General features: G+C 62.4%; 52 protein-coding genes (2 of these 52 cut by a window edge). 34 read left to right on the top strand and 18 right to left on the bottom strand.

The genetic code is table 11. The annotated features are described in order from the left end of the window. The 4 genes in view from FHT69_RS20030 to FHT69_RS20015 are tightly spaced (at most 13 nt apart) and all read right to left on the bottom strand, a layout consistent with a single transcriptional unit that may run on beyond the window. Positions 1-8, bottom strand: the 5' portion of a protein-coding gene (locus tag FHT69_RS20030; RefSeq protein WP_097542864.1) for an SMP-30/gluconolactonase/LRE family protein. The gene continues 880 nt to the left of window position 1, outside the view; the window shows 8 of its 888 coding nt (coding positions 1-8); its start codon is at positions 6-8; the stop codon falls past the left edge of the window. Then, positions 5-646, bottom strand: coding sequence for a 2-dehydro-3-deoxy-6-phosphogalactonate aldolase (locus tag FHT69_RS20025; RefSeq protein WP_028757735.1), 642 nt, complete (start codon positions 644-646; stop codon positions 5-7). Before FHT69_RS20025 ends, FHT69_RS20030 begins: the two co-directional genes overlap by 4 nt. 13 nt (positions 647-659) lie before the next feature. After that, positions 660-1,574 (bottom strand): 2-dehydro-3-deoxygalactonokinase, encoded by a 915-nt coding sequence (locus FHT69_RS20020; RefSeq protein ID WP_097542863.1) that lies wholly within the window; start codon positions 1,572-1,574, stop codon positions 660-662. Further along, positions 1,574-2,341: an SDR family NAD(P)-dependent oxidoreductase gene (locus FHT69_RS20015; RefSeq protein ID WP_179867802.1), complete on the bottom strand. Its 768-nt coding sequence runs from the start codon at positions 2,339-2,341 to the stop codon at positions 1,574-1,576. Before FHT69_RS20015 ends, FHT69_RS20020 begins: the two co-directional genes overlap by 1 nt. Positions 2,342-2,461: 120 nt before the next feature. Between FHT69_RS20015 and FHT69_RS20010 the strand changes: the two genes are divergently transcribed. The 11 genes from FHT69_RS20010 (at position 2,462) to FHT69_RS19960 (ending at position 13,770) form a co-directional block, all read left to right on the top strand. Then, positions 2,462-3,259, top strand: a complete 798-nt coding sequence (locus FHT69_RS20010) for an IclR family transcriptional regulator (RefSeq protein ID WP_097595290.1) — start codon at positions 2,462-2,464, stop codon at positions 3,257-3,259. A 261-nt stretch (positions 3,260-3,520) separates the two neighbouring features. After that, on the top strand, positions 3,521-4,255 hold the full coding sequence (locus FHT69_RS20005) for a LuxR family transcriptional regulator (RefSeq protein WP_047613834.1): 735 nt from the start codon (positions 3,521-3,523) through the stop codon (positions 4,253-4,255). 639 nt (positions 4,256-4,894) lie between these two features. Continuing rightward, positions 4,895-6,055: an Mrp/NBP35 family ATP-binding protein gene (locus FHT69_RS20000; protein ID WP_028756719.1), complete on the top strand. Its 1,161-nt coding sequence runs from the start codon at positions 4,895-4,897 to the stop codon at positions 6,053-6,055. 454 nt (positions 6,056-6,509) lie between these two features. Beyond that, complete coding sequence (locus FHT69_RS19995) at positions 6,510-7,487, top strand: magnesium transporter CorA family protein (protein WP_028756718.1); 978 nt, start codon at positions 6,510-6,512, stop codon at positions 7,485-7,487. Positions 7,488-7,505: 18 nt separating this feature from the next. Continuing rightward, positions 7,506-9,404, top strand: a complete 1,899-nt coding sequence (locus FHT69_RS19990; RefSeq protein WP_047613836.1) for a potassium transporter Kup — start codon at positions 7,506-7,508, stop codon at positions 9,402-9,404. Positions 9,405-9,642: 238 nt separating this feature from the next. Next, a complete protein-coding gene (locus FHT69_RS19985; RefSeq protein ID WP_183905863.1) occupies positions 9,643-10,854 on the top strand; it encodes a cell wall hydrolase in 1,212 nt (403 codons plus the stop codon). 271 nt (positions 10,855-11,125) lie between these two features. Then, positions 11,126-11,464, top strand: a complete 339-nt coding sequence (locus FHT69_RS19980; RefSeq protein ID WP_028756715.1) for an AtpZ/AtpI family protein — start codon at positions 11,126-11,128, stop codon at positions 11,462-11,464. Positions 11,465-11,526: 62 nt separating this feature from the next. Further along, positions 11,527-12,279, top strand: coding sequence for a F0F1 ATP synthase subunit A (locus tag FHT69_RS19975; RefSeq protein ID WP_018245007.1), 753 nt, complete (start codon positions 11,527-11,529; stop codon positions 12,277-12,279). Between the two features lie 67 nt (positions 12,280-12,346). Next, the gene (locus FHT69_RS19970; RefSeq protein WP_003545854.1) at positions 12,347-12,574 is read left to right on the top strand and encodes a F0F1 ATP synthase subunit C; all 228 of its coding nucleotides are present in this window, start codon (positions 12,347-12,349) and stop codon (positions 12,572-12,574) included. A gap of 77 nt (positions 12,575-12,651) precedes the next feature. Next, positions 12,652-13,275, top strand: coding sequence for a F0F1 ATP synthase subunit B (locus FHT69_RS19965; protein ID WP_028756714.1), 624 nt, complete (start codon positions 12,652-12,654; stop codon positions 13,273-13,275). Positions 13,276-13,278: 3 nt separating this feature from the next. Further along, positions 13,279-13,770 carry a F0F1 ATP synthase subunit B gene (locus FHT69_RS19960; RefSeq protein ID WP_028756713.1) on the top strand — a complete coding sequence of 164 codons (492 nt, stop codon included), beginning with the start codon at positions 13,279-13,281 and terminating at the stop codon, positions 13,768-13,770. Positions 13,771-13,929: 159 nt separating this feature from the next. Here FHT69_RS19960 and FHT69_RS19955 read toward each other — a convergent pair whose 3' ends face one another. Beyond that, positions 13,930-14,619 carry a ribonuclease HII gene (locus FHT69_RS19955; RefSeq protein WP_168332567.1) on the bottom strand — a complete coding sequence of 230 codons (690 nt, stop codon included), beginning with the start codon at positions 14,617-14,619 and terminating at the stop codon, positions 13,930-13,932. A 276-nt stretch (positions 14,620-14,895) separates the two neighbouring features. Further along, positions 14,896-16,053 carry a PA0069 family radical SAM protein gene (locus tag FHT69_RS19950; protein WP_028756711.1) on the bottom strand — a complete coding sequence of 386 codons (1,158 nt, stop codon included), beginning with the start codon at positions 16,051-16,053 and terminating at the stop codon, positions 14,896-14,898. Between the two features lie 139 nt (positions 16,054-16,192). Between FHT69_RS19950 and FHT69_RS19945 the strand changes: the two genes are divergently transcribed. Continuing rightward, positions 16,193-16,711: a glycosyltransferase family 2 protein gene (locus tag FHT69_RS19945; protein ID WP_047613840.1), complete on the top strand. Its 519-nt coding sequence runs from the start codon at positions 16,193-16,195 to the stop codon at positions 16,709-16,711. A 188-nt stretch (positions 16,712-16,899) separates the two neighbouring features. Continuing rightward, on the top strand, positions 16,900-17,214 hold the full coding sequence (locus FHT69_RS19940) for a hypothetical protein (RefSeq protein WP_028756709.1): 315 nt from the start codon (positions 16,900-16,902) through the stop codon (positions 17,212-17,214). Between the two features lie 22 nt (positions 17,215-17,236). Here FHT69_RS19940 and moaB read toward each other — a convergent pair whose 3' ends face one another. From moaB to FHT69_RS19920, 4 genes are all read right to left on the bottom strand, one after another. Then, entirely contained in the window at positions 17,237-17,788 is a 552-nt protein-coding gene (gene moaB / locus FHT69_RS19935; RefSeq protein ID WP_028756708.1) for a molybdenum cofactor biosynthesis protein B, read from the bottom strand. After that, positions 17,788-18,684, bottom strand: a complete 897-nt coding sequence (locus FHT69_RS19930) for a 4-(cytidine 5'-diphospho)-2-C-methyl-D-erythritol kinase (protein WP_183905862.1) — start codon at positions 18,682-18,684, stop codon at positions 17,788-17,790. The genes moaB and FHT69_RS19930 overlap by 1 nt, the downstream gene beginning before the upstream one ends. Before the next feature lie 12 nt (positions 18,685-18,696). Then, the gene (locus tag FHT69_RS19925; protein ID WP_028756706.1) at positions 18,697-20,532 is read right to left on the bottom strand and encodes a tetratricopeptide repeat protein; all 1,836 of its coding nucleotides are present in this window, start codon (positions 20,530-20,532) and stop codon (positions 18,697-18,699) included. Positions 20,533-20,665: 133 nt separating this feature from the next. After that, positions 20,666-21,682, bottom strand: a complete 1,017-nt coding sequence (locus tag FHT69_RS19920; protein WP_028756705.1) for a polyprenyl synthetase family protein — start codon at positions 21,680-21,682, stop codon at positions 20,666-20,668. 108 nt (positions 21,683-21,790) lie between these two features. Between FHT69_RS19920 and FHT69_RS19915 the strand changes: the two genes are divergently transcribed. Further along, positions 21,791-22,018: a DUF2007 domain-containing protein gene (locus FHT69_RS19915; protein ID WP_024321294.1), complete on the top strand. Its 228-nt coding sequence runs from the start codon at positions 21,791-21,793 to the stop codon at positions 22,016-22,018. A gap of 6 nt (positions 22,019-22,024) precedes the next feature. Then, on the top strand, positions 22,025-22,801 hold the full coding sequence (locus FHT69_RS19910; protein ID WP_183904237.1) for a tRNA1(Val) (adenine(37)-N6)-methyltransferase: 777 nt from the start codon (positions 22,025-22,027) through the stop codon (positions 22,799-22,801). Here the strand turns inward: FHT69_RS19910 and FHT69_RS19905 are convergent. Next, a complete protein-coding gene (locus FHT69_RS19905) occupies positions 22,798-24,138 on the bottom strand; it encodes an Nramp family divalent metal transporter (protein ID WP_047613846.1) in 1,341 nt (446 codons plus the stop codon). The two genes, FHT69_RS19910 and FHT69_RS19905, sit on opposite strands and share 4 nt — an antisense overlap. Before the next feature lie 196 nt (positions 24,139-24,334). On the opposite strand from FHT69_RS19905, the gene FHT69_RS19900 reads away from it, so the two are divergent. From FHT69_RS19900 to FHT69_RS19855, 10 genes are all read left to right on the top strand, one after another. Continuing rightward, entirely contained in the window at positions 24,335-25,195 is an 861-nt protein-coding gene (locus tag FHT69_RS19900; RefSeq protein ID WP_047615364.1) for a S49 family peptidase, read from the top strand. Between the two features lie 18 nt (positions 25,196-25,213). After that, a complete protein-coding gene (locus tag FHT69_RS19895; RefSeq protein ID WP_047613848.1) occupies positions 25,214-25,405 on the top strand; it encodes a membrane protein in 192 nt (63 codons plus the stop codon). 292 nt (positions 25,406-25,697) lie between these two features. Further along, complete coding sequence (locus FHT69_RS19890) at positions 25,698-26,654, top strand: glycine--tRNA ligase subunit alpha (protein WP_028756701.1); 957 nt, start codon at positions 25,698-25,700, stop codon at positions 26,652-26,654. Further along, entirely contained in the window at positions 26,651-27,202 is a 552-nt protein-coding gene (locus FHT69_RS19885; RefSeq protein WP_097622963.1) for an AAA family ATPase, read from the top strand. The genes FHT69_RS19890 and FHT69_RS19885 overlap by 4 nt, the downstream gene beginning before the upstream one ends. A gap of 62 nt (positions 27,203-27,264) precedes the next feature. Continuing rightward, on the top strand, positions 27,265-27,816 hold the full coding sequence (locus FHT69_RS19880) for a LemA family protein (protein ID WP_097542856.1): 552 nt from the start codon (positions 27,265-27,267) through the stop codon (positions 27,814-27,816). An 89-nt stretch (positions 27,817-27,905) separates the two neighbouring features. Further along, positions 27,906-29,168, top strand: coding sequence for a 3-phosphoshikimate 1-carboxyvinyltransferase (locus FHT69_RS19875; protein WP_097622962.1), 1,263 nt, complete (start codon positions 27,906-27,908; stop codon positions 29,166-29,168). Positions 29,169-29,205: 37 nt separating this feature from the next. Next, entirely contained in the window at positions 29,206-31,140 is a 1,935-nt protein-coding gene (locus FHT69_RS19870) for a DUF2207 domain-containing protein (protein WP_183905861.1), read from the top strand. Positions 31,141-31,204: 64 nt separating this feature from the next. Next, entirely contained in the window at positions 31,205-32,476 is a 1,272-nt protein-coding gene (purD, locus tag FHT69_RS19865; protein WP_028756688.1) for a phosphoribosylamine--glycine ligase, read from the top strand. 105 nt (positions 32,477-32,581) lie between these two features. Continuing rightward, complete coding sequence (locus FHT69_RS19860; protein WP_028756689.1) at positions 32,582-33,043, top strand: plant virulence effector HPE1-like domain-containing protein; 462 nt, start codon at positions 32,582-32,584, stop codon at positions 33,041-33,043. 432 nt (positions 33,044-33,475) lie between these two features. Next, positions 33,476-35,299: a methyl-accepting chemotaxis protein gene (locus FHT69_RS19855; RefSeq protein ID WP_063476435.1), complete on the top strand. Its 1,824-nt coding sequence runs from the start codon at positions 33,476-33,478 to the stop codon at positions 35,297-35,299. A 79-nt stretch (positions 35,300-35,378) separates the two neighbouring features. On the opposite strand, the gene FHT69_RS19850 is transcribed toward FHT69_RS19855, so the two are convergent. Beyond that, positions 35,379-35,867 carry a DUF523 domain-containing protein gene (locus tag FHT69_RS19850; protein WP_047613861.1) on the bottom strand — a complete coding sequence of 163 codons (489 nt, stop codon included), beginning with the start codon at positions 35,865-35,867 and terminating at the stop codon, positions 35,379-35,381. A 54-nt stretch (positions 35,868-35,921) separates the two neighbouring features. Further along, entirely contained in the window at positions 35,922-38,036 is a 2,115-nt protein-coding gene (gene glyS / locus FHT69_RS19845; protein ID WP_063476436.1) for a glycine--tRNA ligase subunit beta, read from the bottom strand. A gap of 228 nt (positions 38,037-38,264) precedes the next feature. On the opposite strand from glyS, the gene FHT69_RS19840 reads away from it, so the two are divergent. From FHT69_RS19840 to ubiA, 5 genes are all read left to right on the top strand, one after another. Next, a complete protein-coding gene (locus FHT69_RS19840; protein ID WP_063476437.1) occupies positions 38,265-40,574 on the top strand; it encodes a Tex family protein in 2,310 nt (769 codons plus the stop codon). A gap of 133 nt (positions 40,575-40,707) precedes the next feature. Beyond that, positions 40,708-41,967: an SAM-dependent methyltransferase gene (locus tag FHT69_RS19835; protein WP_028756694.1), complete on the top strand. Its 1,260-nt coding sequence runs from the start codon at positions 40,708-40,710 to the stop codon at positions 41,965-41,967. A gap of 64 nt (positions 41,968-42,031) precedes the next feature. Further along, positions 42,032-42,613 carry a histidine phosphatase family protein gene (locus tag FHT69_RS19830; RefSeq protein WP_028756695.1) on the top strand — a complete coding sequence of 194 codons (582 nt, stop codon included), beginning with the start codon at positions 42,032-42,034 and terminating at the stop codon, positions 42,611-42,613. 111 nt (positions 42,614-42,724) lie between these two features. Then, a complete protein-coding gene (locus tag FHT69_RS19825; protein WP_183905860.1) occupies positions 42,725-43,537 on the top strand; it encodes a MipA/OmpV family protein in 813 nt (270 codons plus the stop codon). A gap of 159 nt (positions 43,538-43,696) precedes the next feature. After that, the gene (gene ubiA, locus FHT69_RS19820) at positions 43,697-44,656 is read left to right on the top strand and encodes a 4-hydroxybenzoate octaprenyltransferase (protein ID WP_028756697.1); all 960 of its coding nucleotides are present in this window, start codon (positions 43,697-43,699) and stop codon (positions 44,654-44,656) included. Between the two features lie 95 nt (positions 44,657-44,751). On the opposite strand, the gene FHT69_RS19815 is transcribed toward ubiA, so the two are convergent. Then, on the bottom strand, positions 44,752-45,318 hold the full coding sequence (locus tag FHT69_RS19815) for a DUF6101 family protein (RefSeq protein WP_028756683.1): 567 nt from the start codon (positions 45,316-45,318) through the stop codon (positions 44,752-44,754). 301 nt (positions 45,319-45,619) lie between these two features. Between FHT69_RS19815 and FHT69_RS19810 the strand changes: the two genes are divergently transcribed. Beyond that, positions 45,620-48,949 (top strand): DUF1217 domain-containing protein, encoded by a 3,330-nt coding sequence (locus FHT69_RS19810; RefSeq protein ID WP_183905859.1) that lies wholly within the window; start codon positions 45,620-45,622, stop codon positions 48,947-48,949. Between the two features lie 115 nt (positions 48,950-49,064). Here the strand turns inward: FHT69_RS19810 and FHT69_RS19805 are convergent, their stop codons facing one another. From FHT69_RS19805 to FHT69_RS19795, 3 genes are all read right to left on the bottom strand, one after another. Continuing rightward, positions 49,065-50,501 carry an FAD-binding oxidoreductase gene (locus FHT69_RS19805; RefSeq protein ID WP_183905858.1) on the bottom strand — a complete coding sequence of 479 codons (1,437 nt, stop codon included), beginning with the start codon at positions 50,499-50,501 and terminating at the stop codon, positions 49,065-49,067. A gap of 62 nt (positions 50,502-50,563) precedes the next feature. After that, positions 50,564-51,538, bottom strand: a complete 975-nt coding sequence (locus FHT69_RS19800; RefSeq protein WP_183905857.1) for an L-threonylcarbamoyladenylate synthase — start codon at positions 51,536-51,538, stop codon at positions 50,564-50,566. A gap of 62 nt (positions 51,539-51,600) precedes the next feature. Then, positions 51,601-52,209, bottom strand: coding sequence for a DUF6656 family protein (locus FHT69_RS19795; RefSeq protein WP_028756679.1), 609 nt, complete (start codon positions 52,207-52,209; stop codon positions 51,601-51,603). 426 nt (positions 52,210-52,635) lie between these two features. Between FHT69_RS19795 and FHT69_RS19790 the strand changes: the two genes are divergently transcribed. Both FHT69_RS19790 and FHT69_RS19785 read left to right on the top strand, forming a co-directional pair. Next, a complete protein-coding gene (locus FHT69_RS19790; RefSeq protein ID WP_028756678.1) occupies positions 52,636-53,880 on the top strand; it encodes an aromatic ring-hydroxylating oxygenase subunit alpha in 1,245 nt (414 codons plus the stop codon). A 146-nt stretch (positions 53,881-54,026) separates the two neighbouring features. Further along, positions 54,027-54,497 carry a BA14K family protein gene (locus FHT69_RS19785; RefSeq protein WP_028757704.1) on the top strand — a complete coding sequence of 157 codons (471 nt, stop codon included), beginning with the start codon at positions 54,027-54,029 and terminating at the stop codon, positions 54,495-54,497. A 295-nt stretch (positions 54,498-54,792) separates the two neighbouring features. Here the strand turns inward: FHT69_RS19785 and FHT69_RS19780 are convergent, their stop codons facing one another. After that, the gene (locus FHT69_RS19780; RefSeq protein ID WP_183905856.1) at positions 54,793-55,788 is read right to left on the bottom strand and encodes a transporter; all 996 of its coding nucleotides are present in this window, start codon (positions 55,786-55,788) and stop codon (positions 54,793-54,795) included. Between the two features lie 211 nt (positions 55,789-55,999). Here FHT69_RS19780 and FHT69_RS19775 point away from each other — a divergent pair, with 211 nt between their 5' ends. Beyond that, positions 56,000-57,032: the 5' portion of an acyl-CoA dehydrogenase gene (locus FHT69_RS19775; RefSeq protein ID WP_183905855.1), read on the top strand. It continues 746 nt past the right edge of the window; the window shows 1,033 of its 1,779 coding nt (coding positions 1-1,033); the start codon lies at positions 56,000-56,002; its stop codon lies beyond the right edge, outside the window.

The following is a 57,032-nucleotide window of genomic DNA, read 5'->3' as shown; positions in this document are numbered from 1 at the left end:
TCGGTCATACGCTCACGCTCCCAATGGCTGCATCATAGGCGTAAATGGTCGCCTTGGCGCGCTCGGCAACCTCTGACGCGGTCATTCCGGGTTTGTAGATGCTGGTGCCGAGGCCGAAGGCGAAGATGCCGGCCTTGGTATAATCGCCGAAGTTCTTGTCCGATACGCCGCCGACGGCGGCAATCGTGAGTTCCGGCGGCAGGATGGCCCGGATCGCCGTGATGCCGGAAGGACCAAGCACGCTTGCCGGAAAGAATTTGAGACCGGTGGCGCCGGCGCGTGCTGCCGCCAGCGCCTCGGTCGGGGTAAAGACACCCGGCATCGTCACCATGCCGTATCCGCGCGCCCGGATGATTACCTCAGGCTCGACATTCGGCGTGACGAGCAGTTTGCCGCCGGCAGCATGCAGGCTGTCGACCGCCTCGACCGTCAGCACAGTGCCGGCGCCGATCAGCACGTCTGCCGGCGCCATCTTCGCGGCGATCTCGATGGATTTGAACGGTTCGGGCGAGTTGAGTGGGATCTCGATCGCCGTCAGGCCGTTTTCGATCAAGGCGCCGACGACGCTTTCGGTCTCTTCAGGCCTGATGCCGCGAAGGATGGCGATCAGCGGACGCTTCATGTCGGGGAAGGGGATACGGGTCATTGTGTCAGCTTTCTCAATTCGGCCAGATGGCTTCGGCGGCAGCCGAAAGCCCGCGGCGCACGGCGGCGTCGGCGTCGATGGCGGTGAAGGCAAGGGAGAGGGTTTTGAAAGCCTGTTCATAGAGCGCCTGCAGGCGCCCGGAGGCAACGAGGGTGATGTCTGAGTTGGCCGCATCCTGCAGTGCCCCGGCGATTTCGAGGCCGATCAGCGTGCCGGAAAGCCGGGCTTGCGCGGCAGCGGCTGAAATGCCGTGCAGGAGCTGGCCCGAGCGGGCCGTGAACAGCAGATTGGAGGCAAGGGCCGGGCGCGCGAAAGCCGCCGAGACCGCCGCCTCGAAGGCCGCCGCATCCGCCGGCTGCTCTTCCGCCCCCGCAACCGCATGCGACAGGATCGTGTGTTTGCTGATGACGTCGAAAAGCTCGCCGGTCATGAAGGTCGAAAAGCCGGTAACTTTGCCGTCCGTCACATGCACCCATTTCGAATGCGTGCCGGGCATGCAGACCGCCTGCGCTCCGGAGCTTGCGCGGCCGAGCGCGCCGAGCAGCTGGGTTTCCTCGCCGCGCATGACGTCGGGTGTGGCGATATCCCGCTGGGCAAGGCCCGGCAGGATGCGGATGTCGCGGCTTTCGCCGGGCACGGAGACCGCCCCGGTGAGGATCGCGGCGAGCGGCGTCGGCACGTCGATATAACCGGCCTCGACCCAACCTTGCCTGGCGCCGGCCATGCCGCAGACGATCACCGGCAGGTTTTCCGGCGCTTCGATGGCAGCGAGATGGCTGGCAAGCACGGTGGAAAAGCCGGTCTTTGCGGCGCTCGTCATCCCTTCGCCGCTGCGGCGTTCGGCAAGGACGGTGCCGTCCCGGTCGATCAGCCAGAGCCGGAAGCTGCTGGTGCCCCAGTCCACCGCGACATAAGCGGGATTTGCCATTACAGAACGCCTCCATCGACAATCAGGGACTGGGCGGTCATCGCCGCCGCGCAGTCGGATGCAAGAAACAGGCAGGGGCCGACGATCGCATCGGGCTTGAGTGCGACTTTCAGGCACTGGTCCTCGACCGAACTCGCAATGCTCTCCTCGGTGAGCCAGAGCTGCATCTGCCGCTCGGTGACGACCATGCCGGGCAGGATGCAGTTGACGCGGATATTCTCCGGCCCGAGCCTGCCCGCCATGCTCTTCGTCAGCCCGACGACCGCAGCCTTCGCCGCCGCATAGGCGGGAAAGCCGCCCATGTTCAGCTTGAAGGCGATCGACGACATATTGATGATCGCCCCGCCGCCGGCCGTCCGCATCGACGGCACGACTGCCTGCGAGGTAAAGAACACATGCCTGAGGTTCACTGCCTGGTTGTTGTCCCAATAGACCTCGGTCACCGCGTCGAATTCATGGCGGTCGTCCCAGGCGGCATTGTTGACCAGCACGCGGATCGGTCCGGACCGCGCAATGACGGTATCGACCGTGCTCCGGATCGCCTCGATATCGCGCAGGTCGGCATGGTGAAAGGAAACCGGATGCGCCGTCTCGCGCGACAGCCTTTCGGCGAGCTCGCGGCCTGCGGTCTCGGCGATATCGATGAACGACACCTTGGCGCCCTGGCGCGCGAAACCTTCGACGATCGCAGCGCCGATGCCCGATCCGCCGCCGGTCACGAGCACGGCTCGGTCCTTGAACTCGGGAAATTGTGCTGTTGGCATCATGGTCACTGTCATCGTCAGCGGCGCCTCCCAATTTTATCATTGTTCCATTATCTGGAACTTAATTTGACTATATGGAATTATCGAATTACACTGGCCTTTCTGTCAAGGGTGAGTGAGGCGATGAATTCAAACGGCGACGGGCCAGCACAGTCACGCGAAACCGGCACGCTCGGCAAACTGATGGTTCTGCTCGATCTCGTCACCCATGCCGATGCGCCGCTGCGTTTCACCGATATCCTGGCTCTTGCCGGCCAGCCGCGCGGCACGCTGCATCGCCAACTGAGTCACCTGGTGGAGGAAGGCCTGCTCGAACTCGATGGCGACGGCCGTTATGCGCCGGGCCTGCGCCTGCTCGATTTCGCCGCGCGCAGCTGGGCGCGCAACGAATTTCGCCTGATTGCCGAGCCGCACCTCGCCGATCTGCAGCAGGCGACCGGCGAGACGGTGCATCTCGGCGTTCTGAGAGGCCAGTCGATCATCTATCTCGACAAGGTCGAAGGCCGGCAGCCGGTGCGCATGTATTCGCAGATCGGCAATGCCTCGCCCTGTTATTGCACCGGCGTCGGCAAGGCGGCCCTGTCGCTGCTCCCGGCCGAGAGCCTCGGCGATCTCGTCGCCGGCCTGAGCTTCACCAGCTTTACCGCCTCGACCCATGTCTCGGCCGAAACGCTGCTGGAAGAAATCCGCGAAATTGCCGATCAGGGCTTTGCCTTCGACCGTGAGGAGCACGAGGCCGGCATCCGTTGCGTTGCCGCACCCGTCTGGTCGGAGGATCGGACTTTTATTGGGGGCGTTTCGATCACCGGCCCGGCCTATCGCCTGTCGATGGAACTTCTGCGCCAATGGGCCGTTCCGGTTCAGCTGGCAGCTGGGAGGATCATGGAAGGCATGCGCGTCCGTCTGGGGCCGCGCCGCTGACGGAAAAAATCGCAGTCCGCCCGCCGCTGGACGCGATTGCAGAGCATGCTTATGGTGAGTGCGATATTGAGATTTGCTGGCGAATCACCACAACTAGAACGGTCAGCGAAATCTACAACCATTCAACGGCCGAACGCTAAACGCCAAAGCCGATCCCATGTGATCCCAAGCGATCATCATTCCCTATGCAATCGAAACACCCATGGCGGGCAGGTTTCGCAAACGGTTTGCCGGCCGCTGTGCCGAAGATGAAGAAATGTGATGGCACCCTTGTCGCAAGCATCCCCGGAAGAAGACGATCATGTTCAGGAAATAGCCGGACTGAAGACCCAGTTCGATATTTTCCGTTTCATGAAGCGTGTGACCGAAGCCTATCGCAGCCGGGCCTTCATGGTTCTCAACCTGCCGCCCGTCACTTCCTTCGATCTTCAGGGCAGCACGGTCATCACCAGTTGGCCGGCCGAGCTTCTGGCGCTTTACGACCAGGAAGGCCTGATGGTGAACAGCCCGGTTCTGAGGCGCTTGAGAACATCGGCGCGACCCTTCTTCTACGACATGTCGCGCCAGAACTGGTCGCGGGACGACGGCAAGTCCATCCTCGTCGTCTCCCTGTTCGAGCGTTTCAAGATGATGCGCGGCGCCTATTTTCCGACGCATGAGCCCTCCGGCCTGCGCGGCGCCGTCTCTTTCGCCGGCGACCGCGAACCCTTCAGCCCGGCCGAGATGCGCGAACTCTGCTATATCGCCATCCATGTCTTCGACAGGCTCGCCGAGATCCGCAACCTCGATACGCGCATCACCGACACGCTGACCGACCGCGAGATCGATTGCCTCAACTGGACGGCGGCCGGCAAGACCAGCGCCGAAATCGCCGAAATCCTCACGCTGTCCGAGCACACGGTCAATCACTACCTCAACCGCGCCACCAAGAAGCTCGACACTGTTAATCGCACCCAGGCGGTCGCCAAGGCGCTGCGCATCGGCCTGATCAAATAAGTTGCAAAAAACAACCACGTGCTTTCGCAGCCGCCCAGCGCTTAGGCATATCTATCCCGTTGAGCGCCTGCCGCAGGCGCTTTGGCGCTGCTTTTCGCCGATTTTGGATCTGGCACGCTTTCTGCTTCTCTTTTGTCAAAGGTCCAGAGGGGACTGAGCCAGCGCCAGGAAATGGCGCGGCCGACACACCGCTGCCCGACGCCGATGCCGCTTTCTCCCGGCCCTTCGGTGTCGGCGGCGGTTGTTGCGTTTTGGCACCGCTTCTTTCGCAGCTGCTGGTGACCTGGCCTGTCTTCGGCATTTTTTGCTGGCCTTTTTTCCGGCTTGCTCTAGTTCGCCCCGCATTGCGCCGGTTCTCGGGGAGACCGTTGCGGCCATCAGGGCGAAAGCCCGGCGGACTTGATGGCCGCAACGGATTGACAATTCTCCGGCCCCTTTGGGCGCGCCGGCCATCGATTGTCCTCCCGATGATTTTGTTTGGCGAAGGCCTCCGTCTCCACTATCTCTACTGCATGATGTCAGCCTTAAATCGGCATGGATTTAGGCTGACATCATGCAATTCAAAGTGCGACAGCGTTCCTTGCGCGTCTTGAAAGACGTGCGGCGCTGCCGTCTGCAAGAAGCAGCAATGAGGGTGGAATGACCGACGTCACCAAGGAACAGGTTCTCGAAACGCTGAAGACCGTGCGCGGACCGGATCTCGAGCACGATATTGTCGAGCTCGGCATGGTCTCCGACGTCTTCATCTCCGACGGCAAGGTTTATTTCTCCATCACCGTTCCGGCCGATCGCGCCCAGGAGCTGGAGCCGATGCGGCTCGCCGCCGAGCGCGTCATCAAGGAAATGCCCGGCGTCAAGGGCGCCCTCGTCGCCCTGACCGCGGACAAGAAGGCGGCCACCGCTGCTCCCGCTGCCCGCCCTGCGCCCAACCCGCCGCACGGTCATGCTGGCCACGATCACCATGCGCATGCGCCGCAACAGCCGCCGCGCGCCGGCAAGATCGGTGTGCCGGGCATCGGCGCCATCATCGCCGTCGCCTCGGGCAAGGGTGGGGTCGGCAAGTCGACCACCGCCGTCAACCTGGCGCTCGGGCTGCTGGCCAACGGTCTTCGCGTCGGCATTCTCGATGCCGACATCTATGGTCCCTCGATGCCGCGGCTCTTGAAGATATCCGGCCGCCCGACACAGATCGACGGCCGCATCATCAATCCGATGGAGAATTATGGCCTCAAGGTCATGTCGATGGGCTTCCTCGTCGACGAGGAGACGGCGATGATCTGGCGCGGGCCGATGGTCCAGTCGGCGCTGCTGCAGATGCTGCGTGAAGTCGCCTGGGGTGAGCTCGACGTGCTCGTCGTCGACATGCCGCCCGGCACCGGCGACGCGCAGCTGACCATGGCCCAGCAGGTGCCGCTTGCCGGCGCCGTCATCGTCTCGACGCCGCAGGATCTCGCGCTGATCGATGCCCGCAAGGGCCTCAACATGTTCCGCAAGGTCGAAGTGCCGGTGCTCGGCATCGTCGAGAATATGAGCTATTTTATCGCCCCGGACACCGGCACCCGCTACGACATCTTCGGCCATGGCGGCGCCCGCAAGGAGGCCGAACGCATCGGCGTGCCCTTCCTCGGTGAAGTGCCGTTGACGATGAACATCCGCGAGACCTCCGACGCCGGCACGCCGCTCGTCGCCTCCGAGCCGAACGGCGTCGTCGCCGGCATCTATCGCGGCATCGCCGCCAAGGTCTGGGAGCAGCTCGGCGGCCAGCCGCAGCGCCCGGCGCCGGCGATCGTCTTCGAATAAAGCATTGCATGATTTAAATTCGATGCGATGCGCTTTCGGGTGCCGAATCACCGTCGCGAATACCCCAAATTGTGGGTGAAACGTGGTGAAAAGCCGCGCTTCACGGAAGATGTCTTGATTATTTCATGGCTTTGCTTCATATGCCGCGGCGCCATGATGGCGTTTGCTGCAGATGCTCAATGACGGCCGTCTTCATTCCGAAGGATGTGGCCCGCCTGCGAGTTCGGAGTTGTCTTGTCGATCGAAGGATTGGTAACTGCGATGCGGTGGAGCACAATGCGCATGCCGGCCTTTGAGGTCGGATGCAGCCGGAGTCGTATGAACTTTCTTGATCCGCTTCCGCTTCGACCGAGGACAAGCGACCGTCGCGTTGCCGCGCTGGCGATCGCATGGAAAGGCTTTCGATGAAAAGTGCATTGGCCGCGAAGCGCCGTGAGCATCGGAGAGGCTGCCGGTGATCACCGCTTACTGTTCCAATTGCAGGTCGGTCGAGATCCGCGATCTGTCGCATGCCGCATCCTTTCCCGAGGATGTCGTGTGGATCGACATGATCGAGCCGACCCGCGACGAGGAGCTCTATGTCGAGAAGATTCTCGGCATCGAGGTCCCGACCCGCGACGATCTCAAGGATATCGAGCCTTCCGCCCGGCTCTATGTCGAAAACGACGCCGTCTTCATGACCGCTTCGCTGCTCTGGAAGGCTGATACCGACGCGCCGACGCTGACCGATGTCGCCTTCATCCTGGCCGGAAACCGCCTGGTCACCATCCGTTACGCCCATCCCAAATCCTTTGCGCTGTTCATTGCCGCCCTTCACCGGCTGCCGGAAAACTGGCGCAGTGGCGCTGCCCTTCTCGCCAAGCTCCTGGAGACGATCGTCGACCGCACCGCCGAGATCCTCGAGATCTCCGTCTCGCGCATCGACATCCTGTCGATGCATGTCTTCGGTGATCGGGCAAGGAAGGTGCGCAAACCTTCGAACTATCTCGAGGAGAAGCTCAGGGATATCGCCGGCCATCACCGGATGATCAGCAAGGTGCGCGACAGCCTCGGTTCGCTGTCCCGCCTGCTGACCTTCTTTCACACGATCCCGGCAATCCAGCAGGATCGCGAGACAAAGGAGCTCTGCCGCACCGTTTCGCGCGATATCCAGTCGCTATCGGAGCATGCTTCCTTCGTCGCCGCCAACATCACTTTCCTGCTCGACGCCTCGCTCGGGCTGATCAACATCGAGCAGAACTCGATCATCAAGATTTTCTCGATTGCCTCGGTGGTGTTCTTGCCGCCGACATTGGTCGCCTCCATCTATGGCATGAATTTTCAGGTCATGCCGGAGCTGACCTGGGTCGCGGGTTATCCCTATTCGCTGGCCCTGATGGTGATCTCAGCCGTCATCCCCTTTTTCTTTTTCCGCTGGAAAGGCTGGCTCTGAGGAGCCTGTTGCAACTTCATGTCCGAAGAGAGCCATCCGAACGAATCCCATATGACGCCGCGAAAGCTGTTCTATCTGGCGCTGGGTTCCGTCGGCGTCGTCTACGGCGATATCGGCACCAGTCCGCTCTATGCCTTTCGTGAGGCGCTGAAGCCGGTGGCCCATGACGGCGTCACCCGTTTCGAGGTCATCAGCCTGATTTCGCTAATGATCTGGGCGCTGACGATCATCGTCACCATCAAATATGTGCTCTTCCTGCTGCGCGCCGACAATGACGGCGAGGGCGGCACGCTGTCGCTGCTCGCCCTTCTGATGAAGACCGCCAACGGCCATACCGCCATCCTGATGCTGCTCGGCCTGATGGGGGCTGCCCTCTTCCTCGGCGATGCGATGATCACGCCGGCTCTGTCCGTGCTGTCGGCCGTCGAGGGCCTGAAGCTCGTCACCCCCAGCCTTGCGGAATATATCGTGCCGATCTCGGTGGTGATCCTGGCGCTGCTCTTCGTCGTGCAATCGCGCGGCACCGGCGCGGTCGCCAGGTTCTTCGGGCCGATTACCGCCGTCTGGTTCCTCGTCATGGCTGCCGCCGGCATTTCCCATATCTCGGATGATTACGGCATCCTTGCCGCCTTCAATCCCTATTATGCCGTCAGCTTCCTGCTGCATGAAGGCTTCTACGGCGTCGTCGTGCTCGGCGCCGTCTTCCTGACGGTGACAGGCGCCGAGGCGCTCTATGCCGATCTCGGCCATTTCGGCCGCCGCCCGATCCAGTGGGCCTGGTTCCTGCTGGTCTTCCCGGCGCTGACGCTGAATTATCTCGGGCAGGGGGCGCTCGTTCTCGGCAATCCGGCGACGATGTCCGATCCCTTCTACCTGATGTACCCGAAATGGGCGCTGTTGCCGGTCGTCATCCTGGCGACCGCCGCGACGATCATCGCCAGCCAGGCGGTCATCACAGGCGCTTTCTCGATGGTGCGCCAGGGCATCAACCTCGGCTTTCTGCCGCGCATGGAAATTCTCTTCACCTCGGAAACCAATACCGGGCAGATCTTCGTGCCTTCGGTCAATGCCGTGCTGTTCATCGGCGTCATCTTCCTGGTCCTGAGTTTCAAGACGTCGGACGCGCTGGCGACCGCCTACGGCATCTCCGTTACCGGCGCCATGGTCGTGACCTCGATCATGGCCTTCGAATTCGTCCGCGCCCGCTGGAACTGGTCGCTGCCGGTTGCGGTGATCGCGCTCGCGCCGCTGGTCGTGCTCGAATTGATCTTCCTCGGCGCCAACCTCTTGAAGATCCATGACGGCGGCTACATCCCGATCATGATCGCCACCGCCTTTACCGTCGTCATGTGGACCTGGCGCCGCGGCACCGCGATCCTGATGGAAAAGACCCGCCACACCGATATCCCGCTTGCCTCCTTCGTCAGCTCGATCGAGCGCAAGAGCGAACATTCGCCGGCCCAGGTGCCGGGCACCGCGATCTTCCTGACCAGCGATCCGGAATCAGCCCCCGCCGCCCTGCTGCACAATCTCAAGCACAATCATGTGCTTCACGACCGCAACGTCATCCTGACGATCCGCACCGTCAACAAGCCGCGTGTGCCGAGCCAGGACCGCTATAAGGTCGAGCAGATTTCTCCGCGCTTCTCCCGCGTCGAACTGCTCTTCGGCTTCATGGAATCGCAGAACGTCTCGCAGGCCTTGGCGACGCTGCGCAAGACCGGGCTGAAGTTCGACATCATGTCGACCTCCTTCTATCTCGGCCGCCGCAAGCTGGTGCCGGACGCCAAGTCGGGCATGCCCTACTGGCAGGACCGGCTCTACATCGCGCTCGCCAATGCCGCCGCCAACCCCTCGGACTACTTCCGCCTGCCGGCCAACCGCGTGGTGGAACTGGGCTCGCACGTCATTATTTGACACGGGGGGCAAAGACCCCGCCTCACGAGGGGGAGGGGCTTAACCTGTTGCTCCGCATCTCCCAAAACTCCAGCTCGGCAAACGACGAGATGATGGCGGGCAAAGCGGTGATGCTGGGCTAGTCCCCCGCCCTTGTGGGGAGGGGACCTTTCCAACACATTAGAACATCCAAACGTGCTCACAGTCACATTCCGGCACGGTCCGTTAACCGGACGTCAAGGTTAATGCGGGATTTTTAATGGAATGTTCCCGCGTTCCATGCCCGGAGTTCGTGTTGCGTCGAAAGAGCCCTTCCCGTAGCAAGCTGCGTCTTTTTCCCGAGAACTGGGTGTCTCCGGTCATCTTCGGTCTTGCCGGCTGGCTGATTTTCCCGAGCGTCGCATCCCATGCCGATCTCGCCGCCATGCTGGCCGGCCTCGATCATCAAGGCGAGAACTGGCGCATGGTGCTGACCAATTCGCCGGCCGGCTCCATCCACCAGGCCGAACTCGCTTTCGCCGAGCCGATGGTGACCGGTTCGATTTCCGCCGGCGCCGGCATGGTGCTGCCCGATGGTCGCAAGGTCGCCTTTACCGCCAAAGACAAGGGTCACGAGGACACGCCGGACGAAGATCGCGTCAACCGCTCCACCAAGAAGGGCCGTGTCGTTGCCGTCGAGAAGATGCAGCCGCCGAAGGACTTTTCCGCCGGCTCCATTCTCGAGCGCACCAGGATGCTCTTCACCCCGAGCTTCGACCTCAAGGACAGGTCTGCCTTCGTCAAGCCGAAGATCCAGGGCAAGGAAATCGAGATCGCCACTTCTTTCTATAAGAAGCAGCCTGTCGTGACCGACAATGGCGTGCCGGCAATGCTCGCAAGCCTCGTCACCAGCAACAAGGCCGATGTGCTCGCCACCGCCTATGCACCGCCTGCACCCGACTATTCCCGCCAGTCGCCGTTCGATTCCATCCTGACCGAGAAGGATAGCGGCCGCTTCGTTCCGGAGATTGGCCCGCGCGATCATGCCTGGGCCGCAAGCGTGCTGGCGCCGAGCGTCTTTTCCGCCCGCGAACAGCAATGCCTTGCCTCCGGCATCTATTTCGAGGCGCGGGGGGAATCGGTGAAGGGCCAGGCGGCCGTCGCCCAGGTCATCCTCAACCGCGTCCGCAATCCTTCCTATCCCAAGACCATCTGCGGCGTCGTCTATCAGAACGAGGATTGGCGCAACCGCTGCCAGTTTTCCTTCGCCTGCGACGCCATCAAGGACAGGGTGAACTCGGAATATCATTGGCGAGTCGCCCGCGATGTGGCGATGGCGGTGACGGCAGGCAAGATCTGGCTGCCGCAAGTGGGCTCGGCGACGCACTACCATGCCGTCTATGTCAGGCCGAAATGGGCAAGGACCATGGAAAAGGTCGGTCGCATCGGTCTTCATGTCTTCTATCGCACCTATGGCGGCGGCTGGAGCTGAGATAAATCGCCTGGGCAAGGCGATTTGCGGGGCTTTAAAGCGGATTCTTTCCATCGAATTTAAGCGATTGGCCTTAAATTGGCCTATCTCTTTGATTTGACGAATTTATTTTCTCGCTGGACAGAAGCTGTCTACGCCTTGACTATACCAATCCCTAAAACTATGTTGCGCGCGACTTCAGAACGGGCCGGAAGGGTCTCAACCTTCGTGTCCGGGGTCCGAATGACCGGGGTAGCGGGAGTGCGGGCGACGGGCAGACGAGGAGAGATCCATGGCGGACGACCGCGAGGAAAGTCTTGAAAAGCGCCGTGCGCAATTGGGAGCGAAACTCGCGACCAAGGGCGTCGAGACGGGAGAAGACGAGGCTAGGGAAGCCCGCGCCGAGGTAAGCCGCAAAGGTTATGCCCAGGCGATGAAGCTTTCCAGCGAGTTCATTTCCGCAATCGTCGTCGGTGCTCTGCTTGGCTATCTCCTCGACCGTTTTGTTGGCACGGCGCCTTGGGGTTTGATTGTTCTTCTGCTTCTCGGATTTTGTGCCGGCGTTCTGAACGTGCTGCGTTCTGCGGGGGTGGTGGCCCATCCCCTGGACGACAAGGGCGACAAGAAATAAGGACCGGTTCCGGTCCAGTGCAATGACCCCGCGTTCTGCGGGCCAAAGAGAGAGAACAAGCGGTGTCTAACGATCCGACTCATCAGTTCCTGATCCAGAAGATTGTGCCGATCGAAATCGGCGGAATTGATTTTTCGTTCACCAATGCATCGCTCTTCATGGCCGCTTCTGCTGCCGTTGCCGTAGGCTTCCTCTACTTCGCGACCTCGAACCGCGCCATCGTGCCGGGCCGCTCGCAGTCGGTCGCGGAAATGTCCTATGAGTTCATCGCCAACATGCTGAAGGAAGGCGCGGGCAAGCAGGGAATGAAGTTCTTCCCGCTGGTCTTTTCGCTCTTCACCTTCGTCCTGACGGCGAACCTGCTCGGCATGTTCCCGTATTTCTTCACGGTCACTAGCCAGATCATCGTCACCTTCGCGCTCGCGCTCCTGGTTATCGGCACGGTGCTCGTCTACGGCTTCTATAAGCACGGCTTCCACTTCCTGAATGTCTTCGTGCCGTCGGGCGTGCCGGGCGTTCTGCTGCCGCTTGTTGTCACGATCGAAATCATTTCGTTCCTGTCCCGTCCGATTTCACTCTCTGTTCGTCTTTTTGCGAACATGCTCGCCGGTCACATCACGCTGAAGGTGTTCGCAGGCTTCGTCGCCTCGCTTGGAGCCCTCGGTGCTGTCGGTGTCGGCGGAGCCGTTCTTCCCCTCATCATGACCGTCGCCCTGACCGGTCTCGAGTTCCTCGTCGCCTTCCTCCAGGCTTACGTCTTTGCGGTACTGACTTGCATGTACCTCAACGACGCAATCCATCCGGGCGGGCACTAAGGATAACGACATCGACGTCAAAGGGCGTCAGTCATTCGCCGCAACAACCATTTCAAAGGAGTTCAACATGGAAGCGGAAGCAGCAAAGTACATCGGTGCAGGCCTGGCTTGCTTTGGTATGGCCGGTACGGCTCTCGGCCTCGGCAATATCTTCGGCAGCTACCTCTCCGGCGCACTGCGCAATCCGTCTGCCGCTGACAGCCAGTTCGGCCGTCTGGTATTCGGCTTCGCCGTTACGGAAGCTCTGGGCATCTTCTCGCTGCTCGTCGCTCTCCTCCTCCTCTTCGCCGTCTGATATCGGCGAATAGATGGATCACGGCCTGCGACCGCAAGCCGTGATCCTTTGCATTTGCAGTCCACCTGGAGGTGAGCATGTTTTTTGTGACCCCGGCTTACGCTGAGGAAGCACCGGCGGCAGCGACGGGTACGGATGCGCATGCCGCTCCGGCCGCAGGCGAGGTCCATACCGAGACTGGTGTTGCCGAAGGCGAACACGCCCGCGGCCCTTTCCCGCCTTTCGATTCGACGACCTTCGCATCCCAGCTGCTCTGGCTGGTGATCACGTTCGGCGTCTTCTATTTGCTCATGCAAAAGGTCATCGCGCCGCGCATCGGGGCCATCCTCGATCAGCGTCACACGCGCATTTCCCAGGATCTGGAAGAAGCTGGCCGCCTGAAGGCGGAAGCCGACGCCGCCGTCCGGACCTATGAAGGTGAACTGGCCGCTGCGCGCGCCAAGTCCAACGCGATCGGCTCTGCCGCACGCGACGCCGCCAAGGCCAAAGCCGAAGAGGATCGCCGCGCTGTCGAGGCGAGCCTGTCGGAAAAGATCAAGGCTGCCGAAGTTCGTATTGGCGAGATCAAGGCCAAGGCCTTCGCCGACGTCGGCACCATTGCCGAGGAAACCGCGGCTGCCGTGGTCGATCAGTTGATCGGCGGCACCGTCGCCAAGGCCGATGTCGCTGCTGCCGTCGCAGCTGCCAAGAAGGAGGCTTGATCGATGGAATTTGCTTTTGACGCGACTTTCTTCGCCTTTGTCGGCCTCGTCCTCTTCCTGGCGCTGGTCGTTTACCTGAAGGTTCCGGGCATGATGGCACGGTCGCTCGACGACCGCGCCGACCAGATCCGCAACGAATTGGCCGAAGCCAAGCGTCTGCGCGAAGAGGCCCAGCACCTGCTCGCCGAATACCAGCGCAAGCGCAAGGAAGCGGAAGCCGAAGCGGCCCACATCGTTGCCGCCGCTGAGCGCGAAGCCGAAATGCTGACCACTGAGGCGAAGAAGAAGACGGAAGAATTCGTCGCCAACCGCACGGCGCTTTCCGAGCAGAAGATCAAGCAGGCCGAGGCCGAGGCGATGAAGGCGGTGCGTTCCGCTGCCGTCGATCTCGCAATCGCGGCCGCCGAAACCGTGCTTGCCAAGCAGGCCGATGCCAAGGTCCAGTCCGAGCTCTTCGGCAATGCCGTGAGCCAGGTCAAGACGCGGCTCAACTGAGCTGTATCGGAAAGATTGAGAGCGAAGGCCGGGCATGTCCCGGCCTTTTCTTTTGTTGACGACTCGGCCTCGTGCTGAGGGCGAGCCGCTGGTCTCGACCCATCCTTCGGACCGCCGTAAACGGGGCGAAGGGACGACCATGCCGCGACCTCTCCGTTCCTACTCGGAAATCAGCTCGTCCATCTCGGGACCATCCTCGACCTTGCGCAACGGCCGGAAGCTCATCCGGTGCAGGGAGCAGGGGCCGTGTTTTTCGATGCCGGCGCGGTGCTGTGCGGTGCCGTAGCCCACATGCGCGGCAAAGCCGTAGTCTGGAAACACATGATGCGCGCGTGCCATCATCCGGTCGCGCGTCACCTTGGCGACGATCGAGGCCGCGGCGATCGAGACCGAGCGGGCATCGCCCTTGACCACCGCCTGTCCGGGGCAATCGAGGCCGGGCGGCACGTCGAGCCCGTCGGTCAGCACGTAGCTTGCCGGAATGGCGAGGCTGCAGATGGCGCGGCGCATGGCGTCGAGGCTAGCCTTGCGGATATCGGTCTCGTCGATGCGCGTCGAGCTGGAGGAGGCGATGGAGACGGTCGCGGTCGCCAGAATCTGCGCGAACAGTTCCTCGCGCCGTTGCGCCGAAAGCTGCTTGGAATCGTTCAGACCCTCGGGGATGCGTTTGGGATCGAGGATGACGGCAGCGGCGACCACGGGCCCGGCCAGCGGCCCGCGGCCTGCCTCGTCGGCGCCGGCAACCGGCCAGTGGCCGGCCCTGCGGGCTTTGAGCTCGAGTTTGAAATCCGGCACGAGCGGAACCGTGTCGAAAAGCAGGGGAGAATCGGGTGGCGTGCGAGGTTTCATGCGGCTGAACCTCGCACGCCAACCCGATTTCCCGCAAGTCCCCGGATCAGGGCGGCGGCCGGGGACCGGTCCGGCGGATGGTGGCGGTCAAGGCCATCCGCGGGAACTGCGCTCGGGGCTCGAAGACAGGGCGGTTCTATCGAGAAGCCGATGCGCAAGCTACAAGCAATTCCAGGAAAAGTGCGAAGCGGTTTTCCGTTCGGAATTGCGTAAAGGCCAGAGAGCAGTTCCCGGCAAAGCGCGAAGCGGTTTGCCTGAACTGCGTAAAACAAAAGGTCAAAGAAGCGACAGCTGGACGCCGCTGCCGTCGGGCGGCACGAACAGGTCGTCGCGCAGCGGCACGCTGCGTCGCGTCAGGCCGAAACGCCGGGCTGCCATCTCAAATCGCCTGGCGATCTGCCAGGCATAGGGACCGGCGCCCTTCATGCGCTTGCCGAATTCGGCATCGTAATCCTTGCCGCCGCGCATCGAGCGCACCAGCGACATCACATGCCGGTAACGATCGGGGTAATGTTGCAGCAGCCAATCACGAAACAGCGGGCTGACCTCGAGCGGCAGCCTAAGGATGACATAGCTCGCCTCGGCGGCGCCGGCAGCCTTGGCCGATTCGAGAATGCGCTCCAGCTCGTGATCGTTCAGCGCCGGGATCAGCGGGGCGGCCATCACAGCCGTCTGGATGCCGGCTTCGGCAAGGGTGTGGATCGTCTCCAGCCGCCGCGGCGGTGTTGCGGCCCGCGGCTCCATCGTCCGGGCAAGCTTGCGATCCAGCGTGGTCACGGAGATGCCGACGCGCACCAGGTTCTTGCTTGCCATCTCCCGCAGAATGTCGAGATCACGCAGGATCATCGCCGATTTGGTGACGATCGAGACTGGATGGTTTGCCTTGTTCAAGACCTCGAGGATGCCGCGCATGATGCGCCATTCCTTTTCGATCGGCTGATAGGGGTCGGTATTGGTGCCGATGGCGATCACCCGCACCTTGTAGCCGGGTTTGGCGAGCTCCCGCTCCAGCAACTTTGCCGCATCGGGCTTGGCAAACAGCTTCGTCTCGAAATCGAGCCCTGCGGAAAGCCCCATATAGGCATGCGTCGGCCGGGCGAAACAATAGATGCAGCCATGTTCGCAGCCGCGATAGGGATTGATCGAACGGTCGAAGGAAATATCCGGCGATTCGTTGCGGGTGATGGCCGTGCGCGGCTTCTCGACCTGCACTTCCGTCTTGAACGGCGGCAGTTCTTCCCATGTCTGCCAGCCATCGTCGAAGGTCTCCCGCTGCAGCGCTTCGAACCGCCCCGTCGGGTTCAATCCCGCCCCACGCCCGCGCCGCCGATCGACCTCGACCCTTAGACCCGAGGAAACGATCATCGCATCGGCAATATCTGCCGTATTGGCAGGCGCGAATGCGGCCTGCCCTGCCAGGGACTGCTCTCTCATCGGATTCTCCCGTGGCGGAAAGCCATCGCCTCCGCCCGTTTTGCTGATTAAATTCCTATCGGCAAAATGAGAACAATGCAAGAACAAAATGAGGAAAACGGCGCTGGCAAAAATTTGTGCGGCGCATTATAAACAGTCAATGTTGACGGTTGTTCTCGAATGTCAGGATCAGGAATCTGAACTGGCGCAGACTTTATCGGTCTTGGTGGCAGGCGCAGTGGAGGGGCTGGTGAGCGATGTGATCGTGCTCGATCACGGCTCTCGCGACGGCACCTCACGGGTGGCCGACGCTGCCGGCTGCCGCTTCCATTCGCAATGGGATATCAAGGACATCGTCCGCTCGGCGCGCGGCGAATGGCTGCTCTTCGTCGAGCCGGGCGCCAGACCGCAGGCGGGCTGGATCGATGAGATCGCCGAATATGTGGCGCTGAACAAGCTGCCGGCGCGCTTCACTGCGTCGAGGGGCTATCGTCGCCCGTTCTTCCAGCGTGTCGGCCGGGCCGTACCGCCGCTGGAACTCGGTTTCCTGGTGCCGAAAAAGCTGGCACTCGCCACCGCCAAAAGCGGCATGCGGCTTGCCGAATTCGTCAAGGGCCAGAAACCGCGGCGGCTGGCGAGCGAGCTCATTCCGTCCTGGGTCGCCCGCGCCGCACGGTAGTTGCCGCGATTCCCTCCCACGGCTCGGGCAAAAGATGGCGCCCAATAGGATTTCGCGCTATAATTCAAACATGGCGCCGTCGAAGCGCCGCGCTTCGCAACGGAATGGCCATGGAATGCCGGTGAACGGCAGAACAGGTCAGCGACAATCTCCTCTTCTGCCGGGTTCCCGGCGAAAGGAGGTGCGTCATGACACGCGGTATGATCTACGGCCTGCTGGCCGTCATATTGCCGATATTGGTGATCGCGCATCCGCATTCGGCAGCATCGCAGATGATGCGCAGTTGCGCAGGCCGACCCGAAATCGTCAATTTCCTGGACAAGAACTTCGCCGAAAAGCTCACGGCAGTCGGACTGATCAACCAGAACGCCATTCTTGAGGTCTATGCCGCCGAAAGCGGCACCTGGACCCTCATCGTCACGGATGTTCACGGCGTAAGCTGCATTCTGCTGTCGGGTGATAGCTGGGATACCATGCCCGTCCTGCCGGGCCTGGCCACATAGGAATGCCGCTCTTGCAGGCAGTCTACTTCGTCGCGCCGCGTTTCAGGTGCTCGTCAAGCCGCGGCATGATCTCGACGAAATTGCACGGCACGCTGCGGTAGTCGAGTTGGCCTTTCAGAATGCCGTCCCAGGCATCCCGGCAGGCGCCGGGCGAACCCGGCAGCGCGAAGATGAAGGTGGCATTGGCAACGCCTGCCGTGGCGCGCGACTGGATCGTCGCCGTGCCGATCTTCTCGTAGGAGATCCGGTGGAAGATGGCGGAAAAGCCGTCCATCCGCTTTTCGAACAAAGGCTCCAGCGCCTCGGGCGTCACGTCGCGGCCGGTAAAGCCGGTACCACCCGTGGTGATGACGACGTCTATGTCTTTGCTGTCAATCCAGGCCTTTACCCGGGAGGCAATCTCCGTGCGATCATCGGGCACGATGCCACGGTCGACCAGCCGGTGGCCCGCTTCGGTGATCCGCGCCGCCAGCGTGTCGCCTGACTTGTCCGTCTCCGGCGTGCGCGTGTCCGAGATCGTGAGAACCGCAATACCGACCGCGATGAAGGGCCGCTTTTCGTCCAGAGCTGCCATCACATGCCTCCCGAAACCGTTTCCGTCGCCTGGAAATACCAGTCGGGCCGCGCGTCGTGAAGAGCCGCCGCCGCATCTTCGGCGGCGGTCATGGTGGCAAAGATGCCGAAGCAGGTGGCGCCGGAACCGGACATGCGGGTCAACAGCGCGCCGCTGGCCTGCAGCATCGCCGATATCTCCGATATCTCCGCCACAAGCTCACGCGCCGGCGGTTCCAGATCGTTGCGGGCGGCACCGATCGCCGCGAGCCAGTCGGCAGTCCCGGGCACGCGCGGAGCCAGGCTCAAGGCCGGATTGTCCTTTGTCGCCAACCGGCGGAAAACTTCGGGCGTCGACACGCCCTTCAGCGGATTGGCAAGCACCATGGCAAAGGCCGGCAGATCGGGCACCGGTTCGATCTTTTCGCCGATGCCGCGGGCAATCAGCGGCCGGCTTTCCATGCACATCGGCACGTCGGCGCCGAGCTTCAGCGCCAGCATAGCAAGCGCGTCCTCGGGCAACCTCGTGCCCCAGAGGCGCATCAGCCCCCGCAAGGTCGCAGCTGCGTCGGCCGAGCCGCCGCCGATGCCGGAGGCGATCGGCAAATTCTTCTGGAGGTGGATATGCACAGGGAAGGCGAGGGCTCCGACCGTCTCGCGCAGGAGATCACGCGCCCTCAGCACGAGGTTGGTGCCGCCATCTTCGGCAAGCGCGCCGCCGAAACGGCCTGACAGGGTGAAGGCGTCGGCCTGTGCGGGCAGGAAACCCAGCCGGTCGCCATGCTCTGCGAAGGTCACCAGCATATCGAGCAGATGATAACCGTCCGGCCGCTGGCCCGTCACATGCAGGGCCAGGTTGATCTTCGCGCGCGCCTCTTCGGTGACGCCGAAAGCGTCGGCCAGGCCCTCTTCAGGCATGCGTCCCGCCCGTCAGGATTTCTTGTCGACCGGCGGCGGCGTGACGGGGGCCGGATCCGGCTGCTTCTTGTCGGCCGCCTTGGCATCGTCGCTGACGGGAGGCAGGCCGTTGGCGACCTTGTCCTTGATCTTCGGGATCTCGGCAGCCTCAGGCTCGGAGCTGAGCGCCCGGTTCCACTGGTAGACGGCTTCGAGCTTGCGCCCGACGCGCCAATAGGCATCGCCGAGATGGTCGTTGATCGTCGCGTCGCCGGCCTTGATCTGGGCAGCCCGCTCCAGCTCGTCGACGGCATCGTCGAAGCGGTTGAGGCGGAAATAGGCCCAGCCGAGCGAATCGATGATGTAACCGTCGTCAGGGCGAAGATCGACGGCCTTCTTGATCATCCCGAGACCTTCGTCGAGGTTCCGGTTCATGTCGATCCAGGAATAGCCGAGATAGTTCAGCACCTGCGGCTGGTCGGGGTTGAGCTCCAACGCCTTGCGGAAATTCGGCTCCGCCTGGTCCCACTTCTTCAGCCGTTCATAGGCAATGCCGCGCTGGAAGAAGACGCTCCAGTTGGCGCGGCCGGGAATGGGGCCGATCGCTTCGACGGCCTTGTCGTAATTGGCGGCCATCGCCTCGTAGTCCTTGGCATCGGAGAGCACGCTGCCATAGGCGAGGTAGCTGCGGATGTCCTTCGGGTCGGAGGTGATCAGCGCCTGCAGATGCTTGCGCGCCTCGTCCACCTTGCCGCCCTGGGCAAGGGCAAGGCCGAGCTGCAGCTCGGAGATGCGCCGCATCGGCGAATTCTCCGGCACCTTCTTGTAGAGCGCGATGGCGCGGTCCATCTGGTTCTGCTTCTCGGCGATGCCGCCGAGCAGCACCAGCGTATCGGCGCTGTTCGGATCGAGCGCATTGGCCGTCTGCAGGTAAAGCGAAACGATGTCCTCGGCGCCGTCGCGGTTCAGTGCGCCGCCGACCGAAAACAGCACGCCGGCAGCCCCTTCTTCGGCTGTCTTGACTTGCTGTTCCTGCTTCTCGTCTTTTTCGATGCTGTCGCGCAGCGCGTTCAGCGGCGCATAATTCGGCAGCAGGTTGTCACCGACGGAAACGGCGTCGAGCGCCTTCTGCTTATTGCCCTGCGTTGCTTCGAGGCGGGCAAGCGCCATCACCGCGCGCATGAAGGTGTCGGGCGCCGTCGCACCGCCTTCCTTGTCGAGCACGGCATCGTTCAGATGCTTGCGGGCGGACTTCACATCGCCGGTGGCGATGGCGATCGCCCCGGCATTGTAATTCTGGAAGATGCGGAACCAGTCCGGTCCCTTCATCTTCTCGACCATGGTGAGCGCTTCCTTGCCGCGGCCGGCGCCGACGCGGGCCCAGGCAAGCAGCAGGTCGTTCATCATCCGGTCGAGATCGTTCGGCCCCTTATACTTCAGGATGGCCTCGGCGGTCTTGTAGTCGTCGCGGCGCACGGCATCCATGCCGCGCACGATCGTGGTGATGCGCTCGACGGAAGGATCGCCCTTCAGGTCGTTGGCATATTTGACGCCCTCCTTGATGTCGCCATTGAGCAGCAGCGAGATCATCAGCCGCTGGCGAATCTCGGGATTGCCGGGTTCGATCTGCAGCGCCTTCTTGTAGAGTTCGATCGCGGTTTCGTAGTCATGATCGACATCGGCCGTGCGGGCGGCGAGGAAGGCGCCGGAGAAACTGGTGACGCTATCGGCATCGAAGAAACTGTCGGTCTTTGCGGCATCGCCCGTCTTGGCCGCATCCTCGGCGTTGACGCCGCCGACGCCGCCCAGCGAAAGGACAGCGGCCAGCGCTGCGCTCGTAAGAAGACGGATGGCAAATCTCTGCCGCATTAGGAAACCTTTCTTCGACAGCGTCCCGGCAATGGGGCCGGCCGCAAAACAAGTTGCGATCACTGATTCATAACAGGATGGCTTTTTTGAAGCGGCGCTGCAAGAAAATCAGCCTGCGATCAAGGACGATTGATCAATTGACGCGCTCGATGCAGAAGTCGATCACTTCCATCAGGGAGGATTTCCAGACGGTATCGGGAAGCGGCGCAAGCGCATCCCGTGCGATCGTGCCGTAATGGATCGCGCGGCCGATCGTGTCGCTCAGCGTGCCATATTTGGTGATCAGCCCCAGCGCTTTTTCGAGGTTGGCGTCGGTGCTGTTGCCGGCTTCGATCGCATCGCGCCAGAAGGCGCGCTCGTCCTCGGTGCCGCGGCGATAGGCGAGAATGACCGGCAGAGTGATCTTGCCCTCGCGGAAATCGTCGCCGACATTCTTGCCGAGATCGGCAGCCTTGCCGCCATAGTCGAGCGCGTCGTCGACGAGCTGGAAGGCGAGCCCGAGATTCATGCCATAGGATTTCAGGGCGTTGCGGCCGGACCGGCCGGCCTCGGCGACGATCGGCCCGACTTCGGCGGCGGCAGCAAAGAGAGCGGCCGTCTTGGCGCGGATGACGGAGAGATAATCGTCTTCCGTCGTCTCCATGTTCTTGGCGACGGAAAGCTGCAGCACTTCACCTTCGGCGATCACGCAGGCGGCCGAGGACAGGACGTCGAGCGCATCGAGCGAGCCGACATCGACCATCATGCGGAAGGCTTGGCCGAGCAGGAAGTCGCCGACCAGCACGCTTGCCTGGTTGCCCCAGATCATCCGTGCCGTCGATTTGCCGCGGCGCAGATCGCTCTCGTCGACGACGTCGTCATGCAGCAGCGTCGCCGTGTGCATGAACTCGACCGATGTGGCGAGCTTGACGTGGTTTTCGCCCCTGTAGTCGAACAGCGAGGCGGAAGCCAGCGTCAGCATCGGCCGCAGCCGCTTGCCGCCGGATGAGATCAGATGGTTCGCCACTTCGGGGATCATCTGCACGTCGGAGCCGGCCTTGGACAGAATGAGCTGGTTTACTCGCTCCATATCCGCCCTGGTGAGATCGACCAGTGGCTTTATGGATGCCAGTTTGTTTTTGCTTTCTTCAAGCGGTATGACCACGCCCAACGACCCGGACTCCTATTCATTCATTGCACCTGACAATAGAAAGGGGCGATGGACGCGGCAAGGGGTGAATTGTCGCGCTGAGCGAAATTGGAAGGAAAACGACGGCAAATGCATGAGCTTATCCGCGCCAACGACCCAGTTCTTCTCTCCTATGCCGAGAGTTTGATGAAGGATGCCGGAATTCACTGCTTCATCGCCGATCAGGGCATGAGCGTGCTGGAGGGCTCGCTCGGCATGCTGTCGCGCCGCCTGCTGGTGGACGAGGAGATGGCCGATCAGGCGCGCCGCATCCTCATCGATGCCGGTCTCGGCGGCGAGCTGCGCGAGCGGAAGTGAGCTCCGATGGCAGGCGAAACCACTGACACCATCGATGCCTTCCACCGCGGCGCCTTCCATGTGGTGCAGCCAAAGGGCAGGGGCCATCGCGCCGGCATGGATGCGATGCTGCTTGCGGCTCTCGTCGCCGACGATCGCCCAGTCAGGGTTGCCGATCTCGGCGCCGGCGCCGGTGCCGCCGGCCTTGCCGTCGCCTCGCGGCTTGCCGATGCAGAGGTGGTGCTCTTCGAGCGCTCGGCCGAGATGGCCGATTATGCCCGCCGCAGCATCCTCTTGCCCGGCAATGCCCATGTCGCAGGCCGCGTCAGCGTCGTCGAGGCCGATGTGACCCTGACCGCCAAGGCGCGCAACGATGCCGGCCTTACCGATGAGAGCTTCCACCACGTCATCATGAACCCCCCCTTCAATGATGCCGGCGACCGGCGCACGCCGGATGCGCTGAAGGCCGAAGCCCATGCGATGACCGATGGCCTGTTCGAAAGCTGGATCCGCACGGCCGGCGCCATCATGATCCCCGGCGGCCAATTGTCGCTGATTGCCAGGCCCCAGTCGATCGCCGAAATCATCCTCGCCTGCGGCCGTCGCTTCGGCGGCCTCGAAATGACAGCCATCCACCCGCGTCCGGGTGAAAACGCCGTCCGTATCCTGGTGACCGCAATCAAGGGATCGCGGGCGCGGCTGTCGCTGCGCGCGCCTCTGATCATGCACGAAGAGGGGAGCCACAAGTTCTCCCCTCTCGTCGATGATTTCAACAATGGCCGGGCGGCTTACACCAGAATTTAGCCGGTGACGAAGTCGAAGAGCAGCTTGACGTTCAATCCGGCGATGACGACCGCGATCACATAGGCGATGCCGCTCAGCCAGCGCGGCGCCACCAACTCGCCCATCTTGGCCTTGCTGGCGGTGAACATCACAAGCGGGAAGACGGCGAAGGAAAGCTGCAGGCTGAGCACCACCTGCGTCAGGATCAAAAGCTCGGCCGTGCCTTGATCGCCATACCAGATGGTGACGATTGCCGCCGGTACGATGGCGATGGCCCGGGTGATCAGCCGGCGCACCCATGGCTTCAGCCGGATCTTCAGGAAGCCTTCCATGACGATCTGACCGGCAAGCGTTGCCGTCACCGTCGAATTGAGGCCGCAGCAGAGAAGCGCGATGCCGAACAGCGTCGGCGCGATGGCGAGGCCGAGCAGCGGCGACAACAGCGAATGCGCCTCGCCGAGTTCGACGACGTCGGTCTTCCCATGCGCGTTGAAGGCGGCAGCCGCCAGGATCAGGATCGAGGCGTTGATCAGCAACGCGAAGCACAATGCGACCGTCGAGTCGATCGTCGCAAAGGTCAGCGCCTCCTTCTTCTCAGGGATAGTATGGCCATAGGCCCGCGTCTGCACGATGCCGGAGTGGAGGTAGAGATTGTGCGGCATGACGGTGGCGCCGAGAATGCCGAGCGCCAGGTAGAGCATCTCGGGATTGGTGACGATCTCCGTTGTCGGGAAGAAGCCGGTGAGGACGGCGCCCCATTGCGGGTCGGCAAGCAATATCTGCACGCCGAAGCAGATCGCGATGACGCCGAGCAGCGCGATGATGAAGGCTTCCACCCAGCGGAAGCCGAGCTTCTGCAGGAAGAGGATCACGAAGACGTCGAGCGCGGTGATCAGCACGCCGAGTTCGAGCGGGATGCCCATCAACAGGTTGAGGCCGATCGCCGTGCCGATCACCTCGGCGATATCGGTGGCGATGATGGCGATTTCGGCAAAGGCCCACAGCGGCACCGAGACATATTTCGGAAAAGCGTCGCGGCAAGCCTGCGCAAGATCGCGGCCGGAGGCGATCGCCAGGCGGGCGCAGAGCGATTGCAGCACGATCGCCATCAGGTTGGAAAGCAGCGCGACGGTGAGCAGCGCATAGCCGAATTTCGAGCCGCCGGCGAGCGAGGTCGCCCAGTTGCCGGGGTCCATGTAGCCGACGGCGACCATATAGCCGGGCCCGGCAAAGGCTGCCGCCCTTCGCCACATCGAGCTGTGACGCCCGGTTCCGACGGTGCGGTAGACATCGGACAGCGACGCCTCGCCGCGTTCGTGCCGCCAGCCGCTCTTTGCATTCGGATTGAGGACGTCCATGCGATTTCCACCTGTTTTAGCGTCGGTGCACTATGACGGATTAGAATGATAATGCAATTCATTCGCAACAAGAAAATCAATCCCGATGCCTCGGGCCGATGTTTTCAGGAACGCGGCCATTGCGTTTGGCGTTCCAGCGCATACATGGATGCCGATCGCAAATTGCGAGCGTGCGACCTGAAGCAAAGGATGGGAAATGGCCGGATTCTTGAGAAAGCTGCTGCCGAAACGGTTCCGCAAGGACGGCATCACCATCCCGGTCGTCCGGCTGCAGGGGGCGATCATCAGCGGCGGCGGCCAGTTCCGGCCAACCCTCAATCTCGCCAACGTCTCCCCGGTCCTGGAAAAGGCCTTCGCCATGAAGGACGCGCCGGCAGTCGCCATCTCGATCAATTCGCCGGGCGGCTCGCCCGTGCAGTCGCGGCTGATCTTCACCCGCATTCGCGAGCTCGCCCGCGAGAAGCAGAAGAAGGTTCTGGTCTTCGTCGAGGATGTCGCCGCCTCCGGCGGTTACATGATCGCACTGGCCGGCGACGAGATCATTGCCGATGCCACCTCCATCGTCGGCTCGATCGGCGTCGTCTCCGGCGGTTTCGGCTTTCCCGAACTGTTGAAGAAGATCGGCGTCGAGCGCCGCGTCTATACGGCGGGCGAAAACAAGGTGATCCTCGATCCGTTCCAGCCGGAAAAGGAAAAGGATATCGAGTATCTGAAGAGCCTGCAGCTCGAAATCCACCAGGTCTTCATCTCGATGGTGCGCGAGCGTCGCGCCGGCAAGCTGCAGGACGATGCGGCGGTCTTCTCGGGCCTGTTCTGGAGCGGCACGCGCGGCCTCGAACTCGGCCTCATCGATGGCCTCGGCGACATGCGCCAGGAATTGAAGCGGCGCTACGGCCAGAAGACCAAGCTGGAGCTCGTCACCGCCGGCCGCGGCCTGTTCGGCCGCCGGATTCCCGGCGTATCGCCCGTCTCGCTCGAAGGGGCTGCATCCGGTCTCGCAACAGGGCTTGTCGAAGCGGCGGAAGAGAGAGCATTGTGGAGCCGTTTCGGGCTTTGAAGGGAGCAAGAGAGGGGCATGCCGCAGTTAATTACCATCCTCATCCTGGTTTTCTCAGCCTGGTGGCTCTACCGCCGCTTCGTCTCCGATGCCCGCAAGCTCGCCGAAAAATCGCGCCAAGCTGAAAAGGAGCGTCAGACCGGCGCGATCGGCACGCTGGTCAAGGACCCGGCGACGGGCGAATACCGGCTGAAGCGCGAGGGAGAATAAGGGGCCCGACTGTACCGGCCTCTCACCCGGCGCTTGCCCCTCATCCGCCTGTCGGCACCTTCGCCCCGCTCGCGAGGAGAAGGGAAATATGCCGCACCGGCAGCCTCAATCTCGCCGCAGCGTTTGGCACGTCCCCTCGATCCGCGAGCGGGGAGAGGGTTAGGGTGAGCGGTAACCGAATTCCTCTTCCATATCGCCGCAGCCGTCTCTCCACCGCTGTAAAAGTCTTGACCCCCGTCGCCCTCCATGGCACCTGTCGCGCCGATAATTCCCAAGCAATCGGTGCCGTTCGATGTCAGCTATCCCAGACCATATGAACCCGAAGCGCTCCTTCCAGGCGCTGATCCTGACCCTGCATAGCTACTGGGCGGACAAGGGTTGCGCGGTGCTGCAGCCCTACGACATGGAAGTCGGCGCCGGCACCTTCCACCCTGCCACAACGTTGCGCGCCCTCGGCCCCAAGCCGTGGAAGGCGGCTTACGTGCAGCCGTCGCGGCGCCCGTCCGACGGGCGCTATGGCGAGAACCCGAACCGGCTGCAGCATTATTACCAGTACCAGGTCATCCTGAAGCCGAACCCGCCCAATCTGCAGGAGCTCTATCTCGGCTCGCTGGCGGCGATCGGCCTCGATCCGCTGCTGCATGACATCCGTTTTGTCGAGGACGACTGGGAAAGCCCGACGCTCGGCGCCTGGGGCCTCGGCTGGGAATGCTGGTGCGATGGCATGGAAGTCTCGCAGTTTACCTATTTCCAGCAGGTCTGCGGCATCGAATGCTCGCCGGTCGCAGGCGAACTGACCTATGGTCTCGAACGCCTCGCCATGTATGTCCAGGGCGTCGACAATGTCTACGACCTGAACTTCAACGGCCGCGAAGGCGACGAAAAGATCAGCTATGGCGATGTCTTCCTGCAGGCCGAGCAGGAATATTCGCGCCATAATTTCGAATTCGCCAATACCGAGATGCTGCATCGCCACTTCGTCGACGCCGAGAAGGAATGCCGGGCGCTGCTCGATGCCGGCGCGCCGGGGGATAACGCCAACCAGCGCCTGCACAAATGCGTCTTCCCGGCCTATGACCAGTGCATCAAGGCCAGCCACGTCTTCAACCTGCTCGACGCCCGCGGCGTCATCTCGGTCACCGAGCGTCAGAGCTACATCCTGCGGGTGCGCACCCTTGCCAAGGCCTGCGGCGAAGCCTTCCTGCTGACCGACGCCGGCGGCGTCAATCTGGCCAAAGAGGCGGCGTGACGCAAAACCCTGTCGGCCGTATCATCCATATCAACGGCTGGCCGGGCACTGGAAAGCTGACTGTCGGTCGCTTGCTGGCAAAAAGGCTCGGCGCGCGGCTCATCGACAACCATACACTGCTCAATCCTGCCGAGGCTCTGTTCTCCCGCAGCGATCCGCTGCACGCCTCGCTGAGAGGGCAGATTCGCCACGCGTTTTTCGACCATGCCGCGCGCGCGGACCCTGCCGAAAGCTTCGTCTTTACCGATGCTCTATCGGACGACGCAGATGACGCTGCGACCTTCTCCTGGTACAGCGATCCGGCCGCCGCGAGAGGCGCCGATCTCGTGGCGATCCTGTTCGATTGCGCCCCGGAGGAGAATGCCAGGCGTCTTGTTGCTCCCGGCCGGGCTGAGGCGCTCAAGCTGACGGATACGGCGACGTTACAACGGCTGCGGGCAAACCATAAACTGCTGCGTGGGCTGGCTGAACGCACCGTCGAAATCGACACGACGGGCTTTTCACCGGAGCAGACGACGGCCCGGATCCTCGCCGATATCGGCGTTTGACGGCAGCCGGCAAACCCGCGTAGTCTCCGCCCCGACATTACTTCGCTGCGGGGGGATTCGCGATGTATATTGCGCTTGGCGTCATCGTTCTGGTCGCGCTCTATCTCGTCTTCATCTACAACGGCCTGGTTCGTGCGCGGCAGATGGCGGAAGAGGCCTGGTCGGGCATCGACGTCCAGCTCAAGCGTCGCGCCGACCTGATCCCGAACCTGATCGAGACGGTCAAGGGTTATGCCGCCCATGAAAAGTCGACACTCGAAGAGGTGGTTGAGCTCCGCAACAAGGCGCAGGCCGTGCCATCGGGCGATGTCGCGGGCAGGGCCCAGGCGGAAGGGCTGCTCGGCCAGGCGCTCGGTCGGCTCATCGCGCTCGCCGAAGCCTATCCCGATCTCAAGGCCAACCAGAACTTTGCCGAGCTGCAGGCTTCGCTGGAAACCATGGAAGGCGAGTTGCAGATGGCGCGCCGTTATTACAATGGCGCGGCCCGCGACCTGAACGTCAAGGTCGAAAGCTTCCCGTCCAATCTGGTCGCCGGCCAGTTCGGTTTTGCCAAGCGGGACTATTTCGAAATCACCAACGAGGCCGACCGCGCCGTCCCCACCGTGAAATTCTGACGATCCGGCATTTTGCCTTTGCCAGAAAGCGATTAAGAGCAAGGGCGGATTGCGGCCGGTAATGGTCGCCTTATGGACGGAAGAACAGCATGACACGCACAGCCAAACTCACGATCACCCCGCCGGGCAAGCCGCTTTCGGGCCGCGCCATGCCGCCGGGCTCCAAGTCGATCACCAACCGCGCGCTTCTGCTCGCCGGCCTTGCCAAGGGCACCAGCCGGCTGACGGGCGCGCTGAAGAGCGACGATACGCGATATATGGCCGAAGCGCTGCGGGCCATGGGGGTTTCGATCGACGAGCCCGATGACACCACCTTCGTCGTCACCGGCAGCGGCAGGCTGCAGCCGCCGAAGGCGCCGCTCTTCCTCGGCAATGCCGGCACCGCGACACGCTTCCTGACGGCGGCGGCGGCTCTGGTCGACGGCACCGTCATCGTCGACGGCGACGAACATATGCGCAAGCGCCCGATCGGCCCGCTGGTCGAGGCGATGCGCACGCTCGGCATCGACGTGAGCGCCGAAACCGGCTGCCCGCCGGTCACCGTCAGGGGCACCGGCCGCTTCCAGGCCGACCGCATCCGCATCGACGGCGGCCTGTCCAGCCAGTATGTCTCGGCGCTGCTGATGATGGCGGCCGGCGGCGACCGCCCCGTCGACATCGAACTCGTCGGCGAGGATATCGGCGCGCTCGGCTATATCGATCTGACCACCGCGGCGATGAAGGCCTTCGGCGCCAAGGTCGACAAGACCAGTCCGGTGACCTGGCGCGTCGAGCCGACCGGCTACCGCGCCGCCGACTTCATCGTCGAGCCCGATGCCTCGGCTGCGACCTATCTCTGGGCCGCCGAGGTTCTCACCGGCGGCGCGATCGATCTCGGTGTTCCCTCCGATACCTTCTCGCAGCCGGATGCCCGCGCCTATGACGTCATCGCCACATTCCCGCACCTGCCGGCAGAGATCGACGGTTCGCAGATGCAGGATGCCGTTCCGACGCTTGCCGTGCTTGCCGCCTTCAACGAGACGCCGGTTCGCTTCGTCGGCATCGCCAATCTGCGCGTCAAGGAATGCGACCGCATTCGCGCACTGTCCACGGGGCTCAACAATATCCGCGAAGGTCTGGCTGTCGAGGAGGGCGACGATCTGATCGTTCATTCAGATCCTGCTCTCGCCGGTCAAACGCTGCCGGCCGAGATCGATACCTTTGCCGATCACCGTATCGCCATGAGTTTCGCGCTCGCCGGGCTGAAGATCGACGGCATCACCATTCTCGATCCCGATTGCGTCGGCAAGACTTTCCCTGCCTATTGGCGGACACTGGCGGCACTCGGCGTGACATATCGGGACAAGGATTGACGAAAACGCAGCCGAGGCTGCCGACGGAGAGACAGGGATGGGGCGTCGGTTTTTCGGATTTTGCTTTGCACTGCTGTTGATGCTCGCCGCCCCGGCGGCCTTTGCCGCCGAGGTGATCGACAATTTTGCCTCCGACATCGTGCTGGAAAAGAGCGGCGCGATGACGGTGACGGAAACGGTCACCGTCAATGCCGAGGGCGACCGGATCAATCACGGCATCTTCCGCGATTTTCCGCTCTATTTCACCGATGCCTCGGGCCGTCGCCGCAGCGTCGATTTCGATATGGTGTCGGTCCAGCGCGATGGCGCGGATGAGCCTTGGCACACTGAATCGATATCGGGCGGCATCCGCATCTATGCCGGTTCTGCCGATGTGACGGTGACACCGGGCCGTCATCGATATGCCTTTACCTACAGGACCAACCGGCAGATCCGTTATTTCGACGATCATGACGAACTCTATTGGAACGTCACCGGCAATGGCTGGATCTTCCCGATCCGCTCGGCGACGGCGACGGTGACGCTGCCGCGGGGTGTCACTGCCACCGAGACGACCTTCTTCACCGGCCGGCAGGGCGCAACTGGAAAGAACGCCCGCGCCAGCGAAACCGGCGCCGGCATCGTTTTTTCCACCACCGCGCCTCTCGGTCCCAGCGAAGGTCTGACCTTCGCCATCCGCATGCCGAAGGGCTCGATCGATCCGCCGAGCACGGATATGGAAAGCACATGGTGGCTGAAGGACAACCGTGATTATTTCATCGGCTTCGGCGGCCTGATCCTGGTTTTCGCCTATTATCTCAGATCATGGCTGAAGGTCGGTCGCGATCCTGCCCGCGGCGTCGTCGTGCCCCGCTGGGACGCGCCTGATGGTATCTCGCCGGCACTGGTCAACTACATCGACAATAAGGGCTTTTCCGGCGAGGGCTGGACCGCCCTTTCCGCCACCGCCCTCAATCTTGCGGTTCGCGGTTACGTCAAGCTCGAAGATCTGAAGAATTCGATTGTCATCCGCGGCACCGGCAAGGCGCTCGGCAAAGAGAAATTCCAGGCCGGCGAGATCGAACTGCTGAAGGCCGCTGGCGGCGCCGGCAAGACGCTGACGATCGACAAGGCCAATGGCGAGCGGGTGAAGTCCGTCGGCCAGGCTTTCCGCTCGGCGATCGAGAAAGAGCACCGCGGCAAATATTACAATTCCAACCTCGGTTATACCACGGGCGGCATTGCGCTCAGCGCCGCCGCCCTGGTGGCGCTGTTCGTCTTTGGGTCGCTGCAGCCCGACACCATCGCGCTGATGCTGATCCCGATCGCCATCTCGGTCTTTGTCGCGGTGTTCGTCGCCGGCTTCATGCGGTCGCTGCATCGCGGCAGGTCGCTGTTCGGCAAGATCATCGCCATCATTGCCACGGCGATCGGCGTTTTCGTCGGCATCAGCATCCTGGCGACCGTGGTCCTGGCGCTTGCCTCGTCGCTGGTGGAACTGCATGAAACGCCGATGCTGTTTGCCGTCGGCGGCATAGTACTGCTCAACATCCTCTATTTCTTCATCATGGGCGCGCCGACCCCGCTCGGCGCCAAGATGATGGATGGCATAGACGGCTTGCGCCAATATCTGACGCTGGCCGAGAAAGACCGGATGAACACGGCAGGCGCGCCGGAAATGTCGCCGCAGCATTTCGAGACGCTGCTGCCCTATGCGGTGGCGCTCGGCGTCGAAAAGCCCTGGTCGCGCACCTTCGAAACCTGGCTTGCGGCAGCCGCTGCCGGTGCGGCTGCCACCTATGCGCCCGCCTGGTATTCCGGCAATTTCAACAGCGGCAGCTTTTCCGATCGTATCGGCGGCTTTTCCTCGTCGATGGCCTCGACCATCGCTTCGACGATTCCGGCACCGCCGCCATCCAGCTCATCCTCCGGTTTTTCCGGCGGCGGTTCGTCGGGCGGCGGTGGAGGAGGCGGTGGAGGCGGGGGCTGGTAGCTTTCCCGCTTGACCTTTGGGCCCTTGGCCCTTAACCGCCAGGGGCAAAAGGAAAGGGTCGCGCATGAAGGTTCTGTTGATCGGATCGGGCGGACGCGAGCATGCGCTCGCCTGGAAGCTGGCGCAATCGCCGTTGATGACCGAATTCTACGCCGCACCCGGCAATCCCGGCATCGGCGAACACGCCGTCCTCGTGCCCATCGACATCGCGGATCATGAAGCGGTCGCGGCCTTCTGCAAGGACAAGGCGATCGATTTCGTCGTCGTCGGCCCGGAGGCGCCGCTGGTTGCCGGCCTCGCCGACCGCTTGCGTGCCGATGGCCTTGTGGTTTTCGGTCCGTCCGCCGCTGCGGCCCAGCTCGAGGGCTCCAAGGGCTTCACCAAGGATATCTGTGCCCGCTACGGCATTCCCACAGGCGCCTATCAGCGTTTCAACAATGCGCCGAAGGCCAAAGCCTATATCCGCGCCCAGGGCGCGCCGATCGTCGTCAAGGCCGATGGCCTTGCCGCCGGCAAGGGCGTGACGGTCGCGATGACGCTGGATGAAGCCCTGGCCGCGGTCGACGACTGTTTCGAAGGCGCCTTCGGCGCTGCCGGCGCCGAAGTGGTCGTCGAAGCCTATCTCGACGGCGAGGAGGCGAGCTTCTTCTGCCTCTGCGATGGCAAACATGCGCTGCCACTTGCAACCGCCCAAGATCACAAACGGGTGGGCGAGGGCGATACCGGCGTCAATACCGGCGGCATGGGCGCCTATTCGCCGGCGCCTGTGATGACCGCGGAGATGGTCGAGCGCACCATGAAGGAGATCATCGAGCCGACGATGCGCGGCATGGCCGAGAGCGGTCATCCCTTCTCGGGCGTGTTTTTCGCCGGGCTAATGATCACCCGGAAGGGACCGGAGCTGATCGAATACAATGTCCGCTTCGGCGATCCCGAATGCCAGGTGATGATGATGCGGCTGAAGAGCGATCTGCTGCCGCTGCTGCTTGCCACCGCCAACGGCACGCTCGACCAGGTCAAGGCCGAATGGAGCGACGATCCGGCGCTGACGGTGGTCATGGCCTCCAAGGGTTATCCGGCCGCTTACGAGAAGAACACGCCGATCCTCTCCCTGCCGGATGCAGGTAAGGGCGAGAAGGTGTTTCATGCCGGCACGGCTCTGAAGGACGGCGCGCTGGTTGCGACCGGCGGCCGCGTGCTGAACGTCACCGCCACCGGCGGCACGGTTGCCGAGGCCAAGGACCGCGCCTATGCGCTGCTCGACAGGGTGACCTGGGAAAACGGCTTCTGCCGGCGCGACATCGGCTGGCGGGCGATCGAGCGCGAAAAAGCCTGAGATACGGTGTAAACGACCGCATTCTTTAAATTTTTACCCTTTCCCCTGACGGGATGGAAACAAAGCTGCGCTATACCGCTCCCATAGTGAGACGGAGGTGCGTTGATGCGTCAGATTTTCCTCGGTGCGGCAATCCTGCTGATGGCAGGTTCTGCGATGGCGTCCTCGATAGAGGTGGTCGGCAAGACCGCGCCGCGCGCTGACGGCAGCATCGTCACCGAAAGCTGTGCCAATTGTCCGCCGCTCCAGGCCGAAGTGAGCAAGAAGGACTACACGGTGCCGGAGCTGAAGCCCGGCGTCCTCCAGGCGAGTGAAATCCGCGACGTCGGCGGCGAAAAAAAGATCTATCGCACCGAAGGCTGGATGGGCGGCTCGCCCGTCGTCTTCGTCAGCAAGGCGACCCCGGAAGCGATGCTTGCCGCAGCACCCTCCGCCCCGCCGGCCGACGGCATCGACATGAGCGCAACGACCGCCGCCGTCATCGGCGGCGACGCCAAGCCTGTTGCCGCCGGCATGGCGGAACAACCGGCAGCCCTCAACGTTTCCGAATTCGAACTGCGCTTTTAGAGCAACTTCCAGGAAAAGTGCGAAGCGGTTTTCCGTCCGGAATTGCGTAAAGGCAAAAACTTCCCTGCCCCACCTGATCAAGGTTTCGATCGTTTGGGGGTCCACCACTGGTGGACCGAATGCACCCTCGATGAGCAGCGGGGGTGCATTCCTGTTTTGATGCGCCGGGCAAGCTGAGAGTTCGACATGATATTGGGCCGGCGGATGAAAATCCGGCGTCTGCCTTGTAACTCTACCCCCTGATTTTGAGGGAAGTTCGCGCCGCGTCCAATAAAATTAAAGCTTTTTTATAGGGTAAGCATCAATTGTTACTTACCCGGTCGCAGCATGTTTGTTTTAGCAGCGGTAGACGCGCTCTCTTTTTCGGCGCGCTCGCACAGGCGGTAGAAAACCGCACCGGAATGCAGCCATTCATTCCCGTTGCGAGGCGTCATGAAAAATTTGAAGATATCGAAGCAGCTCATATTGCTGGTCGTCGGCCTGATGATCGCCTTTGCGATCGCCACCTCCCTGCAGATCCGCTCTTCGGTCGATGCGATCTACAAGGAGCGCTATGACATGCTCCGCGCCGAGGTTCAGTCGGCGGTCTCCGTTCTCAAGCTTTACCAGGCCAAGGTAACCGCGGGCGAAATGACGCTGGAGGAGGCCCAGAAGCAGGCCTATGCCACCGTCAACGGGATGAAATACGATCCGGACGGCTATTTCTTCGGTTATAGCTACGACGTCCAGATGGTGTTCCACTACGATGCGTCGAAAGTCGGGCAGATCAACAAGGGCCAGCCGGACAGCAAGGGCAAGCTCTATCGCGATGAGCTGGTCAAGCTCGGGCAGCAGGGCGGCGGTCTCGTCGAATATTATTCCACGGTCAAACCGGGCCAACCCGTCGGCGATTATCGCAAGACCGCCTATGGACAGGCCTTCGAACCCTGGAAAATCGTCGTCGTCACCGGCGTCTACATGGACGATCTCGATGCGCAGATAAACAGCACGATCCTGACCGCGCTCTCCGGCAGCATCGTTCTGTTCTTCCTCGCCATGGCGGCCGCCTACCTCGTCATCCGCGGCATATCGGGACCTCTCAACAACGTCCATGCCGCCCTGAAGGCCGTCGCCGAAGAGGACGTTTCCATCGCCATCCCGCATATCGGCATGAACAATGAAGTCGGCATGATGGCCAAGGCGACGCAGTCGCTGCAGGAAAAGATCAGGGAGCGCCATGCGATGTCGGATCGCGAGGCGGCCCAGCAGCTGGCGCTGGAAAGCGAGCGCGAGAACAATCAGCGCCAGCAGCAGGATGAGGCAGCGCTCCAGGCGCGTGTGGTGGCGACCATCGGCCAGGCGCTGGAGATGATCGCCCGTGGCGACCTCACCGTGCGCTGCGCCGATCTCGGCCAGAAATACGCCGCCCTGCGCGACAACTTCAATGATGCGCTGTCGCATCTCGAAGCTGCCATGGCCAAGGTCAGCGCCAAGGGCACCGATATCGGCACCAGCAAGGAAGAGATCCGCCGCGCCTCCAACGAGCTGTCGCAGCGCACCGAGCGCCAGGCGGCCAGCCTGGAAGAAACCTCCGCTGCCCTCGACGAACTTACCGTTGCCGTCCGTCAGACGGCCGATGGCGCCCATGAGGCGAGCAAGCGGGTCCACTCGGTCAGCACCGAAGCCAACCATAGCGACGCGATCGTCACCCAGGCGATCGAAGCGATGAGCGGCATCGAGAAGTCGTCGTCGGAGATTACCAAGATCATCGGCGTCATCGACGAGATCGCCTTCCAGACCAACCTCTTGGCGCTGAATGCCGGCGTCGAGGCCGCGCGTGCCGGTGAATCCGGCAAGGGTTTTGCGGTCGTCGCCCAGGAAGTGCGCGAACTTGCCCAGCGTTCCGCCGCGGCCGCCAAAGAGATCAAGGACCAGATCGCCCGCTCCTCCAGCCAGGTCGACCATGGCGTCCGTCTGGTCGGCGAGGCCGGCGAGGCGCTGAAGCGCATCTCCGACCAGATCAAGGCCGCCAACGAGATCGTCGCCAAGATCGCCCACAGCGCTTCCGAACAGGACACGACGCTGCGTTCGATCTCGTCGTCGATGAACCAGCTCGATGCCGCCACCCAGCAGAATGCCGCCATGGCCGAAGAGACCACGGCATCGGCCGAGACGCTCGCCAGCGACACCGACGAGCTGATCGACCTCATCCGCGGCTTCCGCGTCAGTGGCGAAAGCGCTGCCCCGGCCATGCATCAAGGTCGCCGCGCCGCTTAAACGGCGCGGAGGCAACAAGCCTTTTCATCACCAAATTCTTAGCGGCCGTCGGTTCTCCGGCGGCCGTGCCGTTTGAAGCTCATTGCGCGATACGTTCGATCAGCCGTTCGATCTCTCGATCGGAAAACACCTCGATCCCCTCAGCTTTCAGCGCTGCCGCCGTCACGCCGTTGCCGGCCTGCTTGCGGCCGGAAAAGGTGCCGTCATAGATGAAACCGGATCCGCAGGACGGACTGCCGTCGATGAGCAGCGCATAACGGCAGCCGGCCTGCCTGGCGAGCGCCACGGCATTTTCTGCCGCCAGCAGGAACTCTTCCGTCACATCGGCGCCCGTCAGTTCGACAACCCGCGCCTTGCCGGCCAGCACCTCTTCGCCGGTTGCGGCCTCTGCGATCTCCGCCGGCGACCGCGGCACCGTCATGCCCGCCGACATCTCCGGACAGATCGTCACCAGCCGGCCCTCGGCCCGCCATGTCTCGATCACCGGATGAAGCAACGGCTTCGCCCGCCCGTCATAGCGGACGGCGTGCCCCATGAGACAGGCGCTGACGAGAATCTTGCTTTGCATGTCTGCTTGAATAGCGCCGTAATGGCGGCAACGCCATCCGGCCGAAGCAGAACATCACCCCGAAATCTTCGAGAAATCCGCAACCGTTCCGGTCGCCTCGCGGATTAGCCGCAGCAGGGCGAGACGGTTGGCGCGGATGGCGGCGTCCTCGTCGTTGACGAGCACGTCTTCGAAGAAGCGGTCGACCGGACCACGCAGCTTGGAAAGCGCTTCCATCGCCGAGCGGAAATCTTCCCGGGCGACCGCGTCCGAGGCATCCTTCGAGGCGCCTGATATTGCGGCGAACAGCTCTTTCTCGGCATCGAGCGTCAGAAGCGCCGGCGACACGCCATCGGCAATCACAGTGCCCTTCTTTTCCTCGGCGGCGAGCAGTTGCGTCGCGCGCTTGGTGCCGGCAAGCAGGTTCTTGCCGTCTTCCGAGGTGATGAAGGCCGTCAGCGCTTCGACGCGGCGCGCCACCATCAACAGGTCGTCGGCATCTGAAGTCAGCACGGCATCGATGAGATCGTGACGGGCGCCCTGATCGCGCAGATAGACCTTGAGACGGTCGTGGAAGAAGGAGAGGAGATCGATATCCTTCGTCGTCGCCAGCAGCGGCAGGCGGATCCTTCGCTCCAAGAGGATCCTGACGACGCCGAGGGCCGCCCGCCGCAGCGCGAACGGGTCCTTCGAACCGGTCGGCTTTTCATCGATCGCCCAGAAGCCGATCAGCGTATCGAGCTTGTCGGCAAGCGCGACCGTGATCGCCACTCTGTCCTCCGGCACGCGGTCCGACGGGCCCTGCGGCTTGTAATGGTCCTCGATCGCGGCGGCAACGGAGGCATCCTCGCCCTGCAGCGCCGCATATTTGCGGCCCATCAAGCCCTGCAGTTCCGGGAATTCGCCGACGGCTTCGGTGCGCAGATCGGCCTTGGCCAGCACGGCGGCGCGATCGACGAGAGCCGGGTCGGCGCCGGTGATGTCGGCCAATTGCTTGGCGAGCGCGCGGATGCGGGCGACACGCGCGCCCTGTGTGCCGAGCTTGGCATGGAAGGTCACGTCAAGCGCATCGAGCTTGGCCATGCGCTGGTCGAGCGGCTTCTTGATGTCGAGGCCGAACTTTGCCGCCGAAGCTGAGAGCGTTTCGAGATCCGGCAAATTGCCCTGATCGCGTTTCCAGAAATGCAGCGCATCCGAAAGCCGGGCCCGCACGACCTTGCCGTTGCCGTGAACGATTTCCTTGCCGCCGTCGCTTGCCTGGATATTGGAGACGAGGATGAACTTGTTAGAAAGCGTCTCTTCACCCTGTTTGCGGGTGACAAAACACTTCTGGTTGGTCTTGATCGTCAGCCGGATGATTTCCGAGGGGATCGAGAGATAATCCTCCTCGAAGCTGCCCATCAGCACCTGCGGCCATTCGACGAGGCCGGAGACTTCCTCCAGCAGGCCTTCGTCTTCCACCAGCTCCAGCCCGTTGGCAAAGGCGATGTCGCGGGCGTCGTGCAGGATAATGTCCTTGCGGCGTTCGGCATCGAGGATGACCTTGGCCTTTTCCAGGTGCGCCGCATAATCGTCGAAGCGCCGGACGGTGATCGCCTCGGGCGCATGGAAACGATGGCCATAGGTGATGTTGGAAGCGGTGATGCCGTCGATCTCGAGGGGGATGACGGTGGTTTCTTCATGCTCCGGGCCGAAGGTGCAGACGATCGATTGCAGCGGCCGCACCCAGCGCAGCGCGCCGGGCTTGGAGGAAGCCTTGCCCCAGCGCATCGATTTCGGCCAGGGAAAATCGCGGATGATGCCAGGCATGATATCGGTGACGATCTCTTCGGTCGCGCGGCCGGGCCTGGAGATGACCGCGACGTAGAAATCGCCCTTCTTCGGATCGCTCACCACCTGCGCCTCGGAGACCGAGGAAAGGCCGGCGCCGCGCAGAAAACCTTCGATCGCCTTCTCGTTGGCGTCGGTGCGCGGTCCCTTGCGCTCCTCGCGCACATCGGCCGAGCGCGCCGTCAGGCCGTGAATGTCGAGCGCCAGTCGCCGCGGCGTCCAGTATTCGCGCGCGCCCTCATAGGACAGGCCCGCTTCGACAAGCGCATCGGTGACGAGCTTCTTCAGGTCGCCGGCAGCCTTGCGCTGCATGCGGGCCGGAATCTCTTCGGAGCGGAGTTCGAGAAGAAGGTTTGGCATGTCGAATTTCCTTGCCTCCCGCGACCGGGGAGGGATGGCATGGGCGCCGGGTCAAAACGTTGCTTCTGCTAGCAAAGAATGGCGCATCTGCACAACCGCAAAATCGCCGTCTTTCCGGCATGCTTATCCTGTGGATCGGCGTCTGCCTGATAACTCCAACATTGCCTTGCCGCTTTTCGCCGCTATGGTCCCGCCACCTCAGTCGAAACAGGAAATCCCAGGAACCCCATGGCCGCAGACCTCCGTTTCCTCGCAGCCCGCATCTCCGCCGAAATCAACGCCCGGCCCGACCAGGCCAAAGCCGCCATCGAGCTGCTCGACGAAGGCGCCACCGTGCCCTTCATCGCCCGCTACCGCAAGGAAGTGACCGGCGGGCTCGACGATACGCAGCTGCGCAATCTCGCCGAGCGGCTGGTCTATCTGCGCGAACTCGAAGCCCGGCGCGACGCGATCGTCGAATCGATCACCGGCCAGGGCAAGATGACCGACGAGCTGATGGCCAAGGTCTCAGGCGCCGTAACCAAGGCCGAGCTCGAGGATCTCTATCTCCCCTATAAGCCGAAGCGCCGTACTCGCGCCGAAATCGCCCGCGAACGCGGCCTCGGCCCGCTTGCCGAGGCAATCCTCACTGAGCGCACCAGGGAACCGGCAGTCCTGGCCGAAGGCTTCGTCACCGCCGACGTGGCGGATGTGAAGACGGCGCTCGAAGGCGCGCGCGACATCATCGCCGAAGGCATTGCCGAAAATGCCGACCTGCTCGGCAGATTGCGCGCTCATATGCGCCAGGCCTCGCTGCTGAAGGCCAGGGTGGTCGACGGCAAGCAGGCGTCGGGCGAGAAGTTTTCCGATTATTTCGACCATTCCGAACGCTGGGCGACCGCGCCGGGACACCGCGCGCTTGCCATGCTGCGCGGCTGGAACGAGGAGGTGCTGACGCTGACGATCGAGGCCGACGCCGAGACCGCTTCTCCGAACAAGCCGGTCGAACGCATGATCGCGGCCGCCTACGAGATCGGTGCGACCCGCCCCGGCGATCGCTGGCTGATGGAGGTCGCAAGCTGGACCTGGCGCGTCAAGCTCTCCATGTCGCTGTCCCTCGACCTGATGCGCGAACTGCGCGAAAGGGCCGAAGAGGAGGCGATCCATGTCTTCGCCCGCAATCTCAAGGATCTGCTTTTGGCCGCACCTGCCGGCTCGCGCGCGACGATGGGCCTCGATCCCGGCATCCGCACTGGCGTCAAGGTCGCCGTCGTCGACGGCACCGGCAAGGTGGTGGCGACATCGACCGTCTATCCCTTCCAGCCGAGGAACGACGTGCGCGGCGCCCAGATCGAGCTCGCATCGCTGATCCGCAAGCACAATGTCGAACTGATCTCGATCGGCAACGGCACCGGCAGCCGCGAAACGGAAAAGCTGGTGGCCGATATGCTGGCCGAGTTGCCGGCGCCGAAGCCGACCAAGGTCATCGTCTCGGAAGCCGGCGCCTCGGTCTATTCCGCCTCGGCGACCGCGGCGGCCGAGTTTCCCGATCTCGACGTGTCGCTGCGCGGCGCCGTCTCCATCGCGCGGCGCCTGCAGGATCCGCTGGCCGAACTCGTCAAGATCGAGCCGAAGTCGATCGGCGTCGGCCAGTATCAGCACGACGTCGACCAGCAGAAGCTGTCACGTTCGCTCGATGCCGTGGTGGAAGATGCGGTGAACGCCGTCGGTGTCGATCTCAACACCGCGTCTGCACCGCTGCTGTCGCGCGTTTCCGGCCTCGGCCCGTCGATCGCCGATGCCATCGTTCGCCACCGCGACAGCGAAGGCCGTTTCGAGACGCGAAAGGATCTCCTGAAGGTCGCCCGCCTCGGCGGCCGCACCTTCGAGCAATGCGCCGGTTTCCTGCGCATTCCCAACGGCAAGGAGCCGCTTGATTCCTCCTCGGTGCACCCGGAGGCCTATGGCGTCGCCAAGAAGATCGTCGCCGCCTGTGGCCGCGACCTGCGTGCGCTGATGGGCGACAGCGCCGTGTTGAAATCGGTCGATCCGCGCCAGTTCATCGATGAGAAATTCGGTCTGCCGACGGTCAAAGACATCATCGCCGAGCTGGAAAAACCCGGCCGAGACCCTCGTCCGAGCTTCAAGACCGCGACCTTTGCCGAGGGCGTCAACGAAATTTCCGACCTGAAGCCCGGCATGGTGCTGGAAGGCACGGTGACCAATGTCGCCGCCTTCGGCGCCTTCGTCGATATCGGCGTGCACCAGGATGGTCTGGTGCATGTGTCCCAGCTTGCCGATCGCTTCGTCAAGGATCCCCACGAGGTCGTCAAGGCGGGCGATGTCGTCAAGGTGCGGGTCGTCGAAGTCGACCCGAAGCGCAAGCGCATCGCTCTGTCGATGAAACGCGATGACGGTTCTGCCGCACCGCCGCCGCGTGGTGATTCTCGCGGCAACCAGGGCTCCCGGCCGCAGAACGAGCGCCGGCCGGCGCCTGCCAAGCCGGAGAGCCAGGGCGCCTTCGGCGCGGCGCTTGCCGAAGCCATGAAGAGAAAATAAGGGTTTAGCCGGTGTTTCGGCAAAAATGCAACAGTTTGGCAGCGTTCTGAAGGGAGTGCTAAATCCGGCGCTTGTAAGGCGAATGAGAGCTACTAAGTTGATGTGACCATCCTGTCACATTTGCGAGGCGTCCATGGCGTCGGCTTTCCTTTCGATCGTCCAGCAAATCATCCGCAAGGGTTCATTGAAGCTTACCCTTGCCAATGGCGAGACCCACACTATCGGCGACGGCACGGGTGAAACCGTTGTCGCCCGCCTTGCCGATCAGGAGGCCGAGGACGCCATCCGGCGCGACCCGACCATGAAGCTCGGCGAAATGTACATGCAAGGCCGGTTCATTCTCGAACAGGGCAACATCTACGATTTCCTGTCGCTGGTGAAACAGAACACCACCAACGAAATCTTCGATTTCAAGATGGCGGCACTGCTCCTCGGCCGCATCGCCTGGCAGCAGCTGAAGAGCCGCGTGCCGGTCAATCGCAACAAGCACAACGTCGCCCATCACTACGACCTGTCGGCCAAGCTCTTCGATCTTTTCCTCGACGAGGACTGGCAATATTCCTGCGCTTATTTCGAGCCGCCGGGCATCGGTCTCGACGAGGCGCAACTCGCCAAGAAACGCCATATCGCCGCCAAGCTTCTGCTTGAACCGAACCAGCGCATCCTGGAGATCGGCTCCGGCTGGGGCGGCATGGGCATGTATCTGACCGAGGCGACCGAAGGCGCCGATTTCACCGGCATTACGCTGAGCGAAGAACAGCTCAAGGTCTCGCGCGCCCGCGCCGAAAAGCGCGGTCTTTCCGATCGCGTGCGTTTCGAGCTGCAGGACTACCGCACCATGACGGGCAGGAAGTTCGACCGCATCGTCTCGGTCGGCATGTTCGAACATGTCGGCATCGGCAATTACGGCAATTTCTTCCGCAAGGTATCAGATCTCCTCGACGATAACGGCGTCATGGTGCTGCATTCGATCGCCCGCCCGAAGCCGAGCTTCGGCACCAATGCCTTCATCGAGAAATATATCTTCCCGGGCGGCTACATCCCTTCGGTCGGCGAGGTGGTGCCGCCGCTCGAAAAGGCCGGGCTGCTGGTCAAGGATATCGAAATCCTGCCGATGCATTATGCCTATACGCTGCGCCATTGGCGCGAGCGTTTCGTGGCGCGCAAGGCCGAAGCGGTGGCGCTTTACGACGAGCAGTTCTTCCGCATGTGGGAATTCTACCTGGCGGGTTCCGAAATGGGTTTCCGCTGGGACGAGCTCTTCATTCTGCAGATCCAGCTCGCCAAGAACCAGTTCGCCGTTCCCGACAACCGCAGTTACATCGCGCGCAACGAGGCCAAGCTGAAGGAATTCGAGGCGAGGCGTGCGCCGCTTGAGAAGGTGGCGTTCTGATCCCGAAGTGCCGAGGCCCGCAGGACCTTCGTCGAGGGACCGGCTATCATGAAAGGACGTGCGGATGAGCAGTGCGTTTCCCGAGATCTACCTGGTCCGCCACGGTGAAACCGAATGGAGCCTGTCCGGGCGCCATACCGGACGCAGCGATATTCCCCTGACGGCGAATGGCGAGGAGGCTGCCCGCAAACTCGCCGGCCGGCTGGCGGGCCTCTCCTTCTCCGCAGTCTGGTCGAGCCCGTCCGCGCGGGCCCGCAAGACCTGCATGCTCGCCGGATTCGGCTCGGGCGCGGTGATCAAGGAGGAACTCGCCGAATGGGACTACGGCGCCTATGAAGGCATCACGACCAAGGCGATCCTTGCCGACCGCCCCGGCTGGCAACTGTTTCGCGATGGTTGCCCGAATGGCGAATTCGCCGCCGATGTCGGCGCCCGCGCAGACGCCGTCATCCATGCGCTTCGCGAAGCGGCAAGCACCATCCTGATCTTCTCGAGCTCGCATTTCCTGCGCGTGCTCGCCGCCCGCTGGCTCGGCCTGCCGCCGGAAGGTGGGGCGTATTTCTCTCTCGATACGACCAGCATCAGCGTGCTCGGCTATGAGCACGACCTGACGGAACCGGTCATCCGCCGCTGGAACCAGCGCTAGTGTACGATCGCCTCCCTCGTTGCCGTGGTTAACATTGGGGTAACGAGATCCGGATAAATGGAGTGAGCGCCGCCTCCGCGGCTTTTGTTTTGCGTTTTCTGGAGTGCGGACGTGTTTCATCGATCAGTCGTATCGATCTCTTTGGCCATTGCCCTTTTTTCTTTTGGTTCGGCAGCCGCGCAGGAAAGCGGCCAGCACTTCTGGTCCGGCGACTGGTATCTGAGCGTCGGCGTTGCCGGCTTCTCCGCGCCGAAATTCGAAGGCTCGTCGCATAATGAATTCAAATTCAGCCCGCTGATCTCGGTCGGCCGCCAGGGCGCCGGGCCGCGCTTTTCCTCGCGCAACGACAATCCTTCCTTCGCCCTCGTCGACAAGGGCGCCTTCCGCGCCGGTATCGTCGGCAGGTTCGTCCCGTCGCGCGATGACGGCGACGGCAACGAGCTGAAGGGCATGAAGAAGGTCAAATGGGGCGCCGAAGCCGGTGGTTTTGTCGAAGTCTACCCGACCGATTTCCTGCGCGCCCGTGCCGAAGTCCGCCAGGGCATCCGCGCGCATGACGGCGTCGTCGCCGATCTCGCCGTCGACGCCTTCACCGATATCGCGCCCGACCTGCAGCTATCAGGCGGCCCGCGCGCGACCTTCGCCACCAGCGGCTATTACGACGCCTATTACGGCGTCAACGCCAGGCAGGCGGCGGCAAGCGGGCTTGATCCCTATAAGCCCTCGTCGGGCATCCAGTCCTATGGCGCCGGCACGGCGCTCACCTGGAAGGCGACGGAAAACCTCCAGGCAAGTTCCTTCCTCGAATATAAGCGGCTGGCCGGTCCCGCCGCCGACAGCAGCCTCGTGCGCGAACGCGGCTCGAAGAACCAGCTGCTGATCGGCGTTTCAGCGACCTACAAGTTCAATTTCTCTCTGCAGTGAGGGACGGCACTGCGCGTCGTTCAGGCGCGCAACGACGCCGTAACGCTTTGAATCGCCGCATGATTTCACCCCCGGATCGATTCCGGTCGAGGGAATGGCGAGCAGCAGCGCAATGATCGCTTCTTGACCGGATCGGCGGCCCGCCGCTAGATGAGCGGCATGCACGATACTGGCGACTTCCACGACCGCGTTTCCGACGCACCTTCCGATAACTGGGTCTACCGGATCCTGCCGGCATGGCTCTGGCCCTATGCGCAGCTTGCGCGCTGGGATCGCCCGATCGGCTGGCAGCTCTTGATGTGGCCGTGCTTCTGGTCGGCGACCCTTGCCGCCAATGCGGCGATCGGCGAGGGGATCTACTCCGGCAGCGTGCTGGTGTCTCACCTGTTTCTCTATTTCATCGGCGCGGTCGCCATGCGCGGCGCCGGCTGCACCTATAATGATCTCGTCGACCACGAGATCGACATGGAAGTGGCGCGCACGCGGTCGCGTCCGCTCCCCTCCGGCCGCGTCACCCGCCGCCGGGCGAAGATCTTCATCGGCCTGCAGGCGCTGGTCGGCCTCTTCGTGCTCTTGCAGTTCAACTGGTTTACCGTTTTTCTCGGCGTGCTCTCGCTCGGCATCGTGGCGCTTTATCCCTTCGCCAAACGTTTCACCGACTGGCCGCAATTCTACCTGGGACTTGCCTTTTCCTGGGGCGCATTGATGGGCTGGGCCGGCATTTTCGGCGGTCTCTCCTTCGCTGCCGTCCTGCTTTATGCCGCCTCCGTCGCCTGGACGATCGGTTACGACACGATCTATGCGCATCAGGATAAGGAGGATGACGAGCTGATCGGCGTCCGCTCCACCGCGCGGCTGTTCGGCGACAGGACGCGGCAATGGCTGATCGGCCTTTATGGGCTGACGCTGGTGCTGATGTTCATCGCTTTTCTGCTCGCCGACGCCAATCTCATCGCGTTTCTGGCTTTGCTCGGCGCCGCCGGCATGTTCGCCTGGCAGATCGTCCGGCTCGATATCGACGATGCCGCCCAATGCCTGGCGCTCTTCAAATCGAACAACCGCGTCGGCCTGATCATCTTCTTCGGCCTCTTCGTCTCGCTGCTCTTCGCCATTCCCTGAATGGGACGATGCATGAAACGATAAACCCGGCGCGGGCGCCGGGTTTCAAAATGGTTCCGAAGCGACGTTCCCGAATGGAATTGTCGCGTTTTTGTTCAGTTGCGGGCGATGATTTCCTTACCTTCGATCTTCATCGCGACACCCAGCCGGCCGGTGGTGCGGCGCACGAGGAAGCGCGGGCGGCGATTGGCGAAGTAGGAATGACGGCGGCGGGGCTTGATGTCGCTGGTGCGCAAGGCGCCGATATGCTCTTCGAGCGGACGCGCGACGCCGTCGGCTTCGACCATCAGCATCGGGATGCGGAAGGCTTCGGACCAGTTGCGCCAGTCGGCGGCGATGTCGCTGAGATCATGGGCGACGAGCAGCGGAATGCAGAGCTCCGGATCGGCGTGGTGAAGCTCGAGCGTCACGGTGACTTCGCCGTCGCCATGGTCGATGGCGCGGGCGGCGACACCCTGGAAGACGCGCTTCGGCAGCGCAATCGAGAGCGGCAGGCCGCTGGAGGGCAGGACCTTGCGCAGGACCGCGCCGCGTTCGTCTATCGTGATGCTGACGTCATCCGAACAATCATGGATGGCATAGCTGACCTGCTGGGGAAAGCGGGACGGATCGAGGCGTAACGTCGTGCCAGCCCAGGCGGGCTTCATAACGGGATTGTTCATTTCATTCTACCCTTGTCTTACCTGAGAGCCGATTTCCGGTCTTCTCCTTGGGACTTTTCGTCCTCTATGGCCGACAATAGGCACCCGCCCTTCCGTACAGCTTAAAAATTGCGGTTAAGAAAACTTTGCCTCCTCTGATGGTTATCAAAACCGAATCCGGCAAGGTTTCCGGAAGGTGAACGGTGCGATGTCCTGAAACGATGCATCCAGAAGTAAGCCTCAGGTAAGCTTTCCATGGCAAAATGTGCTCACCAGCAGTTCGTCGTTCCTTTAGAAATTTTGGGTGAAAAGGGCGCTTTTCATGATCTCGGCTTCCCTCGCATATACGATCCTGTCGCGGGATATGACGTCCAGCCTCAACAAGGTTGCGTCGCAGGCGACGGTCAAGAAGGATGCTCAGTACTACGCCGACCATATCAACAAGGTCGAAAACGTCGACGACCTCCTCGGCGACTACAAGCTCTACAGCTATGCGATGAAGGCCTATGGTCTCGAGGACATGACCTATGCCAAGGCCTTCATGAAGAAGGTGCTCGAAAGCGATCTCACCGACCCCGACAGCTACGCCAACAAGCTTTCCGATACGCGTTACCGCGAGTTCGCCGCCGCCTTCAATTTCAACGCGCCGGCCAAGGATGTGCAGACGGACGCACAGGAAGACGACCTGATCGGCCTCTACAAGCAGTCCTTCATCGATGCCGACAAGGCCGCGGCCGCCGAGAGCACCTATTACAGCAACAATATCGATAGCGTGCAGAGCGTCGACGACCTTGTTAACAACACCCGGCTGCGCACCTATGTGCTGAAGACCTTCAACATCGATCCGACCTACGCGTCGACGACTTTTCTGCGGCAGGTGCTGACGAGCGATCTCAGCGACCCCACGAGCGTCGTCAACACCCAAGGCGGCGACAAGTACAAGGCGCTTGCCGCCCAGTTCAGCTTCAATGCCGACGGCACCGTCAACGGCACGGCGCAGACCGCCGCGCAAAAAGCTTCGGTCATCGAGTCCTACACCCTGAATTCCCAATCCGTCATCATCGACAATTCGGTCGGCTCGGACGTCTATTACGTCGGTCAGACGGCGGCGGACTACAACAAGGCCTATTACACGGCGAAGATCGGCACGATCACCAATGTCGACGATCTGGTCGCCGACAAGCGCCTGACTTCCTACATCACGACGGCCTACAGCATGGGCGCCGACTTCACCGCGGCCGCGCTGCGCACGGTGCTGACCGATCCCAGTTATGCACAGCTGATGGGCTTTACCAATGTCTACAATGCTTTCAACTTCAAGGCTGACGGGTCGGCCTCGAGCACGGCGCGCGTCCAGTCGGTCGATCAGTCAAACAATCTGAAGGCGGCCGCATCGAGCACGACCAACTATTATTCCGTCACATCGCAGTCGAGCAGCATCACCAATGTCGACGCCCTGCTGGCCGACAGTGTGCTGGCGCGCTACATCAAGGATGCCTACGGTCTCGGCACGAGTTTCAGCAATGCCGACCTGAAGAACATCCTGACCGATTCCACCTATGCCGCGGCCCAGGGCCATGCCGATCTCAATGCCGACTTCAACTTCCAGGCGGACGGCTCGATCAACGGTTCCGTGATCCAGACTGCGGCGCAGCGGAAATCGACCACCGACAAGTCGGCGGCGAATGCAGCGCACTTCAACAGCATGATCGGCAGCGTCACCAATGTCGACGACATCATGTCGGATGCGGTTTCGGTCAGCTATCTCAGAAACAGCATGCAGATCGCAGACAGCGTCTCCGACGCGACGTTGAGGACTTTCCTCGTCGACCGCACGGCTGCCAGCGCCCAGGGCTACAGCGACGTTCACGACCTCTTCAATTTCAAATCGGACGGTTCGATCGCGACCCTTTACGCCTCGCAGACGGCGACGCAAAGCGCCAGCACCACCAGCAAGGCCGACAATGCGGCAGTCTACTACCAGTCGACCATCGCCGGCATCTCGAACGTCGACCAGTTGCTGACCGACCAGAAGCTGAACAATTTCGTGCGCAACGCCTACGGCATCCCGTCGACGGTCAACGATGTCGCTCTTCGCGCTATCCTGACCGATCAGAGCGGCACCGGCACCTATGCCGACGTTGCCGCCGCCTTCAATTTCAAGGCGGACGGCACGCTCGAGGACGGCATGGCTGCGCAGACGGCGTCCCAGATCAGCAGCACGAAATTTGCCGCCTCGGCGCGCACGGATGATTATTCCGCCAGGATGTCGACGATCAGCAATGTCGATGAGTTGCTTGCCGACAGCGCCATTACCAATTTCCTGAAGAGCACCTACAATCTGCCGTTCAATATTTCGGACGCCGATCTGAAGAGCATCCTGACCGATGCGACGGCCGCTGCCGCAGCCGGCCATGCCGATCTCAATGCCGACTTCAATTTCGCTGCCGACGGCTCGCTTCCTGTCGCCACCTCGGCCCAGACGGCCGATCAGGCACAGACCACCAACGACAATTATGCGGCGCGCTACGACGACGAACGCGACGAGGCGATCGACGAGGTCCTATCCAACTACCAGAAGCTTATGGCCGACAGCAGCAGCCTGCTGAATTTCTCCGACGTCACCAGCGTCAATGATTTCCTGCGCAGCAATTCGTCGGCCGATTTCAGCAAGGGCAACGACAACCTGCCGGATCTCTTCCACGTGGCGCTGCAGGCCTTCGGTCTGACCGACCAGGAGGTCTCGCGCTCGATGATGCGCAAGATCCTGACGAGCGATGCCTACGACCCGAATGGCTATGTCGCCTCGCTCAAGGATGAACGCATCACCAACCTTGCCCGCGCCTTCAATTTTGGCCCCGACGGCAAGGCGGCATCCCCCTTCCAGGCGCTGCCCGACGCGACCATGGCCAAATACGCCACCGACTACAGATCGCATATCACCATGCTGATGAAGGACGGTCCGGTGAAGGACAAGGCGGCGAAGGACGCGACGGCTGAGGTCGACTATTTCGCCAAGGGCATGGCGAAGGTGAAGTCGCTCGACGATTTCCTCGACGACAGCCGCCTGACCGACCTGGTGCTGAAAGCGAACAATCTTGACCCGAAGGATTACGACAAGGCGACGTTGAAGAAGATCTTCACCTCCGATCCCGACGACAAGAAAAGCTATCTCAACGCCACCGCCGATGCTCGTTTCAAGGACATCGTCGCCGCCTTCAACTTCGACAAGGACGGCAATCTGACCCGTGCCAAGATGGGCACCATCCAGAACAAGGCGGCCGAGGAGCACACCCAGGAGCTCTATGTCCAGCAGACGATGGAAACCCAGGAGGGCGAATCCAACGACGGCGTTCGCCTGGCGCTCTATTTCAGCCGCAAGGCCCCGAGCATCACCTCGATCTATTCGATCCTCGGCGACAAGGCGCTGTATCAGGTCATCACCACGGCCTACAGCCTGCCGTCGCAGATCTCGGGCATGGACGTCACCAAGCAGGCCGATCTCATCAACCGCTTCGTCAAGCTCGAGGATCTCCAGGATCCGAAGAAGGTCGACAAGCTGCTGCGGCGGTTCACCGCGATGTACGACGTCCAGAACGCCACCCAGCAGTCGCCGGCGCTGCAGATCCTGACCGGCGGCGGCACGCAGTAAATCTAAGGTAATTTCAGGAAAGCGGGCAGTGGCGCAAAGGCTGCCCTCACCCTAACCTTACCGGGGTCGACCCCGGTCGATGGCGGCAGCCGGATGAGGGCCGGTCTCGCCGACCTCACGGCTCGAGGCTGACGACCTTGTCCGGGTTCATGATATTGGCGGGGTCGAAGGCGCGCTTGATGCGGCGCATCAGCTCGATTTCGATCACTGGGCGGATTGCCGCCAGTTCGTCGCGCTTCAGCTGACCGATGCCGTGCTCGGCCGAGATCGAGCCGCCATGGGCAAGCACCAGCCCATGCACGATATGGTTCATTTCGCGCCAGCGGGCGATGAAGGCGGCCTTGTCGGCGCCGACCGGCTGGGAAATATTGTAATGGATATTGCCGTCGCCCATATGGCCGAAGGCGCAGATGCGGGCGCCCGGCATCGCCGCCATCACCGCTTCTGCGGCCTCGGCCATGAAATGCGGGATCCTCGACACCGGCACGGAGACATCGTGCTTGATCGACCCGCCTTCCGGCTTCTGGGCATCCGACATGCTCTCGCGCATGTGCCAGATCGCCTTTCGCTGCGCCACGGAGGCGGCGATTGCGGCATCCAGCACCAGCCCGGCCCCAAACCCCTGTTCCAGCACGCCGTTCATCATCCGCTCCGCCGTCTCGGCCGAGTCCGAGGTCGAAATGTCGATCAGCACGTACCAGGGATAGGCGGCATCCAGCGGATCGCGCACGCCGTCGATATGGCGCGTGGTGATCTCGACGCCGAAACGCGGCATCAGCTCGAAACCGGTGAGCGAGGTGCCGCAGAGGCTGGAGGCCAGGTTGAAGAGGGCAAGCGCATCCTCGACCGAATTCAGGCCGGCAAATGCCACCTGATGGCCGAGCGGCTGCGGGAAGAGCTTCAGCACGGCACCGGTGATGATGCCGAGCGTGCCTTCGGCGCCGATGAAGAGATCGCGCAGATCGTAGCCGGTATTGTCCTTCTTCAGGCGGCGCAAGCCGTCCCAGATTTCGCCGGTCGGCAGCACCACTTCGAGGCCGAGGCAGAGCTGGCGCATATTGCCATAGGCAAGCACGGCCGTGCCGCCAGCATTGGTGGATAGATTGCCGCCGATGCGGCAGGAGCCCTCGGAGCCGAGCGACAGCGGAAACAGCCGCCCATGCGCCTCGGCTGCCTTCTGCACCTCGGCCAGGATGGCGCCGCCATCGGCGACCAGCACGTTCGCCACCGGATCGACATCGCGGATCCTGTTCATGCGCTCGAGCGACAGGATGATATCGCACTTGCCGGCACGCGGCGTCTGGCCGCCGACGAGGCCGGTATTGCCGGTCTGCGGCACGATCGCCGTTCCGGTCGCGGTCGCAAGCTTCATGATATCAGAGACTTCCTCCACCGAGCCGGGCTTCAGGAGGAGAGGGGAGGAGCCGCGATAGAGCCCGCGGTTTTCGATCAGATGCGGCGCCAGATCGGCCTCGCCGCGAAGCGCGTATTTTTCGCCGACGATGGCGACGAAGCGGTCGAGCAGTTCGGTGGAAATGCTGGGGCTGCTCATCGGGCTCGATCCTCCATTCTCAAGGCGACCGCAAAGCGGTCGTCCGGGCCAATCCAGGTCTTTCAGTCGCGGGGTGCGGCTGCCCGCTGCAGGCGGTCGTTGATCGCTTCGCCGAGCCCCTCTTCGGGAATCGGCGAAAAGGCAATGCTCGATGCCCCGCTGGCATCGGCCCGCTTCATGTAGTCGAAAAGATTGGCCGCCGCCTCGGCGAGATCGCCGCGCGGGCTGAGGTCAAGGACGATCCGCGCGCCGTTGGCGCCGGAGACCGCCGCGCTTCCGAAGGCGATCAGCGCTTCGCCGGGTTCCACCGTCGTCGCATTGAGGCGCACCGAAGCGCCCGGCGCGTAATGCGAGGCGAGCATGCCCGGCGCCTCGATCGCCGCCGAGGCCGCTTTCGCACGCAGCAGCGGCTGGCCCGCGACGCGCTCTATCTCGCGCGCCGCCAGTCCACCCGGGCGAAGCAGCCGCAGCCGGCCGCCCTCTGCCTTGACGATCGTCGATTCGACGCCGACGGCACTTGGGCCCGCATCGAGGATCAACGGGATCCGCGCGCCGAGATCGGCGTCGACATGGGCCGCACTCGTGGCGCTGATCCTGCCCGACGTATTGGCGCTGGGGGCTGCGAGCGGCCGTCCGAAGGCGGCGATCAACGCACCGGCAAACCCTTCCGGCACACGGACGCCGACGCTGTCGAGCCCGGCGGTCGCCAGCGAATGGATCGGACTATCAGGCTTCAGGGGCAGCACCAGCGTCAGCGGCCCGGGCCAGAAGGCCGCAGCGAGCGCCCGCGAGAGCGGGTCGAATTCGGCATGTTTTTCGGCCATCGCCAGATCGGCCATATGGCAGATCAGCGGGTTGAAACGCGGCCGTCCCTTTGTCTCGTAGATGCGGGTGATGGCGACAGGATTGGTGGCGTCGGCTGCAAGGCCGTAGACGGTCTCGGTCGGGATGGCGATGGTAAAGCCGTCGGCAAGAGCGGCTGAGGCCGCTTCGATCGCTGCCTGCCTGTCTGCCTTTATGTCGATTATGCGCGCCATGTCCTGCCCGATAAATTAGCCCCGGCAGTCATTAGGCTTTCCGTCGGCGGCGATCAATCGCCTTATAGCTGCCGGATGATTTCGCGCAGCTGTTCGTTGCGGGCGCCGAGCAGGAGGATGTTGCGGATCGCTGCCTGCGGATCATGGGTGCGGAAGAGCAAGCCGTTGCCGCGCACCGACCGGTCGATGGTCATCTTTTCCGTGGAGTTCTCGCCCGGTTTGATGGCGACGGCGAAATACATGCGGGAATAGCCGACATCGATGCGCTCGAAGAAATTGTCGTTCTCGCCGATGTCGGAATAGAAATTGGCGATGTAGAAAGCCCAGCTCACGTCCTCGTAATGGGCGAATTTCGTCCGCGAGGCGGTGACGTGGCAATAGCCGAGATGCGGGCTGTCCTCCAGCGTCCGGTGGAAGATCATCTTCGGAAACTGGATCGAGTGGTGAAAGCCGTTGATGTGCTGATGCGTCTTCTCGCCGGCCACCTGCAGCTTGCGCGCGGTCTTTGCGGCGACCTCATCATGGGTGAGATAGCGCTTTTCCTCTGCCAGCCAGTGGCGCCGGTCGCGGGGGATGCGGCCGGTGCGCAAGAATTCGGAATGCGCGGCAATCAGCTGCGGTTCCTGCGATCTGCTCGCATCTTTCGCGTCGAAATAACGGAGTTTGGCCATGGTTCGCGTTCTTCGGTCGGTCGGTAATCGTTAGAAGGATAGGACGGTATGCTTAAGGCGATGTTAAAAATGACTCGGTGGCCGGCTGACCGGCAGGCGCCGGCAGATGTCGCAAATGCGACGGCGATCGATGTCAGGCAGCCGACCTCTTGCGTGATGGCTCTTTACGCCATGTCGCAATTGAGGATAATTGCCCGGAGAGTCGGACGATGAGAGTCGGGCGATGTGATCGACCGGGATGAGCCGCTTCAAGCCTTGCCGCATCCTGTCGTCAATTTCGAAGCCGATGTCGCATTACAACCAAGCGGCAACCATGCTCGGTGATTAAATGGCGCCATGAACAATTCTCCCGAAGGAGAAGGAAGCGGGCGCGCTTCCGCCAGCCCTCTGTTCGAGGGTGGCAACCGGGTGCACGAGGACATGAAGATGGATATTCGCAGCAACGTTTTGCGTCAGCTCAAGAGCCGCCGTGAGGGCTTCAGCCTCGAACAGCCGTTCTACATAGACGAGGATTATTTCCAGCTCGACATGGAGATGATCTATTATCGCGACTGGCTGTTCATCGGCCATGATTGCGAACTGCCGAAGCCGGGCGCCTATTTCACCGTCCAGATCGGCAGCTATCCCGTCGTCATCGTCCGCGGCAAAGACAATGTTATCCGCGCCTTCCACAACAGCTGTCGCCATCGCGGCTCGCGCGTCTGCACCAAGGAGCACGGCTCCTCCGTGCGGCTCGTCTGCCCCTACCATCAGTGGACCTATGATCTCGAAGGCAAGCTCGCCTTCGCCCGCCACATGGGCGATGATTTCGACAAGACCGGCTTCAATCTGAAACCCGTCCATTGCGAAGTCGTCGCAGGCTATGTCTTCATCTGCCTTGCCAACACCGCCCCGGATTTCCAGCCGGTGCGCGACAAGATCGAACCCTATGTCGCGCCGCACCGGATCAGCGAGAGCAAGGTCGCCTTCCAGAGCACGATCATCGAGAAGGGCAACTGGAAGCTCGTCTGGGAAAACAACCGCGAGTGCTATCACTGCGCCGCCAATCATCCCGAACTCTGCCGCACCTATCCCGAAGCCCCGAGTGTCACCGGCACGGATGGCGGCGCCGACGATCCGGAGATCGCCGGCCATTGGGCGCGCTGCGAGGCTGCCGGCCTGCCGAGCAAGTTCCAGATTTCGCCGGACGGCCAGTTCCGCACCGCCCGCATGCCGCTGATCGAAGATGCCGAAAGCTACACCATGTCGGGCAAGCGCGCCGTCAAGCGCCCGCTCGCCGACGATATCTCGATCAGCCATATCGGCACCATGCTGCTCTTCCACTACCCGACGACCTGGAACCACCTGCTCGGTGACCACGCCATCTCCTTCCGCGTGCTGCCGCTCAGCGCCAACGAGACGGCGGTGACGACCAAGTGGCTCGTCCACAAGGACGCCGTCGAAGGCGTGGATTACAATCTAGAGGAACTGACCCACGTCTGGACCGAGACCAACGACCAGGATCGCCGGATCGTCGAGGAAAACGCCTTCGGCATTCACTCGCCCGCCTATGAGCCCGGCCCCTATTCGTCGCTGCATGAAGGCGGCGTCATGCAGTTCCTCGAATGGTATTCGAACTTCATGGTGAACCGTCTGCAGGGCGACCAGGCGAAAATCTCGGCCGTTGCCTGAACGCACACTGGCTGAGCCGGGCGGTTAATGTCCGGTTCAGTTCGGATTCTCTAAAAGGAAGCTGCCGGTCCCGGCGGCTTTTGGAACCATTCAGGGGCAAAAGCGTTGCTAGGCAGGCGGTGCTCGCTGTTGAATGGGAGAAAACAATGATCGGGCTGAGAAACAAGATTGCAACCGCAGTTCTGGCCGCCGCCGTCGTTCTGACGGGCTTTGCGCCGTCGCAGGCCATCCAGATGCCGACCGCTCCGCAGGTGGAAAAATCCTCGGCGGTCGAGGACGTCCAGTACCGCCGTTATTATCGCCGCGATTATTACCGGCCCGGCTATCGCCCCGGCGCCTATTACCGGCCCGGCTACTACGGCGGCTATCGCGGATATTCCTATTATCGCCCGGGCTATCGCCATTATAACGGCTACTGGTATCCGCTCGCCGCCTTCGGCGCCGGCGCAGTCATCGGCGGCGCCATCGTCGCCCAGCCGCGTTACGTCGAGCCCGCGCCCCGCATGGGTTCAAGCCACGTCGCCTGGTGCGCCAACCGCTATAGGTCCTATCGCGCCTACGACAATACGTTCCAGCCCTATAACGGCCCGCGCCAGCAGTGCTATTCGCCGTATTGAGGCAGGAAGCGCGCCGCGCGTTCGATCGCTCCGTGTCAATGCGGTGTGATGTGGTAGTCGTAACACCGCGCCATTCGCTGCATCGGCGGCGAGTTTGGCTGGAGCGTTCCCCCACCCTCCGTCATCCTCGGCCTTGAGCCGAGGATCCGTGCCCGCTGCTGATGGAGGCCCACATGGATCCTCGGGTGAGGCCCGAGGATGACGGAGGGTGGGGCGAGCTCTGTGGCAAGTTCCGCGACGTGTGATGGATAGCGAACCCAAGCTTCCCCCGCCAGTCACGCCAAACGCTTCCGCCTCAAAGAATATCCACCCGCCGCAGCAGCCACCAGGCAAACGCAATGGACGCGACGATCAGGGCGACGGCGTATTCGGTGCCGTAGTCGCCGACGGCGAAGGGCAGGTTGGCGGTGTTCATGCCGAAGAAACCGGTCACCAGGGTCGGCGGCAGCAGGAAGGCCGTCATGATCGACAGCAGATAGAGGTGGCGATTGGTTTCGGAGGATTGTTTCGAATCGATTTCTTCGTGCAGCAGGCGCGCCCGGTCCTGCAGCGCATAGATATCGTGGTCTACCGTTTCCAGCCGGCTGGTCAGGCGCCGCGCCACATCGTCGAAGCCGAAGGGCATCTCGTCGTCGTCGGCCGCCGCCGCACGGCGCATCAGCGCCAGCACCGTGCGCAGATGCCGATGCAGCCTGACCACGGTTCGCCGCACAGGCGCTAAGCGCCGGCGTTCGTCGCGCGGCGCGTTGTCGTAGACGATATCCTCGATCTGGTTCAGCTCTTCGGTGAGTTCGATGACGATCGTAATCAGCGTGCGCTGGAATTCGATCACCAGCAGTTCGAACAGATCGACCGGCCGCGAAAATTTGCCCGGGTTCTTCTCGATCAGCGCCCGCGCCCGTTCGACGCTGCGCAGCGGCTGCAGCCGCGTGGTGATGATGAAGCGATCGGACATGGCGAAATGCAGCCAGCCGAGATTGTTGGTGTCCTGGGCGAAATCGCGCTGGCAATCGACGAGCGTGCCATAGAGCATCTGCTCGTCGACGGTGATGGCCGCATGCGTATCCCGCGTCGTCAGCGCCGATTTCGCATCCTCCGTCAACCCGTCCAGGGTTTCGAGCAAGGCCGGCACCCGGGCGTCGACGAGGTTGAGGTGCAGCCAGTAGAAACAGTTGTCGGCGGCCAGTTCCGCCACCGTCGCACTATTGTTTAGTCGCACCGCGGTCTTTTCGTCGGGCGAGAAACGATAGGCCCAGACGAAACCGGGTATGGTGACGGGCAATGTATCCATTGGTCGCCGATCCTTTGCGAAGGCGATATCGTTCTTTAAAGTGTCTTCATGACGTTCATTTGCGCAAGGGTGCAAGAGCCAAGCGCCATGTTCAGGCAAACTATCACATGGCAGCCAAAGAAATCGAAATTGACGTTTACGTAAAAATCAATTAGCCCTTGCCTCGGAGGGGCTTTGCTGGGGTGCGAGGCCGTCTGCGGAGGAAAAGAGCATGTACAAGGCGCCCGTCGAGGAAATCGCGTTCACGTTGAAGCACGTAGCGGGCATGGGCGAGGCGATGTCACAAGGGCTGCTCGGTGATCTCGGCGAGGATCTCGTCGACGCCATCCTGGCCGAGGCGGGACGTTTTGCCACAGAGGAAGTGGCGCCTCTCGCCGACATCGGAGACCGCCAGGGCGCCCGTCTGGAGGGCGGCGAAGTCCGGCTGCCGGATGGCTGGCGCGATCTCTATCGCAATTGGATCGCCGGCGGCTGGAACGGACTGACCGCCCCCGAGGCGTTTGGCGGCCAGGCGCTGCCGCATATGCTGAATGTCGCGGCGCTGGAAATGTGGAACTCCGGCTCCATGGCCTTTGCGCTCGCCCCGACGCTGACGATGGGCGCCATCGAGGCGGTCAGCACCCATGGCAGCGCTGCGCTGAAAGACAAATATCTGGAGAAGATGGTGTCAGGCGAATGGACCGGCACCATGAACCTGACCGAGCCGCATGCCGGCTCCGATCTCGGCGTGCTGAAAGCCCGCGCCGAACGCCGCGATGACGGCAGCTACCGTCTGTTCGGCCAGAAGATCTTCATCACCTGGGGCGAACATGACGCAGCCGACAACATCATCCATCTGGTGCTGGCCCGGTTGCCGGACGCGCCGGCCGGCACGCGCGGCATCTCGCTCTTCCTGGTGCCGAAATTCCTGGTCAACGACGACGGATCGCTTGGGCTCCGCAACGATCTCTTCTGCCATTCGCTCGAGCACAAGCTCGGCATCCATGGTTCGCCGACCTGCACGATGATCTACGGCGACGGAAAATTCGGCAGTGAAAAAGGCGCTGTCGGATGGCTGGTCGGCGAGGAGAACAAGGGACTGGCCTGCATGTTCACGATGATGAACAACGCCCGCCTTGCCGTCGGCATGCAGGGCGTGGCGATCTCGGAGGCCGCCACCCAGAAAGCAGTCGCCTATGCCAGGGAACGCACCCAGGGCAGGGCGCCGGGTTCAACCAGCGCCGGCATGAGCCCGATCGTCGAAC

This window comes from Rhizobium sp. BK008, assembly GCF_014197345.1.
GTDB classification, from domain to species: Bacteria; Pseudomonadota; Alphaproteobacteria; order Rhizobiales; family Rhizobiaceae; genus Rhizobium; species Rhizobium anhuiense.
The sequence above is the reverse complement of the archived record's forward strand: the minus strand, read 5'-3'. Positions and strand labels throughout refer to the sequence as shown.

What these genes read in the sequence shown, in the direction of transcription:
- FHT69_RS20025 (WP_028757735.1), bottom strand. Translation starts at nt 646, where the DNA reads ATGACCCGTATCCCCTTCCCCGACATGAAGCGTCCGCTGATCGCCATC.
- FHT69_RS20020 (WP_097542863.1), bottom strand. Translation starts at nt 1,574, where the DNA reads ATGGCAAATCCCGCTTATGTCGCGGTGGACTGGGGCACCAGCAGCTTC.
- FHT69_RS20015 (WP_179867802.1), bottom strand. Translation starts at nt 2,341, where the DNA reads ATGATGCCAACAGCACAATTTCCCGAGTTCAAGGACCGAGCCGTGCTC.
- FHT69_RS20010 (WP_097595290.1), top strand. Translation starts at nt 2,462, where the DNA reads ATGAATTCAAACGGCGACGGGCCAGCACAGTCACGCGAAACCGGCACG.
- FHT69_RS20005 (WP_047613834.1), top strand. Translation starts at nt 3,521, where the DNA reads ATGGCACCCTTGTCGCAAGCATCCCCGGAAGAAGACGATCATGTTCAG.
- FHT69_RS20000 (WP_028756719.1), top strand. Translation starts at nt 4,895, where the DNA reads ATGACCGACGTCACCAAGGAACAGGTTCTCGAAACGCTGAAGACCGTG.
- FHT69_RS19990 (WP_047613836.1), top strand. Translation starts at nt 7,506, where the DNA reads ATGTCCGAAGAGAGCCATCCGAACGAATCCCATATGACGCCGCGAAAG.
- FHT69_RS19985 (WP_183905863.1), top strand. Translation starts at nt 9,643, where the DNA reads ATGGAATGTTCCCGCGTTCCATGCCCGGAGTTCGTGTTGCGTCGAAAG.
- FHT69_RS19980 (WP_028756715.1), top strand. Translation starts at nt 11,126, where the DNA reads ATGGCGGACGACCGCGAGGAAAGTCTTGAAAAGCGCCGTGCGCAATTG.
- FHT69_RS19970 (WP_003545854.1), top strand. Translation starts at nt 12,347, where the DNA reads ATGGAAGCGGAAGCAGCAAAGTACATCGGTGCAGGCCTGGCTTGCTTT.
- FHT69_RS19965 (WP_028756714.1), top strand. Translation starts at nt 12,652, where the DNA reads ATGTTTTTTGTGACCCCGGCTTACGCTGAGGAAGCACCGGCGGCAGCG.
- FHT69_RS19960 (WP_028756713.1), top strand. Translation starts at nt 13,279, where the DNA reads ATGGAATTTGCTTTTGACGCGACTTTCTTCGCCTTTGTCGGCCTCGTC.
- FHT69_RS19955 (WP_168332567.1), bottom strand. Translation starts at nt 14,619, where the DNA reads ATGAAACCTCGCACGCCACCCGATTCTCCCCTGCTTTTCGACACGGTT.
- FHT69_RS19950 (WP_028756711.1), bottom strand. Translation starts at nt 16,053, where the DNA reads ATGAGAGAGCAGTCCCTGGCAGGGCAGGCCGCATTCGCGCCTGCCAAT.
- FHT69_RS19945 (WP_047613840.1), top strand. Translation starts at nt 16,193, where the DNA reads ATGTTGACGGTTGTTCTCGAATGTCAGGATCAGGAATCTGAACTGGCG.
- FHT69_RS19940 (WP_028756709.1), top strand. Translation starts at nt 16,900, where the DNA reads ATGACACGCGGTATGATCTACGGCCTGCTGGCCGTCATATTGCCGATA.
- moaB (WP_028756708.1), bottom strand. Translation starts at nt 17,788, where the DNA reads ATGGCAGCTCTGGACGAAAAGCGGCCCTTCATCGCGGTCGGTATTGCG.
- FHT69_RS19930 (WP_183905862.1), bottom strand. Translation starts at nt 18,684, where the DNA reads ATGCCTGAAGAGGGCCTGGCCGACGCTTTCGGCGTCACCGAAGAGGCG.
- FHT69_RS19925 (WP_028756706.1), bottom strand. Translation starts at nt 20,532, where the DNA reads ATGCGGCAGAGATTTGCCATCCGTCTTCTTACGAGCGCAGCGCTGGCC.
- FHT69_RS19915 (WP_024321294.1), top strand. Translation starts at nt 21,791, where the DNA reads ATGCATGAGCTTATCCGCGCCAACGACCCAGTTCTTCTCTCCTATGCC.
- FHT69_RS19910 (WP_183904237.1), top strand. Translation starts at nt 22,025, where the DNA reads ATGGCAGGCGAAACCACTGACACCATCGATGCCTTCCACCGCGGCGCC.
- FHT69_RS19905 (WP_047613846.1), bottom strand. Translation starts at nt 24,138, where the DNA reads ATGGACGTCCTCAATCCGAATGCAAAGAGCGGCTGGCGGCACGAACGC.
- FHT69_RS19900 (WP_047615364.1), top strand. Translation starts at nt 24,335, where the DNA reads ATGGCCGGATTCTTGAGAAAGCTGCTGCCGAAACGGTTCCGCAAGGAC.
- FHT69_RS19895 (WP_047613848.1), top strand. Translation starts at nt 25,214, where the DNA reads ATGCCGCAGTTAATTACCATCCTCATCCTGGTTTTCTCAGCCTGGTGG.
- FHT69_RS19890 (WP_028756701.1), top strand. Translation starts at nt 25,698, where the DNA reads ATGTCAGCTATCCCAGACCATATGAACCCGAAGCGCTCCTTCCAGGCG.
- FHT69_RS19880 (WP_097542856.1), top strand. Translation starts at nt 27,265, where the DNA reads ATGTATATTGCGCTTGGCGTCATCGTTCTGGTCGCGCTCTATCTCGTC.
- FHT69_RS19875 (WP_097622962.1), top strand. Translation starts at nt 27,906, where the DNA reads ATGACACGCACAGCCAAACTCACGATCACCCCGCCGGGCAAGCCGCTT.
- FHT69_RS19870 (WP_183905861.1), top strand. Translation starts at nt 29,206, where the DNA reads ATGGGGCGTCGGTTTTTCGGATTTTGCTTTGCACTGCTGTTGATGCTC.
- purD (WP_028756688.1), top strand. Translation starts at nt 31,205, where the DNA reads ATGAAGGTTCTGTTGATCGGATCGGGCGGACGCGAGCATGCGCTCGCC.
- FHT69_RS19860 (WP_028756689.1), top strand. Translation starts at nt 32,582, where the DNA reads ATGCGTCAGATTTTCCTCGGTGCGGCAATCCTGCTGATGGCAGGTTCT.
- FHT69_RS19855 (WP_063476435.1), top strand. Translation starts at nt 33,476, where the DNA reads ATGAAAAATTTGAAGATATCGAAGCAGCTCATATTGCTGGTCGTCGGC.
- FHT69_RS19850 (WP_047613861.1), bottom strand. Translation starts at nt 35,867, where the DNA reads ATGCAAAGCAAGATTCTCGTCAGCGCCTGTCTCATGGGGCACGCCGTC.
- glyS (WP_063476436.1), bottom strand. Translation starts at nt 38,036, where the DNA reads ATGCCAAACCTTCTTCTCGAACTCCGCTCCGAAGAGATTCCGGCCCGC.
- FHT69_RS19840 (WP_063476437.1), top strand. Translation starts at nt 38,265, where the DNA reads ATGGCCGCAGACCTCCGTTTCCTCGCAGCCCGCATCTCCGCCGAAATC.
- FHT69_RS19835 (WP_028756694.1), top strand. Translation starts at nt 40,708, where the DNA reads ATGGCGTCGGCTTTCCTTTCGATCGTCCAGCAAATCATCCGCAAGGGT.
- FHT69_RS19830 (WP_028756695.1), top strand. Translation starts at nt 42,032, where the DNA reads ATGAGCAGTGCGTTTCCCGAGATCTACCTGGTCCGCCACGGTGAAACC.
- ubiA (WP_028756697.1), top strand. Translation starts at nt 43,697, where the DNA reads ATGCACGATACTGGCGACTTCCACGACCGCGTTTCCGACGCACCTTCC.
- FHT69_RS19815 (WP_028756683.1), bottom strand. Translation starts at nt 45,318, where the DNA reads ATGAACAATCCCGTTATGAAGCCCGCCTGGGCTGGCACGACGTTACGC.
- FHT69_RS19810 (WP_183905859.1), top strand. Translation starts at nt 45,620, where the DNA reads ATGATCTCGGCTTCCCTCGCATATACGATCCTGTCGCGGGATATGACG.
- FHT69_RS19805 (WP_183905858.1), bottom strand. Translation starts at nt 50,501, where the DNA reads ATGAGCAGCCCCAGCATTTCCACCGAACTGCTCGACCGCTTCGTCGCC.
- FHT69_RS19800 (WP_183905857.1), bottom strand. Translation starts at nt 51,538, where the DNA reads ATGGCGCGCATAATCGACATAAAGGCAGACAGGCAGGCAGCGATCGAA.
- FHT69_RS19795 (WP_028756679.1), bottom strand. Translation starts at nt 52,209, where the DNA reads ATGGCCAAACTCCGTTATTTCGACGCGAAAGATGCGAGCAGATCGCAG.
- FHT69_RS19790 (WP_028756678.1), top strand. Translation starts at nt 52,636, where the DNA reads ATGGATATTCGCAGCAACGTTTTGCGTCAGCTCAAGAGCCGCCGTGAG.
- FHT69_RS19785 (WP_028757704.1), top strand. Translation starts at nt 54,027, where the DNA reads ATGATCGGGCTGAGAAACAAGATTGCAACCGCAGTTCTGGCCGCCGCC.
- FHT69_RS19780 (WP_183905856.1), bottom strand. Translation starts at nt 55,788, where the DNA reads ATGGATACATTGCCCGTCACCATACCCGGTTTCGTCTGGGCCTATCGT.